A 49,396-nucleotide genomic window follows, 5' to 3' on the forward strand; every position below is an offset into this window, starting at 1 on the left:
AATTATTTTTTAGTTATAGGGTTTGTTTTTTTGGGAAAATGATGGGTTTTAGTTTATATTCAGGAGATTTTTAGATTAACGAATAGGAGGTAGGTGTGATCCCTCATTTGATATAGCATTGGATGGCTTCGTTATTTTTTGAATCATGATAAATAGATAATATCCGCAACTGTTTCGCAATGTATTCCATATAGAACAAATAGCGCAAGTGTTGCGGGAAGCAAAACGTTGGCAGCAAGCGTAAAACGACACGACACCGCAGACATTGACACGAAAAAGAGAAACAAATTTTGACAGGTGAGCAACGACATACAGACCATATTGTAAACGGACAACGAGTAAGCCGACACTCATTGCCTACCCTTCTGTGTTTTAATTTTATTCCCCACCGCACAAAAAAATTTGAAATTCTATGCCAGCCCGCAAACGGCACACTTGGCTTTACCCTGTCCACGAGCCAACCCTTCAGCAAAGTCAAAAGAGCCGTTTCTTACCAACGCACTGATAAAAAACCATATTTGGGACAATTAAATTATTTGGAGGGGAAATGAGATTAGCAGCGGTTTACATAGAAGACCATGAATACATATTCAAAGAGCCACAGACAATAAACTTTGGCGGTCAATACTTTTATGAATTTGAGAATGTAGATAATAACATCATTGTCAGACGAACATTAAACGAAAAATTCATTATCGATTTTTTCAATCTTACAGAATTACAAAGCAAAGTAACTAATCTAAATGCCATTGTTGGGCAAAACGGAGCAGGTAAATCAACGTTACTGGACGTTATTAGAAGTGAATTTATTGAGCATAAATATGCTTTACCTCAATCAAATTCATTATTTCTTGTAGAAATAGATGGAAAGCACCCTCTTATTCTAAGAAATGACTTCAAGAAAGTTTTTCTTCATGAAACAACACCTCAAAACACCTATCAAATTGAATTAAAAAAAGGGGTGACCAAAAAATCTCAAACGATTTTTTATTCTCCTCACTACGACTACAAATACAATCCAAACTTTGACGATGTCGATAATCATGATATATCATTCGATAAGATTGTAGAAGAAGATTTAAAAGAATTTCGGGAAAAAGACACCAACGAAAATGGCAGGCCATACTCAGCTTCACAAGAGTTGCTTTTCAAAAATTCTATTCGTCAAATTACTTTCTTAAGTTCTGATTTAGTTCGCAAACAAATCTTTAATGACTTGTTTGAACTTCAAGGCCATTATGAGCCAATATTACATTTTAGAGGTTACAACATAAGGGAGAAAGATTGGAACACGCCATATCAACTCAGACCAATTTTAAAAACTATCGAAGAAAAAGCTGAAAAAGAAAGTTCAGAATGGCATGTATACAGAGATAAAGGTGCAACTGAACCACAAGTTTATCAATACATTTTAAAGCGTAATGTTATCAAATGTATATTATCACTATTAAACCGTCAAATGGAAAGAAGAAATTCTTTCCTTCAAGAAGGATTTTTCCCCTATGATGAATTAAAAGAGCAAATTGAAACAGCATCAGCTTATGATACTCTATTATTATTTGTAAAACACAGTGGTATTAAACTAAAAGCAACAAAACCCCAAAGCATTTTCAGTGAAGGCGTTATAAGAATATTTCTAGAGAAAATATATGCCGCTATAGAAAAAGCAGACAAAGAAGATTCTGTTTCAAATACAACTTTGCAAACATCAACCGAAGATGCAATTGAAATTTTGAAACTTCAAAGACAGTTCCTAAACGAACTGAATAGCTATTATGCAAAATTCTATAAAAATAAGGATGAGTTAACCATTGAAGAAAGAGAGAAAATAGAGGAATTTATCAACTACAGGCCTTTCAAAAGGAGAATGAGTTCAGGCGAAGGGGCCTTGTTGAATTTCTATTCCAGAATTTATAATTTCCTGAACACCAATTTGAAGGAATTAAAATACAGGAAGTTAAGTAACCATTATATCATGTTACTCGATGAAGCAGACCTTACATTTCATATTACATGGAAGAAAAAATATGTAAAAGCACTTTTATCAACTTTGCCATACTTCTTCGATGAACTTGAAAACAAACCAACTCTAGAAATAATTTTCACCACACACGACCCAATTACACTTTCAGACCTTCCTAACGCAAATGTGATATACATTGAACGACTTGATTATAACAGTCCTTCAAAAATCCTTGATTTCAACAATAAGCGGAGACCATTAAAAACGTTTGGAGCTAACATATCAGACTTGATTGCAGATTCATTCTTTATAGAAGACTCTTTAATTGGAAACTTTGCCTTTGACAAGATTCAGGAAACAATAAAATGGCTGAACAGCAAGGGTAATTTTGAAAGTAAAATCTATTACAAAACTGTTATCAAGTTAATTGACGAGCCAATAATCCAACGGAAATTGGCTGAAATGTATGATGACAAAACTAAGGATAACTTTCAGGCTGATGTAATTGACGAACAAATCAAGAAACTTCAAGAACTTAGAAAAAGATTAGGTAAATAATGCTGTATCTCAATCCAAATACACCAAAGTTTATAAAAGCTAAAAGGGCTTTCAATCAAGGAATGCTTGATTTTGTTTTTAAGCGTATTGATACAATCAAAAAATTGGAAGGTGTAAATACAAATCAAATTGAATGCTTCTTTGACCTATACATAAATGAGCATCTTGATGAAATTTTAATTGGAAGACCGACTGTTTTAAATCAAATCAATCAAAGACTAAACGGGACAGTTAAATTATCTAAAAGCCTACTGAAAGGAGTGGAACATGTTTTTAATTATGATTCCTTTATTTACAAGAAGAAAAAAATGTACGATGGCTATAAACTGGCGGAGGATTTAGATGTAAGAACTTGCACATATTGTAACAGAAACTACACAAACACAGTGATATCAAGCAACGGCCAAAAAATAACAAGACCACAATTTGACCATTATTTCGATAAGAGGCAAAATCCTTTACTTGCTATTTCTTTTTACAATTTAATTCCGTCATGCTCAATATGCAATTCAAGTATAAAGGGAACACATAAAATGACCTTGAATGATTATACTCATCCATACCTTGACAACGCATTAGGCGACATTACATTTACTTACAAATATTCACATAAAAGTAAAAATGGCTTAAAGGTAAAAGTCATAACGCCTGACCCATCAAAAGCAAAAAATACAGTTGATGCCTTTGCTATTGAAGAAGTTTACAATTCACATACAGGTGAGTTGTTAGACGTACTAAGGACAAAACAATATTTTTCGGAGAGATACCTAACAATATTAAAATCCAATCTCCTTAAAGACGTTATTGTTTCAAAGGAAGACTTGTATCGAATTGTATTCGGGACAGAATACGATGAAACAAGCTTCATAAACCGACCATTTAGCAAATTTAAAAACGACATATTGAAAGAACTAGGAATAATTTAAGCCCATGCAGCAGTCACACACATACCGCATTCGCACAAGCCAACGCACAGACCAAAAATGCGGTAAGAGTGCTTGCCCCAACCCAAGAAGAATTTCAAAATTTTTTCTCCCCCGCTTTTAGTGGAAAATTAAGACACGCCAGCGCACAACCCGACACAGACAGACAAAAAAGCAAACAGACGATGTCACGTAAAACCCAACCATACAGCGACTTTCAGACACAGTGGACAAGAACGCCAGCTGCCAACAGCGGTTTTGCGTCATGCGGGGTGACGGTGGTAAATTCAAGTGCAGTTTTTCAATTTAACTTTAGTGCTGGGTTGACAGTATTGTGCCCTGAATTCCCGCACGAACGCCAAGCGCCAAAACGTGTGTGTCTTGAATCAGCCCTAGAGGCTGAATGCTTTGAAATGAATGGAAGACTTATGAGAAATCAAAGACTGGCCTTCCGATGGCGACTTGCCGGAGTAGCTATCAAACCACCTTACGCTGCAATTAGTGGAAATACTGTTGTGGTGAACGGCTAAGGAAAAACGGAGACATCGATCCCTGAAGGTGAGTACTGATGGAGGTGAATGTAAATAAACCAGTGACGAAGCCTCGATATGGCAAATTACGATGTGGGAAATGGGTAGTTACGTTGTATCCATCCGACGAACCGCATGTTGTTTAACTGGGATTATTATTTAAGCCTGTATTCTTCCCAGTTAGAGGGTAAAAGCTGATAAAGGTCTTTTCGCTTGTGTCTGTGTATTCTTTCGAAGACATCCCTGAGCCACTCAAATTCATTGACTTTATTCTTTTTGCAGCTGGCCATAAAGGAGTACATGGCGGCTGTCATTTCTGAAGCATCATGGGATCCTGCAAACAGGTAGGCTTTGAGGCCGACTGCAAAAGGTCTCACTGCATTTTCGACAAGGTTGTTTTCGATTTCCATCTGGCCGTGCAAAACATAGGCGCTCAAACCTGTCCATCTCTTATGTGCGTAAGCAACTGCTTTGCCCATCGGACTCTCCGGCCTGTAGCTGTATTTAAAGTATCTGGTCGAACTGGACAGTGCCAGCATTACAAAAGTCTCTTGACGGTCTCAGGCTCTATCTGCCCAAAAAATTCTATACTTACTCCGGATGGATAATTAATACGGACTACAGGATCATTCTTAAAAGAGGATCCGGTCCTAATTTGGGCAAAACCTCTTGATCCCCCTGAAGTAATACCTTCTTCAAACTTTCTGCACCAATAATAAAACGCATTCTTTGATAGATCTTCTCTAATGGCGAATTCAGCCTTTCTGATCCCGGATTCCTGCCACCTAATAAACAGGTTCTGATACGCTTCGTTGCTAATCTTTTTCATAATGCAACATTAGCATCAAATCATTAAATTTGGAATATGGGGTTTATCGGACGGATACCTTGAATTTAAAGATCTTTGATTATAAGACATAAATTAATTATTTTACTTCTCCATCTGTTTCAACTGTACACCCTTATCAGTTTTCCATTCCAAAGGACCGCTAGCTGATCGGGCTAAGATCATAGAGGCAGCTCTTGAGGGTGAACTGGTAATGTAATTTTTTGTTAGTTCATAAAAGTCTCCCATTGGAATAAGCTGTTCAGTGTTGAGCATTTTGCTACGTTCTTCAATGATGCTAGTGGATAAGGACTTTTGTTCAAGAGCTATAAATTGAGCCCCTTGATAAATTAAAAATCCTTCAGTCGAAGGTTTCCCTTTTGCATAGGCACCTGCTCCATTACTACATGTATAAATCTCCTCTTTAAGAGGGTCCTGAACAGTTTCTTCTACAGATTCAAAAATCTTATGTCCTAATGCACTGGTAAGAATTTTTATGTTGGATAGAAATTCTTCTAACTCTGCCTGTTCAGCCTCTGATAATTCAGGACGTGTGGGAATATTCTGAATTACAGCATAACGATTGGAAAGTTGAGCCAACTCATGCAATCTACTTTCTAAATACTTTACGCTGGCCTTATTCAGGTATTTGTCCTTACTACTAAAAAAGATAACTTCGTTCCAAAATTCTTTCTTTGCGATATGGTGTTGCAAACGATCAAATATTACCTCTGCTTCACCTATATAGGATGCATCTTCATTATTTTCTCCCTTTCCTATTAAAATATAAACCCCAGGTTTTTGGAATTCATTTCTCTTGCTGTATTCTTTAACTTTTATCCTCGGCACCTTTACACCTATGCCCGTCCAATTACTGAGTTCTGCAGTTATTAAACCATTTGAAGTACCATCTACTAAAAATAGACGGATTGTTTTTCCGAAATTCATTTAAAAATTAGTTAATTTTTCTGATAGATCTAGAAATAGCATTTATACTTATGATTAAAAATACACCTGAACATAGTAGCCAAAATGAAAATATACCATTATAATAATAGATCAAAGGAGTAATTATAATGAAAATTACAAAAAATATAAATGCAAATTGTAGATTTGATTTATTATAAAAACCTATTTGATAAAAAGGGCCTTCTTGTTTTGTGTTAGACTTTTTTTCAAATATTAATGAAAATCCCGTAAGTGCCATAAATAATGTTGCGATGATCCAAGGATTAAATTTATTTTGATTCATATACAGATCTATTGACCATAACCCAAACCCAATAAATACTACAAGGCCCGTTACAAAAGTGGAGATATCATTCTTTTCATCAATATATTCTATTGTAATTTTTTTCTCAATTGAGTCGGACACTTCTGGTTTAAATAATTCCGTATGCTTTTTTAAAAGATTATAAATCTCTAAATCCAATTTCAATTCTTGTTTTGAGCGTAAACTCGATAAATGATCTTTGCTTTTTTTAATAAGCGCAAAAACACCAGATAATACAATTAAAATTTTTGGTAAAATATCCATATTATTATCGAAAAGAAATTCAAGCCAAGTAGGTGACATATTATTCAAAATTAATATTATCTATCAGCCCCCAATATTCTCTTCAACGTATCCTGCATGGCCACCCTAAATGAATCATCCGTTGCGACCATCCTATACAGATCCAGTTCATTTTTGCGTTGCTTGGCCATGACTTCATTAAAGATTTTGGCGAAGGCTATTTCCCGGTTGATAGTGTCGCCGTTATGGGCGTATTTTTCTTCATAATCAGGGTGGGCCTGGATATGGGTGGCCAAGCTCACAAATTTAACCCGCTGCTCATCCGGTGTGGCATCCCAGCCTTGGAACCACCTCTCATTAAATGCTTTAATAATCAGGTCCAGTGGGTTTTCATCCTTGTCACTTCCATGTGCACCTCTGGGGTTTGGATTTTGCGGCTCAAGTTCTGATTCTGAGTCATCCAATCCAATACTGGCGCTAAGCTTAACCCGTTCCAAGCCATAAGTAGAAAGATCAACCGCATTCATCAAACCATCCAAAGCATCTATCTCAGGATCCTTAATGATCATTTTTGGGATAAGAAATTTGAGGAACCAAAACAACTTTTCCCATTCGATTTTTTCGTAGGGCAGGAGGGAAGCCATTTGCCCATAGACCTTTACAAACTGTTTGGCTTTGATTTTATAATCAATTTTTTCATCTTCCTCAAGTTCCAGTTTAAAGTTAAACCTTTCTTCAGCTACCTGAATGATTGGACTCAAGTTCTCATCCGCACTTAAACCCTCAAAATAATTCTGTGTAAATTTGTCTACTTCAGACCATTCGTATACTCCAATTCCATCCAAATACATTTTAAGATCATGGAGTACATTGACATCTGTAGCTTTGCTTAGGGAAGTGGCCGTATAGAAAGGATCGAAGGCTGTTTTAATATCTTCAACAGAATTGAAGAAGTCCAGCACAAATAAATCTTCCGTTCTTTTTCCAAGACTATTTGCCGATCGGTTCAAACGGGATAATGCCTGTACGGCAAGTACCCCTTGCAGTTTCTTGTCCACGTACATGGTAGACAGTTTGGGCTGATCGAATCCCGTTAGATATTTATTAGCCACTACCAATATTCGGTATTCATCCATATTAAAATATCTGGCAATCCTGTCGCTGATATAACCTGGGTCGGTAGGTTTGCTGCTGTCCAGGTTTGGAGAAAAATTGTTGATATCATCTTCGGTATATTCTATTCCATCCACTTTCTTCTTACCCGAAAATGCGATGGCAATGCGGAAGGGATTTCCTTTGCTTTCGAGCAACTTCTCTATAGCTCTATAATATCGAATGGCAGATTCTATGCTTTGGGTGACGACCATTGCCTTTGCCTTGCCTTTCAGTTTTTTGACATTGACCACATTTTTTATAAAGTGGTCGAGCATTATTTCTGCTTTAGTGGCTATGGTTTCCGGATTTCGCTCTACAAATGCCTTAAGCTTTTTCTGCGCCTTTACTGTGTCAAAAAGTGGATTATCATTGATGGATTTTTCTATTTCATAATAGCTCTTGTATGTAGTATAATTTGACAGCACATCTAAAATAAAACCTTCCTCTATGGCCTGTTTCATGGAATATAGATGGAAAGGCCTAAATGATCCATCTTCCTGTTTGACGCCAAATTTTTCTAAGGTAGCATTTTTTGGTGTTGCTGTAAAAGCCATATAGGATGCATTGTTTCGCATCTTTCTAGACTTCATAGCAGCTAAAATCTTATCCTGGGGCTCTAGCTCCTCGTCAATGTCATGGTTGCTGCTACCCATGGCGCGGTTCATATTGTCAGCCGCTATGCCACTTTGGCTACTGTGGGCTTCATCTATGATTACGGCAAAACGCTTTTCACTCAGATCGGCAATCCCATCTACAATAAATGGAAACTTTTGAATGGTGGTAATAATAATCCGCTTTCCACTTTCCAGAGATTTCTTTAAGTCATTTGCTGAATAGGCTGGGGCAGTAATGTTTTTGACTTCAGAGAATTCCTTGATATTCTCCCTCAACTGCTTGTCCAATAGTCTTCGGTCAGTCACCACAATAACAGAATCAAACAACGGATTCTGTATACCTTTACTGCCTGGTATGCTATCGCTTTCGGGATAGGTTTCGATGAGCTGATAGGCAGCCCAGGTAATGGAATTTGATTTGCCGGAACCTGCAGAATGCTGGATCAGGTAAGTTCTATCCACCCCGTATTTGCTGGCATCTGCTATAATCTTCCTGACTACATCCAATTGGTGATATCTCGGAAAAAACAAAGTCTTTTTATGAAGAGGATCTTTTTCTTTTCCATCAAATCTTACAAAGTGCTGAATGATATTGGCAACGCTCTGTCGGGTCAAAACCTCATCCCAAAGGTAAGATGTTTTGTGACCGAAGGGATTGGGAGGATTACCCTTACCATGATTATGGCCTAAATTAAATGGAAGAAAAAAAGTACTATGCCCATTCAGCCTTGTAGTCATATACACCTCGTCTGTATCTGCCGCAAAATGTACGATGCAGCGTCCAAATTGTAACAAAGGCTGTTTGATGTCTCTTTTCTTGTACTGATTTTGTGCATGTACCCTCGCGTTCTGTCCAGTCCATTGATTCTTCAATTCCACTGTTGCGAAAGGCAAGCCGTTTATAAACAGCACCAAATCTATCTCTTCCAGTGGATTGTCAAGGGAATGTTTTATCTGACGGGTAACGCTGAACTCGTTGCTTTCAAAATTCTTTTTTACCGTTTCACCACTGCTTGCTAGGGGCAAAACATACATCAAGGCAAAATCTGCATCTTCTACCTGTAATCCTTTTTTCAGTACTCTAAGAACTCCATATTTCTTTATCAGCGAGTTTAGACGGTGCAGGATTTTAAGCCTCCAATCACTGTGCTTTTTCAGCTTGGCCAATTCTTCTCCCTGTGTCTCTTCCAAAAAATTCCAGAACCTGTATTCATCTAAGGCGTACTCCGCATTGAAATCCTGTGGTGATCCTATAAAATAACCGTTACCTCCTTTATAAAGACTCTGCCGCTCTTCAGATGAAAAAGAAAAACCCTCGTATTTCAAGTCTTCCAGACAGGTGCCGGTAAGCCGCTTTTCGATGGCGGATTCCAGGGCTTGTTCGTTGGTTAGGCTGGGCATTTTAATAATGAGATTTTTGTGATAAATGAGGAAAGTGAGTCAACAAACTTTTCAAAATCATAACCTTTATTAATTATTTCTTGGGGTATTATACCTCTATAGTCAATAAGGTGAATAGATGTCTCATAATTTTTTTCAGCAACGAGGTTCTCGTTAACTAAGGGTTTGATATCATCCCCTATATTTGTAATGAATTTCGTTAATGGTATGACATCTTCAATTGGTAATTTATATCTATCATTAATACCACTATAATGAGAAATGTCAACTGAACACAAAGCAAATCTGTCATTTTCTTCTACCGCTCGCTGTAATTGTAATTTACTCATAGAAACAGAGCTTTTAGAATTCCAACGAGACTTAACTTCAATGAAATAAATAGGGACTCCATCTAAAGAAATTACTATATCTTGGCCACCCTGAACATCTGAAGTTTCCATTTCTTGGGAGTTGTTAAATGAAACCCTACTTTGAAGTTCAGAGGATAACCTTTGAAGAATTAAATTTTCAATGTTGGTTCCTATTTCATATTTATGTCTAAAGTCTGATTGCTTTTCTAATTCAAGCTGAATGACGTTTTCTGCTTTATCTAAAATTGCTTCAAAATCCTTATTCTGTATAAGAAGTCCCAATTTCTTAAGCTGATGCTCTTTCAATGTCACTATAGAAAATATATCATCCTTAGTATTTTCATTTGTTACAATATCCAACATTAGGTTAGCTTTTTTATCATCTAACCTAGGGAACAATTCAGCATAATACTTTTCTCTAAGCTTAGATATAATCTTTAGGATATCATCTTTGAATGGATGCTCATTAATCTTATAAATATCATTATCAAAGAAGCAATCTTCAATTTGAAGTGCCAGATATTTGTTGGTTATAAAGCGATCTTCATCTACAAACTCATTGAACTGTTTGTATACCAAATGCGATCTAATCTCATCCTTAGTCACTTTATCATATAGGTCCTTTACCTCATCTGAGACATCAATGTCTCTTTTTAAAGTAATGGTAGCTTTTAGCTGATCTATCTGATTAGGATAAATTTCAGCCTCAGAATAAGCCTCTTTTAAGCTGTCCTCATTATTGTTGGCGATTTCTAATAGCAGTGGAATATTACTACTCACCCACTGGTTATTATGGTACTCTATCAGATTAAAAAATACTTTTACCAATATTTTTCTTGATGAACGAATGTCTAGGTTCTCCTCCTGCTCATCAAGGTTTGGCAAATAGATTAGATTATCTTCCAGTCCGTAATACCTGCTAATGATTTTTGCCAGTTTGGCAGGCTTGCTATTCGATTCTAAACTGTTATTTAGCTTACAATAATTTAGCAGAGTAATAAAGAAAGTGTAATCCAGTGTGTTACTTTGATCAAGATTAATATAATTGTAATGTTCCTGATTAAACGGCTGAGGTTTACATATACAATTAGAAGCCTGCATTTCGTCAAGCTTCAATTTTACATTAGTTGAGAAGTCTTTTCTGGTGAACTTCTCAAAGTTAAAATCAAAACGGAAGTCTTCATGCACTAGCCTGTCCATTGAGTGAGGGATTAAAACCTTACCCATTTCAAACAATATTGATGTTAGATCTTTTGGGATTAATAATGTAGAAAGTAAACAGAACTTACCATCCAGATTTGGCAGTAATGTGTAGTCTGCAAAAAAATTCTTCTTCCCCTCTTCTATTAAGTTCTTGTAGTACTTAATTAAGCAGGTTTTATTGAATGCCGAAAGATGCTCTTCTGATATAGCTTCTATGAGATCTTGATGGCTTATGAAATGTACGTCTTTATTTGTCCATTCACTTACAAACCTGCTCCATAAACTAATATTATTTTTGACAGGTATATTGGTATGGAATATAGAAACTAGTTCGTAAATCTCATTAAAAACAAAAGAACTGTTTAATAGATCCTGATCAAAGAAAACTATCTCACTTACAGACTTGAAACCATCAACGGTTTCTACAATTGGTAAGGATTTGAAGTGCTCCGTCCATGTGGCTTGTAGCTCTTCGAAGTATTCATTCAGTAAACCATTATCAGAATTCCTTTTGAAGTTGATCTTGGCATATAATAGTGGGTTAGGTACATTCAGCACTTTATTGTTAAGGAAGTTAAAAATCATCTGAGATGCCTTTTCAACAATTCTCCTATTTTCCTGTTCCTGGTCTTTTACCTGGTCCTTATTGCTCTTTAAGTGTATCCCATCTCTTGGTTCGGTAGGTAAGAACTTATTGCAATTGATTATAAAGTTTAAACCAAATTTTTCTGAACCTACCAGTGGATAGTATAGAAATAACCGTGCAATGCGCTCTGGAAACTCGAACAACTCTAATTGCTCATTGATAGGTAAGATAATTTCTATTTCATCTTCTGTATCAAGAATACTGTATAGGACCTTATTGTATCCGTTCTTAGAAATTATGATCTTGAATAAATTTATGCCATACTCATTTGGTACTGGTTGTTTATTTGTCCGGATAAATGTTGTTTCAGTACCAGACTTGTCAAGTATAGTTACCTTTTTTAGTCTATCGTTAATTGTAAGCACAAGAGGTACATAGTCTTCCAGATCCTGGCTTGACTCTGCTATGTAGTTATGCTCTTGTTCAGTTTCAGGGAGATAAGTAAATGTCGTTCTTGGATCAGAATTAAAAACAATAGCTCCTTCCGTAATAAGTTTATAGACATTGTTTTTCTGTGTTCTTATGTTATTGCTCAATTCCTTCCATTCTTTAGGACTTCTGTCGATAAGGAAGTCTTTTATCTCAAAGAAGGCATTATTTGCTTCCAATATGGAGTTAATAAGGAATTTTCTTCCGAATGTGTGAGTGGTTAAAAAGCCTGTACCATATTTACCAACTTCAGATATATCAGAATCTTCTCCATACTTTCCACTCACCTGCTTTATCAAAGAAATTAGAGCCTTCGTTGTGAATGGTCTTCCATTATGGGTAAAAGAAAAGTTATTATTACTGTAATCTATTAGCACTTCACACTCCTTAGTTAGATCACAGGCATTCTGTACCATTTCCCAAATAGCGCGGTTAGAAGAAAAATTATTGAAGTTTTCAAAACCTCTTATCATCTTATCAGCATGTTGTTTCAAATCGGACAGCTCGGATTCATCTTGTGCTTGTTTTAAAATTTCATCGCGATTAATTTGTATTATTTGATTCATGTAAAAAATTTTTCAGTTTATATTTTATTAATTATTTAACTTACTTTAATCTTTCCTGTCACCGCACTATTGATCAGGCTTACCTTATATTCCTTTAGCTTTTCAATCTCATTTTTTTTACATGATATTACAACCTCCGTTTTTTCAGTCATTAGTTTTAGAAAGCATGCCATTTCTGTTTGTTCCTCTCTAGGTGGATATGGGAACAGGACATTCTTAATTACACTAACAGCAATACCAGGTTGAGCAGCTGATTGTGACAACCTATTGAATTCAGCTTGTTTAATAGTTTCTCCCAACCAATATGTGCTTTGATTTTGTAGGGGGTAAACTACAATTGCATGTTCTGAGGCAAAAAATTTACCTTTTGCATAATTGACATTTCCACATAGTGCACCCTGACGTCCTATTAAAACGTATTCACCTTCATTAGTAAAGGTGGTTGTATAACCTCTGAAACCATTTCCACCAAAAACTGGAAACCCTTCTTCAATAAATTTTTCTGCAGATATTGTTTCTCCACTTTGTAAATAAGCAATATGCTTTAAAGCTTTTACCTCCCAATGCTCCGGTATCTCCCCGATCCATTCCACGCCGCTATCCTTTATGGGTACATCTGGATTTAGGCCACGGGTGACTGCTTGGTGGATGAGGATCTGCCTGCGCTCCTTGAGCAGGACGATCTGCTTTTCCTTGATGGCAATGGCTTTGTCTATCTGGGCAGTCTTGCGGTCAAGGAATTGGGCTATGGCGGTTTGTTCATTTTTGGGTGGAACAAATGTTCTAAATGAAAAGAAATTCTCCTTAGAAATAGTGTTTCTTAAACCTGTATAGAGTGGTTTAAGTCTTTTGTCAGCATCCAGATTCAAATAAAAATAATATAGAAATCCTTTATCGAAATTATCATTCGGTTTCATTACAGTATATGCTCCCGTAATCATTCCATCGTAGTTTGATAGTCCAACTGTTCTTGGAGTTTCCTCAACATCAAACAAGCAAAAGACAAAGTCTCCTTTTTTAACTTCCTGATAAGTATTATACTCAGCCGGAAATTTACCTTGTGGGTTTACCATATCACGTTTAATGAGGCCGTTCAAAGTAAGGGAGAGCAAGACAAAATCTCCTGACTTTTTCCCAACAAGGTTTTTCTTTAAGATAAAAATATATTTGTTAGCTAAAGTGTCCCAATGCTCCGGAATCTCCCCCAACCATTCTACACCTGAATCTTTATATGCTGGGTATTTCGCTACTTTTAATTCTTCTACAGATGCTTCCATTATGCTAGGGATAATATTTCACGGATCAAACCATCACTTTCTTCTTCCAAAGCCAAAATATCTTTACTTACTTCTTCAATACTGCGCAATGGCTTATGACGATAAAAGTATTTATTAAAACTGATCTCATAACCGATTTTGGTCGCATCCATATTAATCCAAGCTTCAGTTACATGCGGCTTTACTTCTCGTAGGAAATAGTCATAAATATTTTCCTTTAGCGATACATTTTCTGTGTCCCGCAAATCGCTTTCTGTTTCATATTCTATATATTCACCTTTCTTACCAGTAGGGTAAAGGCCGTAGTCTGGAAGATGGGCTTCGGTACATCCTAAGTGATCTAATTCCTTTTGCAGTTTATCTCCTCCAAGTTTTTTGATTGCCTTCACCACTTTTTCAGCATTGGCATCATACCAGCTGACAGCATTGAGGATGGCCTTCTTTTGTGCTGCGGAGAGTTTTGACTTTTGCGCTTTCAGTACAGCATCCACTTCGGTTCTAAAAATATTGAAATCCGTGTAGGTTTCGGAGCCAATTGCCTGCATCAAACTGGTAGCAGCTTCCACTAATTCGAGTTGCTTCTGCCAAGTGCTTTTATTTACCAGCGCTTTTGCCTGCTTAGCACTCAAGTTTAGTTCTTGCTTTTCAGCCCAGTCCAGTATTGCTTTTTCATGTTTGGCAAGATGAGTGTACACTTCCTCCCCAAATTCCCCATAAGCCCAATCCATAGGTCCACGCAAGGATTTATCAAAGCGAAGATCAGCAATTCGCTCTGCAGTGAACTGCGCCTTTAAACGTTTAGGGCGTTCTATGGTGACTTTATAATAGCCGAAGTCAGTATTATCAAATAGTTTGGAAGCAATGCCCTCGTCCCCTTCACGCTCAACAGCCTGCATTTCCTCATAAACCTGCACGATTTCACGGATATGTTCAGGAGAAAACTCACAGTTTTTGTTGCCGAGGTTTTTGCGGAGCTTGCGGTAAAGTTGGCCAGCATCGATCAGCTGTACTTTTTCTTTTCGATGAGGAGCTTTGTTGTTACTTAGAATCCAGATATAGGTTGTGATGCCAGTATTGTAGAAAAGGTTGTTTGGCAACTGAACAATTGCTTCCAACCAATCATTTTCTATTATATATCGGCGTATATTGCTTTCACCACCGCCTGCATCGCCTGTAAAAAGACTGGAACCATTATGTACAGAGGCTATACGGGATCCCATGGCACTCTGATGCAAAGGTTTCATCTTGTTAACCATTTCCATCAGAAACAGTAATTGCCCATCAGAGGATCTGGGAGTGGCATCCATGTCCTCTTCATTGCCCCAGTAATCCTTAAGCTTGACAATAAAGCGCGGGTCAATCACATCTTTGCCGTCCTTGATATACTTTTGCTCACTGCTCCAGGACTTGCCATACGGCGGATTGGAGAGCATAAAATTAAAATTCATGCCTGAAAATTCGTCCGTACTAAGAGTCGAGCCAACGCGGATATTTTCGGGGTTGTTGCCCTTAATCATCATATCAGACTTACAGATAGCGTAGGTTTCATCGTTGATCTCTTTACCATAAAGGTGCACGTCACCCATGGCCTTGATGACACCCTCTTCATCTTTGATAAAGTTTTGGGACTCGGTCAGCATACCACCACTCCCACAGGCAGGATCGTAGATTGTAAGTACAGGCGGCAGGTTGTCTTTTACAGGTTCGAAGATGATATGCGTCATCAGGTCGATCACCTCCCTAGGCGTAAAGTGTTCCCCAGCCTCCTCGTTATTTTCCTCATTGAATTTCCTGATCAGTTCCTCGAATACATAACCCATTCCCAGGTTGCTCAGGGCAGGGAGCTTTCGTCCGTCAGGATCTTCCTTATCAAAAGGTGTAAGGTTTATATAGGGAGAGGTGAATTTTTCCAAAACATCCAGCAGCACATCTTTGGAAGCCATGTGGCGCACCTGGCTTTTTAGCTTGAATTTTTCGATGATCTCCTTTACATTGGGACTAAAGCAGTTTAGGTAATCTTCAACATTGGCCTGCAGCATTTGCTGGCTGTTTGATGCGGTGTCAAACAGCCTTTGAAGTGTCCATTCGCTGGTATTATAAAACACATAGCCCGAAGCATCCCGTAGGCCATTTTCATCCCATTCGGTAAACTTTGCCTCATCCCGCTGGAAAGCAAGTTCAGCCAGTACGGCATCTTTGGTAGGTTCCAACAAAGCATCCAGCCTGCGCAATACCACCATGGGCAGGATTACATCCCTGTATTTCCCTCTTACATACACATCTCTGAGACAGTCGTCGGCAATCGACCAGATGAAGGAAACTAATTTATTGTGAACTGATGAAGTCATTCTTAGAATACTGAAAATTTAATTATAAATAAAATTTCTGGTAAAGAGGTCCAGAAAACCTATAACTTAAATAAAAAAAATCATTTAGCCTTATTTTCCATCCCTAAACCTACAGAATATGCGAATAGCTCGCAATACCCTAATCAGGGTAATTTTATTTCTGTCTTTTAAAATACAAATTTAATTATATGAAGATCATTAAATATGGAATGTCAGAGAATATGAGGAGAAGTTATTTTATTGAGCATAGATCAGAATGAAATTTTTGGGTTTATTGGAATGATTAAACCTTGGCTTATCAGTATTAAATAGAATATTGATAAGCCAAAGTTTTTTTATAACTAACTTACCCTTTCCGGCTTTTTTTCCATTCTTGAATTCATATTCTGCTGTTATAAAAATTGAATATGATATTTTTATTGATTTATCAAATAAAAAAAGTTAAATGCAATCAATATTTATATTGGATTGTGGGAGGATGTGTATAGTAACAATATTATCATATATGAAAAGTATGTTGTACGGTTAGAAAAATTTATTTGTATGGTTTACTATTAAAAATACCCCTACAGGGGTATTTCTTCTAAACAAAACTTTTATCAATTTTGGTAAGTAAAATTTTTATAAAAAAGAGGAATGTTCTATGTTCAACAAGATATTATTGAATAGGAGAGGGGCATTGTTTATCATCGGGTTATTAAAAAATAGCTTTGATTCGATTACAAAGAAATTAATGCTTCTTATGGTTTTATTTTTGTTTATCCAAAACGTATCCTTTTCACAAGAGGGAAAAGAAAACCTAACAGAAATAAATTCACAAAAGGTCGATGTAGAATGGGAAAGACCATTTAATTTTTTTGCTGCAGCAGGAGCTTCCTACTTGTTTGGTAACCATTATAGCGTTGCAGTTTCACCTATTGACAATACGATACAATTTGATAAAACTTTTCCAATCATTACTAGATTTTCTCTAGGCCTAGTTTGGAACCCTATCCCCGAAGAAGAAGATGTAAAAACTTTTTTGGATAAACGAAGGAGGGACCAATATTATAAAGTTGCAAGAAAACATTTAGCTGTCGCTTTATTAATAAATGTTTTCCAAATGAGCTATTCCAATGAATTTAATTCATCATCTCCAATTGATGTTGGATTTGGTATAGGTTATCGAAGTTCAAATTTTTTAATTCTTGGAACAGTAGAATTGACCCCAATTAGAACCCCAAGAACTTATTTTGAAAATCAATTTAGGGATAGGAATATGCCTCTAGTTTTATCTGGTTCCACAGAACCAATTAGAACTATAAGTGTTGACGACAATGCTTTATTTATGAATAGAATTTTTCCATCCTTAGGTATTAAAATGGCATATTCATTTACCAAGCAAAAATAAGAGCATTTTACAAATACTTTTAGTAGAATGATGGATATCTGTATCAACATCATGAAATTCCAGTGACGATGAGTCTAAGCCCCTCTTTTCGCTTGGATCCGCAGGATCCACCAAAAGAGTTAAAAAACCAGTCCTACAGTAGATGAAATCCGTGCAACCAATCGCCGCTTTTCGCTATCACACATTTAAGAAAATTTAGAAAAATTACTTGCTATTTAAGACAGTACCTCGACTACCTGCCGGGCTTTATTAAATTAAATCATTATTTCTTAATTCCTTTCGTGCTTCTGCCGTTAAAATAATACTCATGATATTTACTTTCTTTGAATCTTTGAAACCAAGTTCTTTTCTTAAATCTTTAATAAAATTATCTCCATCTTTAAACATATTAAATTTATCTTGATTTCCTTGGCTTTCTATTAACTTAGTATCAAAATCAATGTACTTTTGAATTAATCTATCACTTCCCCAATTCATTAACCCCTTTTTAAATAATAACATTTCCTGTTCCGCTTTTGTGGAAAGACCGTTTTTACCTTTTTTAATATTAAAAAGCATTTCGAAATAAGAATCATAGAAATGTTCAAATACTTTTTGTTTTTCTTTTAAGATATGTAACTCATATTCTCGTTCTCTTGCTTTTTTATTATTAATACTTACTGTTAAAACAGACGTAAAGGCTGCAACAATAACAGCAACAATACCAAGTACTGAGATTTTTAATTGTAAATCGTCAATGTAAAAAATACTCCAAAAAAGCAAGCCAAGAAGAAGAAGGAAAAGAATTATCATCCAAATCTTCGAAAATATATCATTCATTTTTTAGTAATTTAATTGATAGTATTTACTATAATTTAAAAGTTTGTATATGATAGGCTTATTTTATTAAGCATATTTTTAATATAATAATGATCCTAATTATGGTTTACAACAAACGTAAACAGTTTTAGATGTAATCTTGCCAAGTAATAACTAATAAAAATGACTTATCAAGATTGTGTTTAATCATAGTTGGACTTAGCCATACTGGTCAAGCTGAACAGCGCAAGCATTTCAGCAGGTGTTTGATGGTATAAGGGGATACCTGCCCGAATAACACTAAATTGAATCCGGGCAGATCCGCGTGGGAAATGCCTTCTATAAGTTCTATCTCATAAAAAAAACACGTTCTTCGATAGAATTTCTCTACTAGCAAATTCAGATTTGCTGATCTTGGATTCCTGCCACTTGAAAACAGGTTCTGATACGCTTCCTTGCTAATCTTTTTCATAATGCAACATTATCCACTATTTATTAAACCTGAAATATGGATTTAATCGGATGGATACATTTAAACTCATCTTTAAACAATATTTAATTTTTATTTGAAATTGTAAAAAAAATATTTAGAACATATTTAGTAATTAATACTACCCAATATATTGTAATAATTAAAATAATTGTTTGAGGAATGTTTAATTCGAATTCTATCAGAAATTTATTTAATGAAAATAACTCGAAAAAATGGAAAGCCAGTGAGAATGGAGCTAACGCTAAAATAAATATCCCCGTAATTAAAGTACCAATAAAATATAAAATTTTTATCACAAATTGTATTGAATAAATTAAATATAATTCAATATTTTTTTTTAATGTTCTATACATATAAAATGCAATTATTAGACTTTATTAAAATAAGCTTCAGTTGTCAAAAATACATTTCTTCCTCTGACCCATTTATAAGATCTAGGAACAGAACTATCAACTTATGGGAGTTGAAGGTATAGAAAAATGTTATTATAATTTTAGTTTAATCTGTTAGTTTTACCTGATGAAATATTTGTAGTAGATCTCTGGTAAAACAGGATTAAATTCTTTCTTAGGATATAAATTGACTCCATTTGAAATGTTACAGTCTCACGAAGAACCTAGCATGTTCCGAAATACTCTCCTAATTCATTTTCCTGTACAATAAATGGGTTTCCAATTATTCGGGAAATTGTATTCCTTCCATATTTCTTCAAATCGAAGTTTTCCAATCAAGTCATTTTTAACATAAAAGACAGCATAAAACATCTTATAAGCACCGTCTTTTTGGTATCCTTGAACATCAATAATAATCTGTTCAATACATTTAATGATTTTTTGTTCAGAATCTCCATATTTATATTCTATTGCCACCTCTAATTCAGGAACTAATATATCTGGTTTGTATTCTTTCCCTATTTTCCTAAAATTAGAACCAGCTTCATGTGAGTTTAAAAAAGTTGATTTAATTACAGTTTTTACAGCCTTATAAACTTCTGTCTCTTTTAATGGAAATTTCTCTGATTGAGAAATAATATAACCAGTCTGATTTAAAATATTTTCTAAATACCTAAATCCAAATTTTTTATAATTTAAATCATCGGAAACAGAATCGAACTGAGAAAATGGATAGAGAAAAACTCTAATATCACAGATTAACTTACTAGTTTCATGCATCTCTGGTTCAAAATTTATTTGAAACAAATATTCATTCGTAAGTTTATTAAGTATCTCATTTTTAAACATTTCTAAATAAGATGGTAAAATTTGCTTTTCAATAAATACTATAATTAATTTCATTAAACTATTTATCAACTCTGAAAAACGATCTTTATTATTTTCTATACTACGATTATAGTCGACATCATTTTCAAGATGCCTAAGACTAACATCTTCCTCTGATTTAATAATCTGCCAAAATAGATATTCGCCGAATTTAATAGTATCAATAATCTTGGTTTCTAGTGTCTTCATATATGTTTATACGTATGGCTCACGAATTTTTCTATTTGTCCTTCCCATCAATTAAAAATATCTTATTATGATATTGCAAGAGGAGGAAAACATGACTAATCTTAGGCGGGGGGGTCTAGAATTTAAATCTTTATGATATATGATTTAAATGGAATTATCATTTATAGCCTTACCTATTTTATTAAGGCTTTTTACTACATCATCAATTTTTTTTCTTTTTTGATAAAGTAAATGTCTCCTATATTTTAGGTTCATATAAATATCTTCTTTTATTTTTTTTCCTACTGAATCTTTATATATTAAAGTTAATGTAAATGCTTCGTTTTTTTGATGAAATTCTGATGTAGTGTTTATATTAGTTTTAATAGTTTTCCCAGGAGGAAAAAAATTTATCTTTTCCTTAAATACTTCCTTATTAAAAGAAATTTGATCAAATATGTTGAGGTCTGGACTTATTGAAATTTTCACATCCAATGCAGAAGTTTTCCCTATATTTTGTACATAAAAAAAAAGGGTTTCTTCCTCATTATCAAAATCAGCAATTAAATAGGGTCTCGATTCAAGATACGATTCCTTGCGTGCCTTTTGAAGTGACTCATAAGTAAAAACAACAGTAATATAAGTCAAGAGAAACATTCCCATGTTAATAGATATACTAAAGTTGACACCTTCTGTTTCATAAAAGTAAAATGCCAGCAGAAGAATCACAATAGGAATAATAGTAATAATTAAGTATTTAATTTCTTTCATTGTTTAAATTATTAAAACCTAGTTGAAAAATTAACCCCTCTTTTATGAAAATAATTAATTAGTAGTTTATTGTATTAACTATTTGAGATTTTAATTTCATAAGTTGTAATGTTTCTTCCCATTTAAGTTTCATTTTAAGGAATTAATTAGCCTTTCTATATTTTTATATAAAGTATTTTTTTGTCATTGTTGTGTATTAGAATTTACTGGTTTTGTACTATCTACGTCAAAATCTTCTTCTGTCAATTCAGAATGAAGTCTTTTGTTTTGTAGCAAGGTTAAGATGTCATCCAGTGTCTCGTCCGTAATTACAATTTGTTCCTCTTCAAACTGAATGTTCCATCGCTTTGTAATGCTCAATTGATGCAGTCTTTGTAAATAAGTTGAATTTCTGTAATGTCCTAAGTTTCTAATAGTGGCAATCTTTCTCAAATACCTCTGGTTATTCCCAACCCTTTCCGTAAGGATCTCCATGTTTATGAAAATATTTAACTCCGTAACTTCTTGGAACATTTCTATAGCATTGTTTATCATACCATCACGGAAGTTTAAACCCCTTTCAAAGTCCTTTTTTGAAAGAATGAAAAGGTATTCATTGAAATAGTATAAATCAACTTTGCTTGAAATACTAAATACATTTTCTTGCTCTAAATCTTCAAAACGATTCTCAGTGAAAAGTAAAGGAATTAATCCCTTGTTTCGCTTCATTCTCCAGTTCTCTGGCAGAGTTTTAAAACCGACCACTTGAATTCCTTCTGCATTTCGTAGAATTATCATGTAGGCTTTGGATTTAACAAGCTCCTCTACGTTTTCGATTATGTCCTCTTCTGGGTTGAGTTCTTCTAATTGTTTGAAAATTTGATAAAAATCGGTTGCTTCATAATCTATAGCTCTAACCAAGTCTTCTTCTGGTTCAGGACAATCATAGGCGTATTCCTCGACTGTATTAGAATTTTTAATAGGGTTTACAATAATAGTCCTTAGCCTGTTTTCCAGACGTTGATCTATCGGAACATATTTAACCTTATATTGAGATATTCTATCACGTTTGTATTCTTTGACGACTGCTAAAGTCACATTAGTGCCTCTCAAATCCAGGGCTTTTAATTGTCTTAATGTTTGTCTTTGTCTATTGGGCATCTGTAGTCTCTTTTTCAGTTACAAAGTATAGGAAGCGAGTTAGGCTTCTTATGTAAAACCTTTCACCAGTCTTCATTTCATATTTACTAATTACGATTGTAGATGAAGGTTTACCGTCAAACTCATATTCCAAATCGTAAAGATTATATCCAGCCAAAAGCAAAATGGGATTCATAAAAACTGATTTGCTTTTTATGGTGAGTAAAAGAAGTAAAAACAGGAATATTGAAAGTGAAATTATATCCTCAACTTTGGCAAGATTAAATCCGAAAAATGAAACAATGTAAGGAATTGTGTAATTAATTAAATCGACTGAGCGGTTTTTTACAGCCTTCACCGTGACAGGCATATTACCTCTCTTGATAGTGTTGATTGTTACAAAAAGTAAAATCACACTTAAAACCGATAGCCCAAGCAAAATCGAAATACCTAAGGGGTGATTGAATTTATAATTGATATAAAAATCAAAATCCTTCACCGCCAAAATCAAAAATAGGGGCGAATACGCACTTATAAATAATAGAATTGCTGTTAATAACTTTGGCTTCATTACTTGTTATTATTATCGTCTAAAACACCACATATTTTTCTGTCAGACTATCAGAAGTAAAATCAACTTCTCAAATATAGGTTCTCTTTAAGTATCTTTCTTTTCATTAAAAGTAAAAATTTAGAGTAATTACTTGTTATTTAAGACAGTACCTCGACTGCCGGTTCGTTGTTCTTTTTCAGATGTCATAATTTCCTTAGTTCTTTGGGCAGAAACGCATCAATTTCTTTGTCAGAAAAAGTTAGTTCTTCATTTTCTTTTAATGATTTACTTGCTTGTTTGTATGCTCTATAATTTGTCCGTGGTGAACCGCTGTATATATTATGAAGTCTTTTTTGAAGGGTATCACGTTGAATTATTACTTGGTTTACAGATAGTTGATTAGCTTTAATGTCAGTTAAAAGAGATAAATAAGTCTCTCTAATATCCCATAGTTCGTTTGCTGCGTTTGTGTGCTTTTGTGATATTTCTCCTAAATCATAGTCTTTCATATATGTATTAAGACCAAATAGAATAGTTGATAAAATTACACCTACCATTAATGCCCATTCGTGGTCTCCAAAAAGTTTAATGAGTAAGCTTGTAGTTACAATTGCAGATATTATAATTAAAAATAATTTCAGTTTCTTATGAAGTGTAAGTATAATGTCGGCACATTTTTCCTGTGTCTTATGGGAATAGACAACACGACCAAAGCACTCTCTTATTTGTGCTTCAAGTATTTCTAGTTGTGCTAATTTTTCAGCTTGGGAATTTTGTTCCATATATTTCTCTCCATTTAGATTTCGCGGTAATTGGATAATATTTTTCTTTGGCAATAGCTTCTAATGCTATATTGTAACATTGCTTGGCTTTATATTCAAATTTACCTTTTCTCCAAACATATTGTCTTGCACCTGGACTTCGCCAATAATTTTGGTCGAGGTTCTGCTCAGATAAAAACTTAAAAAAGTCACGACTTATAAAATCGTAATACAGGTATGACTTGTCTTTATAAGAGCAATCAGTCATAAAGCTGTATGCCAATGTGTCGATTAACAACCCACCCATTGGAACATCCCATTTATATTTCCAAGCCCTTGCCATTCTACATAATCTCTTAAGATTTCTATTCCAAAGCTTGTTTTTTGTAGTCATTTCAGCAATTTCAGGTTTTGGGTTTGTAGTTTTCCAACTTCCACCATTATTAGTATCAGCGAATGTAAAAGAACCATCTGTGTTTACAAATGCAGGAACTATCTCAAAAATAACTCCGTCAGTAAATGAGATGATAATTACCTGTCCGTCAGCTTTCATTATTGATTTGTAAGTTTTTTCTATTGATGTCTTCACAGCTTGAAGCAATGAAGATTGCCCATTTCCAAAGTAAGCGTTGTATTTAACGTATTCAGAATATGGTAATTGAAAAACCATATCAATATCACTCACTAAAATATCTGTCCCACGACCATAAGACCCTGCATAAAAACTATGATAAGTATCTGACTCTGAATTATAGAAATCTTTATTAAGTTGCTTAGTTATCCTTTTGTATCTATAAGTAATGTCAGCAACTGTTTGTGTCGACATTCTTAAATTATGATTAAAGGTTTCAAACCAATTGGATACACTCATATTTGTTTATTGTTTTTCTGTTTAGGTGTGGTCACTTAAATTACCGACATTTTTTTTATACCCCTGATTTGATCAGGCTTAGCACCTACATTTGGTATGATAAGCTTGATAAATGGAATTTTTATTAGGGTTTAATGGTGCTACTATTTTATTTATTAATCAATCTAGAATTGTTTAATGGCATATATTCTAGGTGATAATTATTAGATAGATATTCACCACACACCAAAATTTGGATATTAATATAAAATATCTCAGCTATATCCATTCTATCCCTTTCCCAATAAAACCATTTTCCCACCCCTAAACAATACCCTATTCTAGGTATATTTTCTACAATGTTATGTAATACAAATAACATTAGTTAAAGATCGCTTTCTATAGATCGTAATAGAAGAGTAATAGCAATTATTTTCGAACACCGTAAAAATTATTTCAATTTACCCTTATTACTAAAACAAAAGCCCCCGATTCCTCGGAGGCTTAATTTATATAGGTGATAAACAATTTTCAACTCATACCTAAATTTAATAGGTATCTGTCAAAAAATGAATACTTAAAGCTGGTATATTTCAAGGAAGAGGAGAGTAGACCAAACCTTCCAATATTTAGGATATAAAGAACAGGTTAATAACCTTCTCGTAAAATGACCCAATGACCTCTGGAAACAAATCCTGATTTATTGGTTACCGGAATGGTTGGCCCAGTATCACCGTAAAGAGTGGCTCGGTGACTTCCGATTTAGACATTTTATCAAAAGACATAAGGATTTTTCCATTGTCTACGTTCATTATCAAAATCATAACTCCATGTTCTAATTGAATCTAAACCAAATTTCTTACCGTTAGTTTTCATTAATAGAACCTCTACATTAATTTCTTTGCCAATCTTTATCATAGTTTCAATTAGCTCATTGCTTGCTTTGCAACCTAAAAATATTGTCTTAGCAAACGGAAATGGAATTTTATTGTTATAATAATTGCTTACTTTCTCATCTATTATTATTCTCCATTCTTTTTCATAACTCCAATTTGATGATTTTACAATAATTGTTTTATATATCAATTCGTCGATATTGCTATTATAATTTACTCGTCCTTTATCATCAAATTCAATCTGATTTAATTTAGTAACTGGAATATTTACTCTATTTGATGTGTACTCAACAGGAAATAATCCAGCCTTAATAATTGCAATGTTTCTTTCATCTAAATATTTTTCTTTGTCATTGTAAAAATCATAGTCTTTCAATGTAAAGTCTATCTCATTTTTAAGAGGCTCTAAATCATATTCCACGCAAAAGCCTTTATGATTATCGGCATAATGAGACCACATCAATATTTGATTGTGAAATTCCTCATATTTGTTTAACTCTGAAAAACATGCAACACGGATATTTATATTCTTTAATTTTTGTATTTTTAAATCAATTTGTGCCAATTGGTCACGCAAGTATGTATCAACTTTATCTCTGAATTCTTTAGATTTTGATTCAAATAATTTCCTTTTCACATCATAATAACTCTCATACTTTGTTGTCCAATAGTTTGTTTCTCCTAAGTAACACCTTTGAACCCTTTGTTTATCCTCTAGTGAAAATCCATTTCTTATATCTTTATCTACACAACCAGAATCTTCAATAAATTTCAAGAACCGATTCTTTTCATACTTTTCACTATCGTAACCAATATTGCAATCAAATGGATCATTAAAAAATGTAGGATGTGATAGCCAAAGTTTTTGATTTTGAAAATCTAAAATATTGTCAGATGTAGGAGAATAATATTTAAAAAGATATTTCGGCAAGTATTCATTTTTCTTTTCAATTAGATGCAGATTCTTAAGTACAATCTTTGCATAGTACTTTTTTTTATTTGAACTAGAATCGAAAACTTCTTTAATGTATTTTCGTTGCCATATCTTCTTTTTCTTAACCATTCTATTTAAATTATCATTAGCCTCTTCTTCTTTTTTTGCTGCAATTGCATACGTAAAGTGTTTCAAACGCAATCTAGCCAAAAAAATAACTATTGTAAAAAATAACTATTGTAATTGACATTTCAAGATTGCGTTTAAAACATAGTTGGACTAAGCCGGGCCAAGTCTATGGGTATTTAATATTCCATCCTGAGTAATTTTCAGGTTTCTCTTTATAGATAGTAGTTTTCAGGGTCATTTTTAATTTTGTGGTTATATCTTCTTATTGGAATGGACACACCTTTCCCCTTAACATTTTGCCTGCTTAATTTTTCCTTTCACCATTTCTGTATATTCCGATCCATCAATATCCTCCGGAATGTCCGTTGTTTAAAACGGCACGTATAGCCACATTCTCTACTGAAAAACATTCCAGTTAAGAGGGGTCAGCATGCTCCAGAATATCCAACTGAACCCGCTGCTCTTTTTTATGTAGTGTTATCGGCAGTTATTCATTATATTGTTATTGGAAAATTTTGAATTACCTTTTTGAATTCTTCTACATAGGTTGGCTGTAAAAGTTTACTATCTTGAAATTGAGAATAATCCAATGGATTAACGTTGGTAAAAACTGAATATTTATCTGCTGAATATTCTTCTCTTTTTAAAGTAGAAGTTAAGATAACTTGCTTGTTAAGTTTAACAAATTCTTCTATCATCTTTTCTTCCTTTGTTGTCGATAGCTCACCTTCTCTAAAAGAGTCAATTATAATTGGAAAGTTATGTTTAAGAATATTATTAAGTGCCACAATTTTACAGAAGTAAAATTCCTGTTCTTCACTTCCAGAAAATGTTTCATTGGATTTAGTAAATAAACCTTTAATTGTCATTGTACCATTTGAGTCAACGGCTTTATATAAACGAGCTAATTCTGCAACAATTCCTTCTTCAAATTCGCTTTGTTTTTCTTTATTCAACTCAATTCCGTTATTGATAAGATTAATTTTATTATTGACTTCGTTTAGTTCATTTATAAGCCTACTAACGCTATCATCAATAGCTGTTGAATTTCTTATCTCGGATTCAAATAACACATAATTACTAAAGTCAGGGATAGGTGTTTCTAACACCTTATTTATTTCTGTTTGTTCTTTTGAGATAAGGTTGTTATACTCCTCGATAATCTCATCCTTAAGTTTAATATTTTCTTTAATTGAAGAAATAATATTGTCCCTAATAAATTTATTACTAACGTCAAATTCAAAATCCTCGTTAGAAAAAACAATATTAGAACTTTTACAATTTGCACATTTTACCTTTCCTTCTTTCAAGTTTCTATTCAAAGAATTTAACTCTCTTAGTAAATAAAATAATTTTGTTCTCCTATTTTCTTCTCTATTTCTTTGCTTTTTAAACTCACTAATAGAATTATGCAAATCCTTTAGTTTAATTTTAGTTTTCTCAAAGTCTTCGTTATTGGCTAAATTGCTGACATATGTAGCAATTTGAGGGTTCTTTTTAAGTATTTGAATTTTCTTTCGTTCTATTTTTATTTTTTCTTCAAGTTCTACTTTCTTTTTTTTCAGTTCTTCAACATCTAAACCTTCATCAAACTGGATAGATGAGATACCTTGCAAAGAAAATAGCATATTCAAGAAGTCAACTTTATTATGATTCGCTTTCACAATAATGTTTGATGTATTCCTTTTATCCTGACCCAAAAAGAATAATTCGTAAAAAAGGCTTAAATCAGATATTTTTAGTTGGCCATCTTTCGGAATTTTGGGAATTTCAATAAGTTCTTTTGAAATAAAGTATTTGAATTCTGAGATACTATTGAAAATATAGGTTTGATTATTCCCTAATATTAACAACGAGTTCCTATGCCTTAAAAATTCGTAATCTATCTCATTAAATGATATTTTACTATAGAAATAATAGTTTTTGGGTTCAAAACCTACAGGCCATATAGAGTCATAACCTATGGAAAAAACAATACTTTGCATAAGTATTGTTTTTCCTTTATTGTTGTCATCACTAAAAATTATATTTGTTCTATTCTGAAGTCTATCTTCAATGAAAGCCTCATACTGATTTCCTATTGCAACTTTTTTAATAATCATTTGGAACCTTCTATTATTAATGCAATTAAATATTTTATTGTGACCTCGTTGAGATAGCTGTATTTGATAGAGTAGGAACCGAATTTGGTTTTATAAACGTTTTCGACATTAGTCTCAAAGTTAGTTTCAAAATGAACAAGAATTGTTTCACAAATTTTCCAAAATTCCTTATTGCTAGCTTTGTTAAATAAACACCTAGACAAGTTAGAATTACATTCTTGAATTGAGTCTATCGCGTCTTCAATAGGAAGTGTATTTGTAAAAACTGAAAAGTATATCGGAATACTTTTATGGGAAAAAATTTCAACACCTATTATCCTGCAAATAAGAAAAGTATCAATGTCAAGAATTTTTAAGTGTCTATTATAACTAATAACATCTAAAATATTCGAGATCGTTTGATTTTCAATTAGTGAGTTTTTCTTTACTGATTGAATATCTCGTAGTTCTTTAAAAATATTAAGATAGAAGTCATCGGTTTTTAAAGCCTTATTTTTAAATTTAATTATAAGTTTTAGGTATTCTTGTTCTGTTGTTTCATCTTCAACAATTACAACTTTGCTTAGAAATGTATCAATTTCTGAAGAATAGTCAATTGAATCTCCTTTAACTCGTTTTACTTCTTCAACTAACCCAGCTTTTATCCTACCAAAAGTCTTAGCCTCAAAATTTGAGCAATGATATAACTTTAGTGAATTATCAGTTTTATACTCATCTTTTAATTCTTGACAAAAAAACATGTATTCTTTGAATCTAAACTTTGATAATGAATTGTCAAATAAAGTAAAAAAATATTTTCCAATTTTTTTTGGATTAAGGTTAGCTTCATTTTTCGATTGAATATCCCAAATATTATTGCCACTCTTATCAATTCCACTTACGTCATTAAAACAATCAAAAGTTATATATTCAATTTCTTTTTTGCAATCACTTTTTCCGATAAGATACAATAATGATTTAGTCTCAAATACTGATGCCTTTTCATTGTTAATTTCTGTATTCCTAAAAGTGTAGCTCATTTATTGAAGTGAGTTTTTATTAATTGCCGATAACGTACACCGGTTAGCCCCGGATATGGTCGGTGACTCCTTGTCTGTGGTTAACCGGATGATGAATGGAGTTGTCCTTTGGATGGAAGGCTCCCGGGTTTAAATAATTAAATTATGAATATCCTAGATATCAATTTCCATCCCTCCCCAATAAAACCATTTTCCCACCCTTAAACAATACCCTAATCTAGGTATATTTTCTATAATATTATGTAATACAAATAACCCTAGTTGAAGATCACTTTCTATAGATCGTAATAGGGGAGTAGGGGCGATTATTTTCAGAAACCCTAATAATATTTTTAAATACCCATTATATAATAGCAAAAAGCCCCCAATCCCTCAGTGGCTTTTTACTAACTAGGTGCTAAACAACTTTAAACTTCATACCTAAATGTAATACGTATCTATTTGAAAGGCAATAGCATAAATTTTTCATTTCCCGTGAAGGAAGGTGAGAGGAGATCAAATCGTACTTTGCTTGAGGTTATGAAGATTTGGCTAATAGATTTATATAAGCATGGTCCCATGACCTCCGGAATAATGTCTGATTTTTTACCTAATTATTTTATTAGGTTATGCCACTTAAAGTCCTATACATTAATCTTGATTTCCAGTTTAAATATGAGAAATGATGAGCCTTAGCCCCTCTTTTCGTTTAGATTCGCAGGATCCACCAAAAAAAATCAAAAAACCAGTCCTACAGTAGATGAATTTCTGTGCAACGAATCACCGCATTTAGCTATCACATATTTAAGAAAATTTAAAGAAATTACTTGCTATTTAAGACAGTACTTCAATCAGCGGCAGATTTACATTAATCCTTCCTCATTAAGATACACCTTTATTCGTTGAAATATTGGCTTAATTCTATAGGGAATATTAAAATCCGTTGTTGAAAAGTTTATGGATTCGTTTTCATTGTAATTAATATCAAAATTTATTAACCAGCCATCTACGTCAGGAATAGCTACCCAATCAGGGTCAAGTTGATTTATATTAGACCTTTTAAACAGACTGTCTATTTCCTTAACCAACTTATCATTCAACTTTCCTTTTTTTATTCCAAGCGTTTGGGTATTATACTTGCCATTAAAAACCTCTAAGCCATCGCTATCCAATACATAATCAAATTCCCAACATAAATCAAAACACCTGTGCGCTGAGATTGAGATTGTATTAAAATTAAGATCTTTATCGAATTCTAATTTTCTTGAATAATAATGATTTACATCTCCATTTTTTTTAATTATTAAACTGTCTTCGGTAAGATTAAGGATTGTGTATTCTGACTTTCCCTTTAATTCTTTTATTAACAACTTATCTTCACTGATTGAATATGGCCCCATTAAAAGACCCCACCGATCATCAATTTTATAGGCACTATCATTTTCAAATTTAAGACCCGACCAATCATATATAAACCCAATATCCTCAAATACTGGGATCCATTCTCCTTCTATTGATATTGGTAATCCATTTTCCTTTTTTTGGGAACAGTGGATGAAGATTATAAAAATCAATGCTAGGTATTTCATTGTTTTATTGGCCAAACGTAAAGTGTTTTAGAAGCAATCTAGAAAAAATAAAATAACTATTTTAATTAACATTTCAAGATTGCGGTTAAAACTTAGTCGGACTAAGCCGGGTCATGCCTATGGGTATTCATCTTTTTTGTTTAGGACAGTTTCGATTCTTTTTGGATGAAATAATGAATTTTGAACAAGTTACATTTATTTACATGGAATTTTGGTTTGGGAATGGTCATACCTATGCCTTTAACAGAACTTCTGCTTTATTTTTCTGACTACTTTTCAAAGAACTTCAATGCTGCTTTTTCAATTTAGGGACCGTTATCTTTGGCCTCGGGCAGGGCAAACACATCTTACCGGTTTTGCAGCAGGGGGACTTTAACATTTCGGTTCCGAATATATCTTCCATAACCTCGTAGGTGTTCAACCCCTGGTAAAATGACAACACCCTGGTCAATAGCAAAACAAGTTCACCGTAAATTATTATTTCTGTCTGTCTGCCTTATTAGTTTGCCTGATAAGCTAAAATTGCAAATCCAATTAGTCCTGCAAACCGTACAAACTGATAAAATCCGTAAGGCATATCCGCCAAACAGAGAAAGAATAAAATCGCTAAGATAATTTTTAAAGTTTTATCCATACTCAATAGTATTTTATGTAATACAATCCTGTTTCTGGTATGCCAAAACTCCAATACTTTCTACCGGCTGGACTTACTCCAAAACGAAAGCCCAAAACTCCAAAACTTGTTCCAACACCTTTTTTTGAAACAGTGGCTCTGAAAGGGCCAATATTCTTTGATTTTCTAAAACGCCAAGCCATTATACTTTTTCAAATTCTAAAATGCAATTGTTTAATTTATCTGTTAATTTCAATTTGTCTTTAGTTAATTCTGAAATTGAATAGTTGACTTTATTCCCAAGTAAATCTATTTCAACTTCATCTTTCAATGAATTATAGTTCCATTTCCCCTTGTTCATCTGGTCGTTTTCAAAATAAAGTAATTCATTATCTGTCAAAGAGCCATTTCTGAAAAAATATTCAATTTTATCAGGTGAGCCATTTTGTTTCCAAAATGATTCTTCAATTTTAGGTTGGTCGATAACAGTATTTGTGGGTATTGGGTTTGCTTGATTATACATTCCTTTTGCTTGAATCAATGCTTTTGCTTTTTCTTCCTGATACCAAGCATCAGCATAAATGTTTGCAAGGTCTCTTTGGTAATCCGCAAGTTTATTAAGAAGTTCTTTATTGTTACGAAGTTCTACTTCCAATTTATCTTTCTCCGCATCCAGTCTGATAGAACCATTTAGTTTTGCTGCATCATTTGCAAGACGCATATACTCATTTATTTCACGATTGAGCATATCAACCTTTTTACTTTCATCAATGTAAATTTGATATTCAATAGCATCAAGTTTTTCATCATAGGGACCCCGCTTTGTTAAAAGTTTAATAACGACAGGAGCAGTTTCTAGGACTATGAATAAAAGAGTTATTACCAAACTTGCCCACCAAATCGAATTTCCAAATGATGAGATACTACCTAATGCTTCAAGACGAGCAGGTAAATCAGAACTTCTTTTATTTGCATTTACCCAGTCAGACTTACGCTGTAAATAGGTTTTGTTCAAATTTTCAATTTGTTGAGTTATATTATTTTTTGCTGATTCATACTTTGTAGAAACAGAAATTGCCGATTGACTTAATTGGATTTCAGCGGTGCTTTGTTTTCCCTTCTGTTCCGATAATTCTGTATTTAGTTTCTGGATTTCTGCTACAAGAGCTTTGTTTTCATTGGATTTTGCGACTGCCGTTGCATTGGGTAACCAAACAGTATAGGGTATCTTTTCAGTTTCATTGGTTATTTGGTCAACCTTAGTTTTATATCTAGTTTCCTTGTATCTATTTGCATCAATTATCTTTGTGTTTGCCGTAATTGTCTGCTCTTTCGTTTTAATATCGTTTTCAAGTTTTGGAATTTTTATTTTTGCATCCTGATATATAGGGTTATTGGAGAAAATTGCAGATTTATCTTCTTCTTCTTGTTTATTGATGCCAGATAACTGATTGTTTAAATCTTCGATTCTTTTGGTTTCTTCAATATCAAAATTCGAATCTTCTGTTTTAACAGTGTTTTCAAGTTCTTTGTCAATTCTGTTTTGGAAAAGTCTTAATTCTATTGGTTTTGAAACAGTCAAAGCTATAATTAAGGCAATAATAAAACGTGGTGAAGCCATATAAACTTGATTCCAAAACAATCTGCTTCTTTCCGATATAAGTTCGTTTTTCTTATTTGGATTGGTTTCTCTTTTTATGTCTGTTTGAGTTGGTATTTTCTCTTTCCGAAGACTTAAAACAATATATCTATCAAGGTTAAATATTACTATCGCCCAAAACACACCAAAAAGTATAGATACAATTGCGTTCTCAAAAACAAAATGCATAGCATACGCACCACTTAACAAAGCGAGGCAAGCCGTTAAAAAAATGGTAGCACCAATTCCAGCAAATTTGTTCCATTCTGTAGGACAATCGATTATTATTTCTTTGTCTGCTCCAGAACATAGTATAAAGAAGTTCTGCAAACCGCTTGGCTTTCTCATATTATTATGTTGATATTTTTCTCCTAATGCTTTCATATATACTCGAAAGATTTAATTCATTTTTGGGTTTATGCTGTGGTTTCAATGTTCTCAATTCATTACTTTTTTCCGTAAAAATTGGTCTAGGACTTATTAATGATTCAAAATTGATTGAAACGTCAATTTTTGGCGAACTGATTTGTATAGGATTCAAATTAACTCTGCTCGTAAATTCGGGCATTGGTATTTTTAGACATTCTAAAACGGGGGTAGGAAATAGCTTAATATCTACATCTGCCTCTACTTCACCAAAATATCCTGTTGCTTTTAATGTGTATATAACATCTTTAACAGGGATTACTTTAATTTCAGTTTTACCTGTAACATCACCAACTTGATTGTCAATAATTATTGTATGGGCATTTTCGACTTTCCATTTCAATGTAACTGGAGCTCCATTTATTACCGCTGCTCTATCAGAAACGAAACTTTTAATAGTTGGCGGAAGCATTACACCTCCTAAAACATTAATCCATTGTCTATAACTTAATCGCATACTGCGATTATTATAGCCGTTGTTTATTGTGTCTTTAAATGCTTTGAATAATGCAGGATTAATTTGAGTATTCAGTTTGTCAATATACCAATCATAAGTTCCAGTATGTTCTGTTCTGAAATTCGGATTGTTTTTGTCAATATCAGACCACTTATGTTTCTTAAAATAATCAACCATTTCTTTTTCGCCTCTCACTTTTAAAAAGAAAAGAGGGTGGAAAGGGAAAAGCATAAAATGAATAGCAATAGCAACCGCCCAAGTGTCGGTATTTAAATCTACTTTAATAACAGGAGAATTACTGTTAAGTAATTGTTTCTGTATTTCGGGGGCAAGCCATTCGCCTGGCTTTCCGTAAGTTTCAGGATTGTCATTAATTGCTCCGCCCTCATAGTCAATTAAGCAAAGCTTTCCGTCCTTTTCGTTTACAAAAAAGTTTTTAGGATTTAGGTCTGCATAAATGAATTTCATTTGTTCCAAATGAGAAAATGCCTCAACTAAATCGTAAGCCATTTTTACCCTATGGTCAACTGGCATATTGTAAAAGTTGTTCCTTAGCTGTTTCCTTTTGTCTAAATCTTCTTCATTAAAGATTTGTCCGAATAACATCCAGTCCTCTTGTAAAAGGAGATTAGCAGAATAGCCTAAAACCTTTTTACCGTTCAACACTCCTTCATAACTGAATTGTGGCAATGCACCCAGAGCATTTACTTGTTGAATTGATTTTTCATTTTTTTGTTTTAAATAGTTGTTATGGCTGATAATCTGTTCTTGAAGTTTAACAATGGTGTCGTAACCTCTTTTTGCACTTCCTGAACCGTCATCAATAAAAATTTTTAAAACCTGCTTTGTTGGAATACTTGTTCCATTTAATGAATTGCAAAAATAGACTTCGCCAAAAGCTCCGCTATCAAATGGAATATCATCAATCTCAATTAATTTAACGGAATTAAATTCAGGATTTAATTCTGATGTTTTAGATTGTATTACCTGAATTACTTTCATCTTTTCTAAGCCAATTAATTTGGTTTTGATAATTCAATGCTTCCTTTGTTGCCAAGATGCCAATTGTTGCATCATCGTCAAAAACTGGTTTTAGTTCTTCCAAATACAGATTTATTATTTGCTCAATGCTTTCATTGTTGTATAGCTTATTGTTTTTGAAAAAATGTTTCAGGTATTCAAAGAATTTCAACATTGTTGGTTCGTAACGTACCCAAATTCCTTTATCATTTTTTCCTGCTTTAAGTTGGTCGGCAGAATAAATCCCGTCTGTACAAATCATAAAAATGTCACCTACGCTTTTATCTTTTGCTATTTCAAAAATTGTAGGAACGCATTCGGAAAAATCATTACTATTAGAAATTAGACGATATAGTGCCTCTTTCCCATTTTCGGGTATTGTATGCGGATTTAGATAGTTCAAAGCATTCCACGGAAACAAATATGCTTCTGGAAATTCGTTGAAATTTCCACGAATGTGCCAAATAGCTCCATTCCCAACATAAGCGACTACTATTTTTTCGTCTGTTTCAAATACAGTTATTGCAGTTGTTCCGAATAAGTTTTTCTCGTTTTTATCATCTTCGTTTAAGTTTTCGTTTGCAAAATCAATTAGTTTTTCTTTTGCTTGTTTAAACGCTTCAATAAACTTGGGTTTGGGATTTTTTCCTGCGCTGTCTTTTAAATCACTTGCTAGTGTTTTGAAAAAATCAATAACCCTTTCAGAAGATTGTTTTGCATATTTGAAAGAGCCTAAGCCGTCTGCAATAAACATTGCATTAAAGTTTTCGGACTCAAATTCTCCTTTAGAATCCTGATTTTCAGACTTATTTGTGGTAGTCGCTGTGGCAATTACTGAATTTTGATATAACTCATCTTTATCCTTCATTACCAAATTTTCGTTTTGCGGACATAGAAGAAATAAAAAACTGTCTGAGGTCTGTTTCTTTGTATGTCGTTTTGTAAAGATTTGCTGCACTTGCAATATATGCAAGAACTGTTTTTGCCTCGCTTGTTTCTTTTTCACCTGCTTTTGCTGGTTGTGTGAACAAAGAACTGCATATCATTATTTTGTCATTTTGTTTTAGGTTCGTAGCAACTTCTTTTGTTACATCAGGGGCTTGGCAAAGTCCGTCAGACATTATAATTATTCTCACATCGTGTGGAACGCTTGAAGCCTCTGGACTCTTAAGAAATTGACTTGCCAACTTCTCTGCTTCTGCTAATGCTCCACCAATAAAAGTTCCACCTCCGTGTCCATTCATAGGGTTGTAGTCGCCAAAATCATCGACTTTTGGCAGTTCTGTAATTGGCGTATGCACCTTTGCATTGTTGTCAAAAGTTATTACAGCGAAGGAAAAGTTGTTTGATATAGAACTATTTTTAAAATAGCCTAGAAATTCTCTGACCGCTCTGTTTACACTGTCAGCCAAAGAAATGTTACCGTCTCCAATTGCTTGCATAGAGCCGCTCCCATCAAGAACTAAAATTCCAAGTTGATGGAAAGTTCTGCTTTCGGTTACTTCACCAATGTCTTCGATTTGTGTCATATTTATTGATTTATAAGTGAATTTACTGTTTTATGTGCGTTGGCAAAAAATAAAAATACAGAAGTGTTGGCTTTTGGGTCGGCTGTCTGAATGTTCACTTTTTCTGTCATTATTTTCTGTTTCATTCTGTCGTTCATTTTTACTCGGTTCATTCTTTAGGCTTGCAGGTAATTTGTTTATACCCCTGACTTTTTCAGGCCAATGCACCCAAATTTCGGGGCATAAGTCTGAGAAATGGGGGGAATCTATCAGGGTTTAATGATGCTAATATTTAATTCATTAGACAATCTAGGATTGTTTAATGGCAATAAAACTATATTATAATTACTGGATAGATCTCAACCAGAAATCAAAATTTGGATAACTACAAAAAATATTTTTTAGCAATATCCATTTCCATCTTCCCCCAATTAAACCATTTTCCAACCTTCAAACAATACCCTATTCTAGGTATATTTCCTATGATATTATGTAATACAATTAAAGCTAGTTGAAGATCACTTTCTTTAGAGTGTAATAGGGAAGTAGGAGTAATTTTTTTTAGAAACCGTAAAAAATATTTCTAAATACCCTTATGAATAAAAAAAAAGCCCCCAATCCCTCAGAGGCTTTTTACTAACCGGGTGCTAAACAATTTTCAAATTCATACCTAAATATAATGCGTATCTAACTAAATGTCAATAGGTGTAAGTTTGCATTTCCCATGAAGGAAGGGGAGAGGAGATTAAATCGTTTTGCTTGAGGTTATGAAGAATAGGCTAATAATCTTCTCGCAAAATGACCCAATGACCTCCGGTAACAAACCCTGATTTATTAATTTCCAGAATGGTTGGATCAGCATCCCGGTAAAGAGTGGCCCGGTCACTTCTGTTTAAGACATCGATAATGATCAGCCTAAGCCCCTCTTTTCGCTTGGATCCGCAGGATCCACCAAAAAAATCAAAAACCAGTCCTACAGTAAATAAACTTCCGTGCAACGAATCGCTAATTTTCACTATCACAAATTTAAGATAAAGATAGAGAAATTAATTGCTATTTAAGACAGTACCTCGACTGTATACCTGTGCTTTCTTTTCGTCCGTGCGTGGGAGCAGCCATACTATTTAGCAAGTTTTGGTTTGCTGGTAGGTGTTGAGCGACTTGCCAATGTGTATGGATGCGAAAGGTTGGTATTCTAATTCGCACTTAATTTTTTATTCAATAACCATAGAACAGTATTACAATAGGGATAAAATTTACCATCAGAGCCTTTTTCCCTGTATTGGATAATTAATTTTTGAATGTCTGCCTTTTTAAAACCTTTCTTTTTCAAAGCAATTAATGCTCCATGTAGTGCTGCACTCCTGTTTGAAACAAGAACTGAATTGTTGAGGTTGAGAGTTTCTTCTATATCTGTTTTGTATCGGTCAGGATAAGTTAATAGACCTTTGGAACTATAGCCAATAATTCTTTCACAATTATTCTTTGGGTCAGCAGGGTGAATGCTCAATTCAGTGTTTTCCTTTTTGGTATCACAATGTTTATCCGTACAAAAATCACCTTTGCAAGCTGCAAATAGATTGGTGTATTCCATTTTTAAAGCAGGGTAAATACTTCTTGGCTTATAGTGCTCTACCTTCATGTTATCTTCTTTGATTCCGTTCATACAATAGCAGCATAAATATCCTTGTTCATTTAACAGTGCTTCCTTCAATGCTGGGATTGCGTCAAAATCAACCCCTTGCGTTTCTTTATAAGCTTTCCATTCCGGTGGCTCATTTCCTTTGACAATAAACTTCATCACTCATTCACCTTTTAAAAAAGCCAACATTGTTTCTGCACGGGTCAATTCTGGATCATCTGTATGCTTTTGCTTTAACTCTTCCAGTACTTTAATGGCTTTTTCGAACTGCTCACTATCTATGAGTTCAAATAATGCATCAATTTCTTCCTGTACTTCTGGAACTCTCTCATTGCCTCCCATAATGGCAGAAAGATTAAATCCATACTCACGACCGTAGTATCCTTTGTCTATTGGAACTGCATGTCCTTCGCTCATTTTGAATAAGTCTCCACTTGAAAGATTGGATAGCATTATTGTTGAATGAGATGCTATAATAAATTGGGGAGGTGGAACCGATAAAGCTTTGTACAAATCAATTACCTCATAAATTCCTTTCAGAAAACTACTTTGCCACTGTGGATGCAGATAAGTATCTGGTTCATCAAGAAGTAAAAGAGAGTTTTCGTCTACAAGGAGTTCATTGATAGCTTTAATGGTAATAAGTTGTTGCTGGCCCTCGCTTAAATCATGGTGGGAAATTGCAATTTCTGGCAAATCCATGAAGATTTGTATTCCTCCAAGCATTTCTGATGCATTAAGCATATGAAGCAGGTAAAACAACTTTTTTTCTTCTCCATAAAATTCTCTTAATGCGTACCAGTCATGGATATGGAAATTGAATAAAATTTGATCTTCATCCATGTAGTTTGCGGTCTCATTGTATGCAAATCTTCTCACTACATCAAGAAAGCCTCTCAGAAGTCCTTTAGCTCCCCAAAATTCATCCCCACCAACCCCTGATTTCCATTGTCTCTTTTTGACAAACAAGGCTAGCGGGTTTTTATCAGGCTTAGTGATTTTGAGATCTTCAGCAAAAAAACGATCTACACGGTCATTGAACTCAAATGCATAAAGCGAAGCCAGTAAGATTTCGAAATGATGCTTTTCGATGTACATCAACGGTAAAGCTCCAATTCTTGAATATAAATCCTCAGAAGAGGTAGTAATATCTGAATCGGATTTTGCTTCAAGTAGTCTTTCTTTATAAATCTTTTCGTGTTCGCTGCAGATAAATTCCATTGATTCAAACCATCCTGCATAGTAAATTACCAAGTTTGATGGTAACAGCTTTTCTATCGTATGTCTTTTAATGAGATCATCAATACTATAGGCGTTATTATCTGTATCGATAGACCAGAATTTTTTGTTTTTTCTATCGCCTTTTAAGGTAACACCAATGTAGTCGGTAGCTGTTTCACTGAAAGTGCTGGATTCTGATAGTACTTTTTCAATTCTAAGTTCATAGGTGATTTCAAAATCAAATGGTGTGTTTTCCTGTTTTTCCTCAACATAAGTGAGGTGAGCCGAGCGAAATATCCAAGCAATGGCTTCCAAGAGTGTAGATTTACCCGAACCATTCTTGCCTATAAAAAGTGAAACAGGCTCATTAAACTTAATAATAAAGTCCTTTAATGATTTAAATTCCTTGATATGTAAGTGATGTATTCTCATAACTGTCCATTCATGATTAGTTTGATTAATTCCAGAATTTCACTTGCTGAAATCAGATGGAGCTGATCTTGATTCTTTTGCCATGAATGGTGATTGGTTGTCCAGATAATCTCATATTGGTGATTGCGGTATAGGTCTGCTACAGCATCCCTAGTCATACCAGAAGTACGGCAAGCACATATGATAATATCACAACGTACAGCTACAAAGTCGGCCAAACTTCTGGGCTGACGACTATTAGGATCACCTTGGCTTTCAATTCCTATTTTGACTCCATTAATTTCAATGATGTAGGTAATGTCTCCACCATCATTAATAATTTGGAGCAAATGATTAGGGAAGGCATTCATTAGCTGGTTAGCTACCTCTCTTATCGTTGCGGATTTACCCCGTCCTGCTTGTCCGTATATGGCAATTACTGATTTATTCATGCTTAGTCAATATTAAAGATTGCTGATTCGAATTGTTCTAAGGCAATGTTTTTGTGAGTTTCAGACAGAACTTTGCAATCAATCGCGGATTGACTCTTGTCTTCAATTTGTTTTGCAATAGCCAACTGTATCTTAATATCTGGCAGTGGGAATTGAATACGTTTTAAGTTTTGGACTCCCAGTTCAGTTTGTTTAGTCGATTTTGCAGATTTGAGAGATTCTATTTGCCTTTGTCCATAGTCACTATTGATAATATGAACTAAATATCTTGGTGATAAAACCTCATTATTAGTCCTTAATAGAAGCATATGACTGTCTATCAACAATCCCTCAAAACCAGGAGTAATAAGACTTGCACGTCCAATAGTCCCTTCTCCTGTCGAATTGATGATGATATCATTCTGTTCTGATAGCAGTTTGCTATCTACATTATTGAACCATTTGTCATTTACGGTTTTAGCATGTTCAAGCTCAATACTATTCCACCGATTACACTTTTGATTTAAAATGATTTTAGTGCCATTTGCATCATATTTTGGGCTTTTACCTCTAAAAATATTTAAGTATAGGGTTGGCCTAGAGTCCAAATCAACTGTCTCAAACTTAGAAGATGAAAAACTTTCTTTGTTCAATATTTTATCTACGCCCCAAAATGTAATTGAACTATAATCAATAAGTTGAAATTTTTTATCGCTTGACTTTTTTCCAGCTTTCAGAATACCTAGTTCATTATAGATTATTTCCTGAATACTATTTTCTAGGTCAATTGACTGTTTTTCATATTTAATTGCCAGATTAATATTATCAACATAACGCTGTATTATTTTCTTTTGGAGTTCGATTCGAGGCACAGGAATTCTAAATCCTAAAAAGGCTTTTTCATCTACTCGTTGACGACCCGTAGTGCCAGAACTGGCTTTTCGGCAAAGTTCGGCAAAGTGTTTTGTGCCTGTAACTAGGTTGAAAAATTCGGGTAGTATCTTTTCTGTATTGATGTTATAGCTCAGGAAATCCTGTGTAGTGATTGCTCCCTCCAGTTCGGCAGGTACAATGCCGAATGCTCCATTACGGGCGTCTATCTTGCTCATAATGAATTGTCCTTCTGATATGCGGAACTGATTCTTTGTGCCAATGTCTTTACCAAAAATCAGTTCATCACCTCGCTGAATCACACCTTTTCCGTACAACTTGATGGTTACTTGCTTGTATGCTTTGTTATCTTCCAGTATTTCCTTTTCCCGATTACGCAAAATGAGATTACCGATAGGTTCCAGTTTGAACCCATCTTTATAAATTACTTTATCGCTCAGAATAGCACCCACGCTCCAATTAGCGAGAGTCATGAAGCGTACTTCATTGAGATATTTAAATGCTGTCTCAGTGGGCATATGCTTCATAAAATATTTGAGATTCACTTACAATGTTGCCATCAATCAACTGTAGTCTTGAAATGTTACCATCATCATCTACAGGGTATTGTGTTTCTTTCTTTGGTTCAGCCCATAGTTTGGCTCTCTTACGATAAATCTTAAATTCTTCTGCAGTTTCCTTTAACTCCTTGCTGTCTGTAGGAGCCCCTGTACTAGATATTCCAGCATCATGTATTTCAATTACAGGTATTGGATAGTCAAATCGCTCTTTCACAAGTGGTTTAATATCAGCAGCAATGAGGTCTTCAAACTGCTTCACATCTTCAGCATATTTCTTTTTCAGCTCCCTAAGCTCTTTGGCTAGCTTACTTTCTTTCAATTTCTTCTCTTCTAACTTGAAAGTCGCTTTCAATTCATCCAGTTTTGGCTGGTATTTGTCTTTAATCTCTTTGGTGGTCTCTTCTGTGATTTTTTGATAGGTAGCCAACTCTTCTTCACTGAACTTTTTAAGGAATAGCAAGCTTGGTTTTACTGTAGCACCTGAAGCAATGAATACATCCTGAGGAATAGAAGTGATGTTAATAATCTTGGCCTTTCCTTCAATGTATTCTCTAATTTTTTGAAGGGCACTGTTGTTCAATACACCATCTGGTAAAACAATACCCATTCTGCCACCTAGTTTCAAAAGGTTGAGACTTCTTTCTAAAAAGAGTACTTCTGTCAAACCACTCCATGCGCCTACATCAAAAATGTCCAACAATGCCTTACCACGACTTTTGCCGTGACCATTGTCATGATTAGCCCAATCCTGAATTTGCTTTACTACGGTTTCGCGATAATTGTATTCTTTATATCGATCTTCATAGTATTTAATCTTTTCTTCGCTTGGTATATCTGAGGGTGTAATCTTTAAGGTCTTATTGACCCTGGAGCCAAAAGGAGGATTGGTGAGTATGACATCAAAACGTCCATCAAATATGCCATTGACATTGAGTAATCCATCATGATGATGCACTCCACCATGACCATCACCATGCATAATCATATTCATTTTGGCGGTCCGAGCCATCCTTGGGTTGGCATCTGTTCCAAATATGCAATTGTGAGATAGATTGTGAAGTCTTCCTTTCTTGTTATTTAGATTAAATTCTTCAAATAACTTTAGTTTCAAATCATTGACCTTTTTTTCGATTTTAGACTTTTGAGCTTTTGGTAGCTTTTCAAAGTTTGAATCATAGTAGGTGCTTTGAATATTCTTAACTTTTGATTGAATATCAGATTCAATCTTATCTCTTACATATTCAAACGCTTTAATTAAAAAACCTCCACTGCCGCAACAAGGATCACAGATTAATTCATCCTCCTCTGGGTCTAGTACATCCACCATATAATCCACAACAGTTCTTGGTGTAAAAAACTGTCCAAGTTCACCTCTAAAAGTACGTCCTAAGAATTCCTCGAATGCTATCCCTTTAATGTCATCTGAAGTATTTGAAAGGTTAAATGATTCTAGTTCCTCTACGATCATTTCAAAACTTCTTTGACGGATACGAATTCTGTCTAACTCCTCAAATAACTCATCATTCTTAAATTCTTCCTTAGTCTTATCAAAGAGATATTGCATGTATTCTTTGTCAAAAAGAGAAGAACCAGTTGCTTTCAATGAGGGGCGAATGTTCTCTTCGTAATCCTTTTCTAAAGATTTAAATCTTTCCTTCGAGAAAATTAGTTCTTGATTAGATTTTCGTTCATACATTATCTTCATGAACAATATCTTACTAATTTCATCAAATGCGGCTTCAGGAGACAACTTATCATTATTTCTAATGATGTTATGGCATTTTGATAAAAGAGCAGTAAACTGATCTCTTGTGAAGGTTTTAGATTCAGAGATAAACTTTCTTATTTGAGCATCTTCAGTAATTAGTTGAGCCTTCGGTATATCTTGTAAACGCTCAAGTTTTCGGTCTAATGGTTCATCTTTTATATAGAAGATTTTGGTCTCTTTTAGATTTGTTGCTATAAAAAAATCTGCTTTGACACTCGATGCAAAATTGTATCCAATGAGGTAATCTTCTGCATTAATAGTGATGTGCTCGGCCTTGCATTGAGCAGCAATTATTATTGAAGGTATTTTGTTTTTCTTTTTCTCTGATTTATTTCTCCAAATTCCAATGTCCGCTTTGTATCTATCTTTAATAACGACATCCTGATCAAGCTGCTCAAGTGAATAGCCGTAGTGATTGATTAGCCGTATAATAAACTCTTGTTTCAGTTTTTCTTCTGGAGTCAGATTGACCCATTTCCCTAAAATAGGAGCATAGATCTTATTATTTTCAATTTTTAGTTGCATACTCATTTCGATTTCTTTTTTAATTCTTGTTCGGCATGCTTAAGGGCAGCCAAAGCAGCCGTTTCATCCCTAACGTTGTCAATGATTTTATCGGACAGCCAAATTGTCAACAATTCATCTTCACTGACATTCAGGAATTTGGCCAAGGCTATCACTTGTTCTCTCTTTGCATTTCTCTCCCCCCGCTCAATCTTGCTAAACATTGGAGTGTCTATTTCAAGATTAGCGGCCAGTTGACGCTGTAAAAGCCCCTGACTTTCTCGTAATTCTTTTATCCTTTCACCAAAGTGCATGACCTTTTAATTTATGACTTGTCAATATTTGGCTAATATAATAAAGGCTTTTCAATTTTTCGTCAGAATGTAGGTAAAAAAAAAGGCTCTTTTGTTTTTTTGCGTTTGGCTTGTGGATAGGCAAAAACAAAATGCGCCTATCTGTGCGTTGCCTTTTCAGCTTGGAATACAACGTTTTGCTTTTCCATATTAATAAAGGAAAGCTAACCATAAAGAATACTTTCTTCAATATTGTGAAAAGAAATACTAAATTGACCAATTTATCTCCAGGACTTTTCTTTTGATCAGATCCATTTGTTCTAATAGGGTTTTAGACTCGGATATCGAAATGTTGATTTAGAGTTTTTAGACCTTGTATTCCTCAGCATATATTTAAATTATGTCTCTTTCTAATTCTTCTGTAACATATAAGTCCAAAACCAAATATCTTCAGAATAATATTCCCCAATTAAACCATTTTCCCACCCCTAAACAATATCCTATTCTAGGTATATTTCCTACAATATTATGTAATACATTTAACTTTACTCAAAGACCACTTTCTATAGATCGTAATGGGGGAGTAGTACAATTATTTTTGTAAACCGTAAAAATTATTTTTATATACCCTCATGTATAGAATAAAAGCCCCCGATTCCTCAGAGGCTTAATTTATATAGGTGCTAAACAACTTTCAACTTCATACCTAAATATAATACGTATATAACTAAAAGTTAACACCTAAGTTGGAATATTTTATTTAGAAAGAGGAGAGGAGTTAATACCATTCATTATTTGTGGTATAAGTATGTTAGATAATCCTACAGGAAGTGGCCCAATGATCTGCGATAATATTGCCTAATTTATTAATTGTCTATCGGATAGGTTGGCCCAGTACAATCGTCAAGAGTGCCCCTGTAGCCTCCATTTTAAACATCGATGATGATGAACCTTAGCCCCTATTTTCGCTTGGATCCGAAGGATCCACCAAAAAAGTAGGACCGGAGAAAACCAGTCCTACAGTAGATGAACTTCCGTGCAAAGAATCGCCGCTTTTCGCTATTGTAAATTTAATAAAAACCTTTAAAAATTACTTGGAATTTAAGACAGTACCTCGACTGGCAACCGTTATTTTCATTACTTGTTCTTCGTATAAGACTATTAAATCAGCTAAAAATCCATTCAATTTTTCTTGAAATTCGATGTAGCTCTCCATTATATGTTCTATAAATTTTATGTATAAAGCACATTGCATTTCAATTGTGTTCTCTCTAGTATTAGCTTGATTGAGAAGGTTTGTAAATTTTTCTTGCTCCTCTTTGTCAAATAGTTCAAAAAAATCTTTTCCTAAATTAACATCAAAGTCTTTAAAACCTAAATTTTGATGAACAAACAGGTTTCTGATTTCGTACATCTTATCAAATACGATAAAATAAGTTTCTATAACTAATTCTTTAGATTTTTTATTAAGAACTTTTTCTTTGGTCAATAACTTTATGAAAATCTTTGAAGTTTCACGAATTCTAAAGAATTCACCAAAGAATGATTGAATGAGTAATTCACTTCGAGTTATCGGATTACCCTTTAATGAATTCCTGTCGTTTTTTAAGTCAGATAAATCTGATAGGATTAAATTTATCCCTTCAATAATTTTATTCAAGTCACCAACCCATAGCAAAAAGTTTGCTCTAATCTTGCCTGGAAAGCTATTATTGAAAATATCGAAGATTTCTTGTTCCGTAAATTTTGTATTTAAGTCAATTGATTTTTGATTTACCTCTTTTGCGAATTTTAAAAATCCAGAGGCAAGTTGATTTGGTGGTTGAATTCTACGTATTTCGATAATATTGCTCAATTCTTTGATTCGTTTTTTAACTGTTTGTATTCTTCAATATCCAAAAGTTTAAATGGTTTGGAGTCGTCCTCAACATCGCAAGCTTTCAAATAAGTAATTTTTACTTGACCATTTTCTTTTTTTAAAAGACATTTTCTAACACTAACTAATTTGAGTTTATTTAAAACTCTTGGGTGAATAGCTACACATAGTCCTATTCCAGACGCCCTTACGCTTGGGTAGAGAACTCCATCAACTCCCGTATTAGATATTAAAGCTGAAAATAATGCTGAAATATGATATTCGTAATTTTCTCCATTTTTAACATCTTTAGAAAATTCTTCTGCTAAAAATTTTAAATACTCAATTCCTTTAGTTTCTAATTCGGGATTTTGTTTGAGTAAAGTCAGATATCTGCTTTTAATTTCTTGCAAATAGTCGATATCATATTCTTTGGTTGGGTCAAAAATAGTAGCTAAAGTTATAAAATCTTGAACTTCCCAAGTTCCAATAATCATAAGTCTTTCCCCATTAGCAATACTATTGTCTCTTAACAATTCACTAGTTTCACAACAAGCAGTTATTCTAGTGTAGCCGTGGTCATCAATTGTATAATTGTCTTTAAGAACAGAACCATAAAACATTGTGTTTTCAGGGGTGCTTGCTCGAAGATAGTTTACATTGTATTCTGCTGGGGCATATGATAATCTACATCTTGTGTTAAAATCGGCTTCATCATCTTTAATTCTTACTGCTCTGTCAAATATTTTACCGTTGTGATACTCAGTCCGCATAATTGGCAATGGTCCAATTTGATTGAGAAGTTTATTGATTTCCTCAACACTATTTTGAGTTAGGTCAATTTGTTTTAACGCTTTTAAATTTTCCATATTCATTTCATTTGTGTTGAGTCATAATGGTTGTCAACGTACACCGGTTAACCGAGGATATGGTCGGTGACCCCTTGTCTGTGGTTAACCGAATGTTGAATGGAGTTGTCCTTTGGACGGAAGACTCCCGGATTCCTGCTCTTTTTCCTATACGGGTATAGGGGAAGGTGCAGGGCCGACGGACAAAGGTAGCATGAAGGTTTATTTTCGTTTTTTTTGCTTTTCTTTCTTTTTTTCAAAATAAACCTCCCGGGAAAACGCATGCGCTCAATAAATGCTAGGTCAGGATCATTTGCAATGGAAATGATTTTCTTTTTACCGAAAATTATTCCGCCTCAGGCATTTTTCCCAAAGCCTAATGCATTATCCAAATTCCCTGATCTGCGGTTCTTTGCCTATGTAAAGATTTCCATTGGCTTTTCTTTTCCTGACGCCGCTTCGCGCGTTTTTCTACAATTCCATTCAACGTTTGCTTTCCTGTATTAATATAGGAAAGCAAACCTATATAGCATTCTTTCTTCAATATTGTGGAAAGAAATACTATATATCACCAATTCACCACATGGACTTGTTCTCGATAAAATCCCTTTGTTCAAATGGGATTTTAGAGCCGGCTAATGAATTGTTGGTTAGGTGGTTTCAAACTTTTCATGCCCTGGAATATATCTAAAACATCTCTTTTTCAAATACCTATGTATCTAAAAAAACCAGATAGATGTAGGTTAATATTTTACTAATAAACCCATTTCCCCAACCCCAAACAATACTCTAATCTAGGTATGTTTTATATAATTATATGTAATACATATAACCTTATTCAAAAATCACTTTCTATGGATAATAATGGTGGAGGAGGAGTGATTTTTTCTAGTAAAAGTAAAAATTATTTCTACATACCTTTTTAACAAAAAAAAAGTCTCTATGCCTCAAGATCTTAATATTAATAAGAGAATAAATACTCTCTTACTTTATACTGGAAATAGAGGTAAAAAAAATTGTAATGTTATTTAAAAATCTTCTGGCATATCAAATTTTAAAAGATCTTCAGGCTTAACACCATATGCCTTGGATAATTCAATTATTGTTAATAAGTGTAGATCTTTACCCTTCTCAAAATTTTTAATGTCAGCATGATCAAGATCACATTTTTGTGCTAACTTCCTATAACTTAATCCAGACTGATCTTTTAATTCTTTCAATCTTTCTCCGAATTTTATTAATATGATTTCTTTTTTTTCGGAATTCATTACCAATTTGTTAATTAATCAGTAATTTCGGAGAAACTTATAAAAAAATTGTTGGTCATATAACCAACATATCAATTCTTTAATTATATTTGTAGGGTAAGATATTATAAAACGAATCCTACATTAAGATTTTGTAGCATTCGAACTTTGCGTCTCAAAACTGAAAACCGCCAATTTTCACAGGAACGGGACAAAAAGTGAGAAATGCTCACGCCATTGGCGTGGGCTACTCGCTTGCTTGTTCCAAGGTGCTTGGCGGTACCTCAGTTTTTGCAAGAAAGAGGGTCCACTCCAATGGCTTTATTTTTTGCAGAGGCGTTCCAAATGGAATTTATTATGGAACAGCGTCATATCATATCTTCTTCTCATCTTCACTGCCTTTTAGAAATGGTTGGTGAAAGAAGCGCTGTTCCCCTTTTGTATCAAACCTACACGACCAAACAGCTCCAAAAAAACATCATCAAGTCTCCGGACTGAAGGGTGGGAGCGGGGCCCCCTTTCCGAGACGTCGGGAGGGAGGGCAGCAAGTTTATCCAAAGCAGCTCCGTTCGGAGTGACCTGCCACCAAAGCAGGCGTCTGCCACAAAGCAGACTCAGCCCAATCACGCAAATAGAAGTTCAAAGTTTAAAGGTTCAAATGTTCAAGGTTCAATTGTTCATTGTTCAAATGTTCAAGGATCAGTGAACCCTGAACGCTGAACAAGTATTTGTTTCAATAATTTAATGCTGAAGCTATGCAAAAAAGAACGCAACGATTCTTAAGGGCACTGCTGTGTCTTATTACGGGTAGGCCAAAGGGTAGGGAGTCGGATGACCGATGTCGGAAGTCCGATAAGGCCGAAGCGGGATCCGCAAGCACGAATGCCTTGAGCCAGCAGCAGTGCCTGGCGCTGATAGACAGCGTG

42 protein-coding genes are annotated in these 49,396 nt (G+C 34.1%); 4 read left to right on the plus strand and 38 right to left on the minus strand.

The genetic code is table 11. The features are described 5' to 3' along the window. Positions 1-547 precede the first annotated feature (547 nt). The 3 genes from EL17_RS18935 (at position 548) to EL17_RS18945 (ending at position 3,974) form a co-directional block, all read left to right on the plus strand. Entirely contained in the window at positions 548-2,521 is a 1,974-nt protein-coding gene (locus tag EL17_RS18935; protein ID WP_035077885.1) for an ATP-binding protein, read from the plus strand. Then, positions 2,521-3,447: a hypothetical protein gene (locus EL17_RS18940; protein WP_035077887.1), complete on the plus strand. Its 927-nt coding sequence runs from the start codon at positions 2,521-2,523 to the stop codon at positions 3,445-3,447. Before EL17_RS18935 ends, EL17_RS18940 begins: the two co-directional genes overlap by 1 nt. Before the next feature lie 68 nt (positions 3,448-3,515). Next, a complete protein-coding gene (locus EL17_RS18945; protein ID WP_035077890.1) occupies positions 3,516-3,974 on the plus strand; it encodes a hypothetical protein in 459 nt (152 codons plus the stop codon). A gap of 155 nt (positions 3,975-4,129) precedes the next feature. Here EL17_RS18945 and EL17_RS18950 read toward each other — a convergent pair whose 3' ends face one another. The 8 genes from EL17_RS18950 to EL17_RS18985 all read right to left on the minus strand — a co-directional run bounded on the left by EL17_RS18950 (position 4,130) and on the right by EL17_RS18985 (position 16,305). Beyond that, positions 4,130-4,513 (minus strand): IS66 family transposase, encoded by a 384-nt coding sequence (locus tag EL17_RS18950; protein ID WP_051720194.1) that lies wholly within the window; start codon positions 4,511-4,513, stop codon positions 4,130-4,132. Continuing rightward, positions 4,513-4,803 (minus strand): IS66 family insertion sequence element accessory protein TnpA, encoded by a 291-nt coding sequence (gene tnpA, locus EL17_RS18955; protein ID WP_035077893.1) that lies wholly within the window; start codon positions 4,801-4,803, stop codon positions 4,513-4,515. Before tnpA ends, EL17_RS18950 begins: the two co-directional genes overlap by 1 nt. A gap of 102 nt (positions 4,804-4,905) precedes the next feature. Further along, complete coding sequence (locus EL17_RS18960; RefSeq protein WP_035077896.1) at positions 4,906-5,748, minus strand: GIY-YIG nuclease family protein; 843 nt, start codon at positions 5,746-5,748, stop codon at positions 4,906-4,908. Positions 5,749-5,755: 7 nt separating this feature from the next. Next, entirely contained in the window at positions 5,756-6,376 is a 621-nt protein-coding gene (locus EL17_RS18965) for a hypothetical protein (protein WP_035077899.1), read from the minus strand. 17 nt (positions 6,377-6,393) lie between these two features. Continuing rightward, a complete protein-coding gene (locus EL17_RS18970; RefSeq protein WP_035077901.1) occupies positions 6,394-9,486 on the minus strand; it encodes a type I restriction endonuclease subunit R in 3,093 nt (1,030 codons plus the stop codon). Further along, positions 9,474-12,680: a sacsin N-terminal ATP-binding-like domain-containing protein gene (locus EL17_RS18975; protein ID WP_035077903.1), complete on the minus strand. Its 3,207-nt coding sequence runs from the start codon at positions 12,678-12,680 to the stop codon at positions 9,474-9,476. Before EL17_RS18975 ends, EL17_RS18970 begins: the two co-directional genes overlap by 13 nt. Before the next feature lie 35 nt (positions 12,681-12,715). Further along, positions 12,716-13,957, minus strand: a complete 1,242-nt coding sequence (locus EL17_RS18980; RefSeq protein ID WP_035077905.1) for a restriction endonuclease subunit S — start codon at positions 13,955-13,957, stop codon at positions 12,716-12,718. Beyond that, complete coding sequence (locus EL17_RS18985; protein ID WP_035077908.1) at positions 13,957-16,305, minus strand: type I restriction-modification system subunit M; 2,349 nt, start codon at positions 16,303-16,305, stop codon at positions 13,957-13,959. The genes EL17_RS18980 and EL17_RS18985 overlap by 1 nt, the downstream gene beginning before the upstream one ends. A gap of 643 nt (positions 16,306-16,948) precedes the next feature. On the opposite strand from EL17_RS18985, the gene EL17_RS18990 reads away from it, so the two are divergent. Further along, complete coding sequence (locus tag EL17_RS18990; RefSeq protein WP_035077911.1) at positions 16,949-17,695, plus strand: hypothetical protein; 747 nt, start codon at positions 16,949-16,951, stop codon at positions 17,693-17,695. A gap of 249 nt (positions 17,696-17,944) precedes the next feature. On the opposite strand, the gene EL17_RS18995 is transcribed toward EL17_RS18990, so the two are convergent. The 30 genes from EL17_RS18995 to EL17_RS23630 form a co-directional block, all read right to left on the minus strand. Continuing rightward, complete coding sequence (locus EL17_RS18995; protein ID WP_035077914.1) at positions 17,945-18,514, minus strand: hypothetical protein; 570 nt, start codon at positions 18,512-18,514, stop codon at positions 17,945-17,947. A gap of 211 nt (positions 18,515-18,725) precedes the next feature. Continuing rightward, the gene (locus tag EL17_RS19000; protein WP_035077915.1) at positions 18,726-18,965 is read right to left on the minus strand and encodes a hypothetical protein; all 240 of its coding nucleotides are present in this window, start codon (positions 18,963-18,965) and stop codon (positions 18,726-18,728) included. Between the two features lie 665 nt (positions 18,966-19,630). Then, on the minus strand, positions 19,631-20,455 hold the full coding sequence (locus EL17_RS22835) for a hypothetical protein (protein WP_051720196.1): 825 nt from the start codon (positions 20,453-20,455) through the stop codon (positions 19,631-19,633). A 144-nt stretch (positions 20,456-20,599) separates the two neighbouring features. Beyond that, positions 20,600-21,205, minus strand: a complete 606-nt coding sequence (locus tag EL17_RS19015) for a hypothetical protein (RefSeq protein WP_035077921.1) — start codon at positions 21,203-21,205, stop codon at positions 20,600-20,602. Positions 21,206-21,388: 183 nt separating this feature from the next. Beyond that, positions 21,389-22,345, minus strand: coding sequence for a Kiwa anti-phage protein KwaB-like domain-containing protein (locus EL17_RS19020; RefSeq protein ID WP_035077924.1), 957 nt, complete (start codon positions 22,343-22,345; stop codon positions 21,389-21,391). After that, complete coding sequence (locus EL17_RS19025) at positions 22,335-22,895, minus strand: hypothetical protein (protein WP_035077926.1); 561 nt, start codon at positions 22,893-22,895, stop codon at positions 22,335-22,337. Before EL17_RS19025 ends, EL17_RS19020 begins: the two co-directional genes overlap by 11 nt. Positions 22,896-23,080: 185 nt before the next feature. Next, positions 23,081-23,659: an SLATT domain-containing protein gene (locus EL17_RS19030; protein WP_035077929.1), complete on the minus strand. Its 579-nt coding sequence runs from the start codon at positions 23,657-23,659 to the stop codon at positions 23,081-23,083. After that, entirely contained in the window at positions 23,637-24,509 is an 873-nt protein-coding gene (locus EL17_RS19035) for an SMODS domain-containing nucleotidyltransferase (RefSeq protein ID WP_035077931.1), read from the minus strand. Before EL17_RS19035 ends, EL17_RS19030 begins: the two co-directional genes overlap by 23 nt. 753 nt (positions 24,510-25,262) lie before the next feature. After that, positions 25,263-26,528 carry a DUF2971 domain-containing protein gene (locus tag EL17_RS19045; RefSeq protein ID WP_164675161.1) on the minus strand — a complete coding sequence of 422 codons (1,266 nt, stop codon included), beginning with the start codon at positions 26,526-26,528 and terminating at the stop codon, positions 25,263-25,265. 413 nt (positions 26,529-26,941) lie between these two features. Beyond that, positions 26,942-28,549, minus strand: a complete 1,608-nt coding sequence (locus tag EL17_RS19050; protein ID WP_035077942.1) for a hypothetical protein — start codon at positions 28,547-28,549, stop codon at positions 26,942-26,944. Next, a complete protein-coding gene (locus EL17_RS19055) occupies positions 28,546-29,568 on the minus strand; it encodes a hypothetical protein (protein ID WP_035077945.1) in 1,023 nt (340 codons plus the stop codon). The genes EL17_RS19050 and EL17_RS19055 overlap by 4 nt, the downstream gene beginning before the upstream one ends. Positions 29,569-30,410: 842 nt before the next feature. Beyond that, positions 30,411-31,151: a DUF6438 domain-containing protein gene (locus tag EL17_RS19060; protein WP_164675162.1), complete on the minus strand. Its 741-nt coding sequence runs from the start codon at positions 31,149-31,151 to the stop codon at positions 30,411-30,413. A 484-nt stretch (positions 31,152-31,635) separates the two neighbouring features. Further along, positions 31,636-31,770: a DUF6804 family protein gene (locus tag EL17_RS24215; RefSeq protein ID WP_262482693.1), complete on the minus strand. Its 135-nt coding sequence runs from the start codon at positions 31,768-31,770 to the stop codon at positions 31,636-31,638. 2 nt (positions 31,771-31,772) lie between these two features. After that, on the minus strand, positions 31,773-31,952 hold the full coding sequence (locus EL17_RS24405) for a DUF4236 domain-containing protein (RefSeq protein WP_035077950.1): 180 nt from the start codon (positions 31,950-31,952) through the stop codon (positions 31,773-31,775). Continuing rightward, positions 31,952-33,772, minus strand: a complete 1,821-nt coding sequence (locus tag EL17_RS19075; RefSeq protein WP_035077953.1) for a DUF4407 domain-containing protein — start codon at positions 33,770-33,772, stop codon at positions 31,952-31,954. Before EL17_RS19075 ends, EL17_RS24405 begins: the two co-directional genes overlap by 1 nt. Further along, positions 33,741-35,273 (minus strand): protein kinase domain-containing protein, encoded by a 1,533-nt coding sequence (locus EL17_RS19080; protein WP_035077956.1) that lies wholly within the window; start codon positions 35,271-35,273, stop codon positions 33,741-33,743. The genes EL17_RS19075 and EL17_RS19080 overlap by 32 nt, the downstream gene beginning before the upstream one ends. Next, positions 35,245-36,159 carry a protein phosphatase 2C domain-containing protein gene (locus EL17_RS19085; RefSeq protein ID WP_035077959.1) on the minus strand — a complete coding sequence of 305 codons (915 nt, stop codon included), beginning with the start codon at positions 36,157-36,159 and terminating at the stop codon, positions 35,245-35,247. The genes EL17_RS19080 and EL17_RS19085 overlap by 29 nt, the downstream gene beginning before the upstream one ends. Beyond that, a complete protein-coding gene (locus tag EL17_RS19090) occupies positions 36,149-36,820 on the minus strand; it encodes a vWA domain-containing protein (protein ID WP_035077977.1) in 672 nt (223 codons plus the stop codon). The genes EL17_RS19085 and EL17_RS19090 overlap by 11 nt, the downstream gene beginning before the upstream one ends. A 2-nt stretch (positions 36,821-36,822) precedes the next feature. Further along, positions 36,823-36,945, minus strand: coding sequence for a hypothetical protein (locus tag EL17_RS24220; protein ID WP_262482694.1), 123 nt, complete (start codon positions 36,943-36,945; stop codon positions 36,823-36,825). A gap of 633 nt (positions 36,946-37,578) precedes the next feature. Beyond that, on the minus strand, positions 37,579-37,815 hold the full coding sequence (locus EL17_RS19095) for a hypothetical protein (protein ID WP_164675163.1): 237 nt from the start codon (positions 37,813-37,815) through the stop codon (positions 37,579-37,581). Positions 37,816-37,994: 179 nt separating this feature from the next. Next, positions 37,995-38,600, minus strand: a complete 606-nt coding sequence (locus EL17_RS19100) for a retron system putative HNH endonuclease (RefSeq protein WP_035077986.1) — start codon at positions 38,598-38,600, stop codon at positions 37,995-37,997. Between the two features lie 3 nt (positions 38,601-38,603). Further along, positions 38,604-40,094, minus strand: a complete 1,491-nt coding sequence (locus EL17_RS19105) for an AAA family ATPase (protein WP_035077989.1) — start codon at positions 40,092-40,094, stop codon at positions 38,604-38,606. Then, positions 40,091-40,525 carry a hypothetical protein gene (locus EL17_RS19110; protein WP_035077992.1) on the minus strand — a complete coding sequence of 145 codons (435 nt, stop codon included), beginning with the start codon at positions 40,523-40,525 and terminating at the stop codon, positions 40,091-40,093. The genes EL17_RS19105 and EL17_RS19110 overlap by 4 nt, the downstream gene beginning before the upstream one ends. Positions 40,526-40,527: 2 nt before the next feature. Next, entirely contained in the window at positions 40,528-41,913 is a 1,386-nt protein-coding gene (locus tag EL17_RS22840; RefSeq protein WP_164675165.1) for a restriction endonuclease subunit S, read from the minus strand. Next, on the minus strand, positions 41,903-44,254 hold the full coding sequence (locus EL17_RS19120; RefSeq protein ID WP_205623590.1) for a restriction endonuclease subunit M: 2,352 nt from the start codon (positions 44,252-44,254) through the stop codon (positions 41,903-41,905). The genes EL17_RS22840 and EL17_RS19120 overlap by 11 nt, the downstream gene beginning before the upstream one ends. Further along, complete coding sequence (locus EL17_RS19125) at positions 44,251-44,541, minus strand: helix-turn-helix domain-containing protein (RefSeq protein ID WP_035077995.1); 291 nt, start codon at positions 44,539-44,541, stop codon at positions 44,251-44,253. The genes EL17_RS19120 and EL17_RS19125 overlap by 4 nt, the downstream gene beginning before the upstream one ends. A 1,069-nt stretch (positions 44,542-45,610) precedes the next feature. Beyond that, on the minus strand, positions 45,611-46,375 hold the full coding sequence (locus tag EL17_RS19130; RefSeq protein WP_035077998.1) for a hypothetical protein: 765 nt from the start codon (positions 46,373-46,375) through the stop codon (positions 45,611-45,613). After that, positions 46,372-47,244: a hypothetical protein gene (locus tag EL17_RS19135; protein ID WP_164675166.1), complete on the minus strand. Its 873-nt coding sequence runs from the start codon at positions 47,242-47,244 to the stop codon at positions 46,372-46,374. The genes EL17_RS19130 and EL17_RS19135 overlap by 4 nt, the downstream gene beginning before the upstream one ends. A gap of 1,007 nt (positions 47,245-48,251) precedes the next feature. Next, positions 48,252-48,491: a helix-turn-helix domain-containing protein gene (locus tag EL17_RS19140; RefSeq protein WP_035078004.1), complete on the minus strand. Its 240-nt coding sequence runs from the start codon at positions 48,489-48,491 to the stop codon at positions 48,252-48,254. 381 nt (positions 48,492-48,872) lie between these two features. Beyond that, entirely contained in the window at positions 48,873-49,097 is a 225-nt protein-coding gene (locus EL17_RS23630) for a hypothetical protein (protein ID WP_164675167.1), read from the minus strand. Between the last annotated feature and the right edge of the window lie 299 nt (positions 49,098-49,396).

It is taken from the genome of Anditalea andensis, from assembly GCF_000714815.1.
Classification (GTDB): domain Bacteria; phylum Bacteroidota; class Bacteroidia; order Cytophagales; family Cyclobacteriaceae; genus Anditalea; species Anditalea andensis.

Coding starts and splice junctions, on each gene's coding strand:
- EL17_RS19085 (WP_035077959.1), bottom strand. CDS start 36,159: ATGAAGGATAAAGATGAGTTATATCAAAATTCAGTAATTGCCACAGCG.
- EL17_RS19035 (WP_035077931.1), bottom strand. CDS start 24,509: ATGAGTGTATCCAATTGGTTTGAAACCTTTAATCATAATTTAAGAATG.
- EL17_RS19015 (WP_035077921.1), bottom strand. CDS start 21,205: ATGAAAGAAATTAAATACTTAATTATTACTATTATTCCTATTGTGATT.
- EL17_RS24220 (WP_262482694.1), bottom strand. CDS start 36,945: ATGAAACAGAAAATAATGACAGAAAAAGTGAACATTCAGACAGCCGAC.
- EL17_RS19105 (WP_035077989.1), bottom strand. CDS start 40,094: ATGAGAATACATCACTTACATATCAAGGAATTTAAATCATTAAAGGAC.
- EL17_RS18935 (WP_035077885.1), top strand. CDS start 548: ATGAGATTAGCAGCGGTTTACATAGAAGACCATGAATACATATTCAAA.
- EL17_RS19030 (WP_035077929.1), bottom strand. CDS start 23,659: ATGGAACAAAATTCCCAAGCTGAAAAATTAGCACAACTAGAAATACTT.
- EL17_RS24215 (WP_262482693.1), bottom strand. CDS start 31,770: ATGGATAAAACTTTAAAAATTATCTTAGCGATTTTATTCTTTCTCTGT.
- EL17_RS18985 (WP_035077908.1), bottom strand. CDS start 16,305: ATGACTTCATCAGTTCACAATAAATTAGTTTCCTTCATCTGGTCGATT.
- EL17_RS18990 (WP_035077911.1), top strand. CDS start 16,949: ATGTTCAACAAGATATTATTGAATAGGAGAGGGGCATTGTTTATCATC.
- tnpA (WP_035077893.1), bottom strand. CDS start 4,803: ATGAAAAAGATTAGCAACGAAGCGTATCAGAACCTGTTTATTAGGTGG.
- EL17_RS18970 (WP_035077901.1), bottom strand. CDS start 9,486: ATGCCCAGCCTAACCAACGAACAAGCCCTGGAATCCGCCATCGAAAAG.
- EL17_RS19050 (WP_035077942.1), bottom strand. CDS start 28,549: ATGATTATTAAAAAAGTTGCAATAGGAAATCAGTATGAGGCTTTCATT.
- EL17_RS19125 (WP_035077995.1), bottom strand. CDS start 44,541: ATGCACTTTGGTGAAAGGATAAAAGAATTACGAGAAAGTCAGGGGCTT.
- EL17_RS24405 (WP_035077950.1), bottom strand. CDS start 31,952: ATGGCTTGGCGTTTTAGAAAATCAAAGAATATTGGCCCTTTCAGAGCC.
- EL17_RS18960 (WP_035077896.1), bottom strand. CDS start 5,748: ATGAATTTCGGAAAAACAATCCGTCTATTTTTAGTAGATGGTACTTCA.
- EL17_RS18995 (WP_035077914.1), bottom strand. CDS start 18,514: ATGAATGATATATTTTCGAAGATTTGGATGATAATTCTTTTCCTTCTT.
- EL17_RS19090 (WP_035077977.1), bottom strand. CDS start 36,820: ATGACACAAATCGAAGACATTGGTGAAGTAACCGAAAGCAGAACTTTC.
- EL17_RS19110 (WP_035077992.1), bottom strand. CDS start 40,525: ATGAATAAATCAGTAATTGCCATATACGGACAAGCAGGACGGGGTAAA.
- EL17_RS19055 (WP_035077945.1), bottom strand. CDS start 29,568: ATGAGCTACACTTTTAGGAATACAGAAATTAACAATGAAAAGGCATCA.
- EL17_RS22840 (WP_164675165.1), bottom strand. CDS start 41,913: ATGCCCACTGAGACAGCATTTAAATATCTCAATGAAGTACGCTTCATG.
- EL17_RS19100 (WP_035077986.1), bottom strand. CDS start 38,600: ATGAAGTTTATTGTCAAAGGAAATGAGCCACCGGAATGGAAAGCTTAT.
- EL17_RS18965 (WP_035077899.1), bottom strand. CDS start 6,376: ATGTCACCTACTTGGCTTGAATTTCTTTTCGATAATAATATGGATATT.
- EL17_RS18950 (WP_051720194.1), bottom strand. CDS start 4,513: ATGCTGGCACTGTCCAGTTCGACCAGATACTTTAAATACAGCTACAGG.
- EL17_RS19020 (WP_035077924.1), bottom strand. CDS start 22,345: ATGCCCAATAGACAAAGACAAACATTAAGACAATTAAAAGCCCTGGAT.
- EL17_RS19025 (WP_035077926.1), bottom strand. CDS start 22,895: ATGAAGCCAAAGTTATTAACAGCAATTCTATTATTTATAAGTGCGTAT.
- EL17_RS19080 (WP_035077956.1), bottom strand. CDS start 35,273: ATGAAAGTAATTCAGGTAATACAATCTAAAACATCAGAATTAAATCCT.
- EL17_RS19075 (WP_035077953.1), bottom strand. CDS start 33,772: ATGAAAGCATTAGGAGAAAAATATCAACATAATAATATGAGAAAGCCA.
- EL17_RS19140 (WP_035078004.1), bottom strand. CDS start 48,491: ATGAATTCCGAAAAAAAAGAAATCATATTAATAAAATTCGGAGAAAGA.
- EL17_RS19000 (WP_035077915.1), bottom strand. CDS start 18,965: ATGAAAAAGATTAGCAAGGAAGCGTATCAGAACCTGTTTTCAAGTGGC.
- EL17_RS18975 (WP_035077903.1), bottom strand. CDS start 12,680: ATGAATCAAATAATACAAATTAATCGCGATGAAATTTTAAAACAAGCA.
- EL17_RS18940 (WP_035077887.1), top strand. CDS start 2,521: ATGCTGTATCTCAATCCAAATACACCAAAGTTTATAAAAGCTAAAAGG.
- EL17_RS18980 (WP_035077905.1), bottom strand. CDS start 13,957: ATGGAAGCATCTGTAGAAGAATTAAAAGTAGCGAAATACCCAGCATAT.
- EL17_RS19120 (WP_205623590.1), bottom strand. CDS start 44,254: ATGAGTATGCAACTAAAAATTGAAAATAATAAGATCTATGCTCCTATT.
- EL17_RS19135 (WP_164675166.1), bottom strand. CDS start 47,244: ATGGAAAATTTAAAAGCGTTAAAACAAATTGACCTAACTCAAAATAGT.
- EL17_RS22835 (WP_051720196.1), bottom strand. CDS start 20,455: ATGAAGACACTAGAAACCAAGATTATTGATACTATTAAATTCGGCGAA.